The organism is Tolypothrix tenuis PCC 7101 (genome assembly GCF_963874875.1).
Classification (GTDB): Bacteria; Cyanobacteriota; Cyanobacteriia; order Cyanobacteriales; family Nostocaceae; genus Aulosira; species Aulosira tenue.
Genome location: NZ_CAWNJS010000001.1, coordinates 5,721,298 through 5,778,968 on the forward strand (window position 1 = coordinate 5,721,298; position 57,671 = coordinate 5,778,968).

Annotated in this window: 46 protein-coding genes and 1 pseudogene (2 of these 47 only partly in view); 20 read left to right on the top strand and 27 right to left on the bottom strand. The window is 41.0% G+C overall.

What is annotated here, in order from left to right; all coding sequences use genetic code 11:
• The 3 genes from AACU25_RS22565 to AACU25_RS22575 all read right to left on the bottom strand — a co-directional run.
• On the bottom strand, nt 1–662 hold the 5' portion of the coding sequence (locus tag AACU25_RS22565) for a VapE domain-containing protein (protein ID WP_096579464.1). 1,711 nt of this gene lie to the left of the window's left edge; only the first 662 of its 2,373 coding nucleotides appear in the window; the start codon lies at nt 660–662; its stop codon lies beyond the left edge, outside the window.
• Between the two features lie 135 nt (nt 663–797).
• Nucleotides 798–1,091, bottom strand: a complete 294-nt coding sequence (locus AACU25_RS22570; protein ID WP_096579466.1) for a hypothetical protein — start codon at nt 1,089–1,091, stop codon at nt 798–800.
• Nucleotides 1,092–1,335: 244 nt separating this feature from the next.
• Complete coding sequence (locus AACU25_RS22575) at nt 1,336–2,265, bottom strand: P-loop NTPase family protein (RefSeq protein WP_096579468.1); 930 nt, start codon at nt 2,263–2,265, stop codon at nt 1,336–1,338.
• Between the two features lie 92 nt (nt 2,266–2,357).
• Here AACU25_RS22575 and AACU25_RS22580 point away from each other — a divergent pair.
• Nucleotides 2,358–2,720, top strand: a pseudogene (locus AACU25_RS22580) (ISAzo13-like element transposase-related protein); the annotation flags it as partial.
• Nucleotides 2,721–3,107: 387 nt separating this feature from the next.
• Here the strand turns inward: AACU25_RS22580 and AACU25_RS22585 are convergent.
• Nucleotides 3,108–3,851: a response regulator transcription factor gene (locus AACU25_RS22585; protein ID WP_045873179.1), complete on the bottom strand. Its 744-nt coding sequence runs from the start codon at nt 3,849–3,851 to the stop codon at nt 3,108–3,110.
• 155 nt (nt 3,852–4,006) lie between these two features.
• On the opposite strand from AACU25_RS22585, the gene AACU25_RS22590 reads away from it, so the two are divergent.
• The 6 genes from AACU25_RS22590 to AACU25_RS22615 all read left to right on the top strand — a co-directional run bounded on the left by AACU25_RS22590 (nt 4,007) and on the right by AACU25_RS22615 (nt 19,085).
• Nucleotides 4,007–5,074: a YheT family hydrolase gene (locus tag AACU25_RS22590; RefSeq protein WP_190445926.1), complete on the top strand. Its 1,068-nt coding sequence runs from the start codon at nt 4,007–4,009 to the stop codon at nt 5,072–5,074.
• A 206-nt stretch (nt 5,075–5,280) separates the two neighbouring features.
• Nucleotides 5,281–6,054, top strand: a complete 774-nt coding sequence (locus AACU25_RS22595) for a hypothetical protein (RefSeq protein WP_096579472.1) — start codon at nt 5,281–5,283, stop codon at nt 6,052–6,054.
• A gap of 660 nt (nt 6,055–6,714) precedes the next feature.
• Nucleotides 6,715–11,415, top strand: coding sequence for an esterase-like activity of phytase family protein (locus AACU25_RS22600; protein ID WP_190445925.1), 4,701 nt, complete (start codon nt 6,715–6,717; stop codon nt 11,413–11,415).
• Between the two features lie 674 nt (nt 11,416–12,089).
• The gene (locus AACU25_RS22605) at nt 12,090–14,774 is read left to right on the top strand and encodes an alkaline phosphatase family protein (RefSeq protein WP_096579474.1); all 2,685 of its coding nucleotides are present in this window, start codon (nt 12,090–12,092) and stop codon (nt 14,772–14,774) included.
• Nucleotides 14,775–15,738: 964 nt separating this feature from the next.
• Nucleotides 15,739–17,853 (top strand): DUF4114 domain-containing protein, encoded by a 2,115-nt coding sequence (locus tag AACU25_RS22610; RefSeq protein WP_096579476.1) that lies wholly within the window; start codon nt 15,739–15,741, stop codon nt 17,851–17,853.
• Nucleotides 17,854–18,620: 767 nt separating this feature from the next.
• Complete coding sequence (locus AACU25_RS22615) at nt 18,621–19,085, top strand: cupin domain-containing protein (protein ID WP_096579478.1); 465 nt, start codon at nt 18,621–18,623, stop codon at nt 19,083–19,085.
• A 175-nt stretch (nt 19,086–19,260) separates the two neighbouring features.
• Here the strand turns inward: AACU25_RS22615 and AACU25_RS22620 are convergent, their stop codons facing one another.
• Entirely contained in the window at nt 19,261–20,235 is a 975-nt protein-coding gene (locus tag AACU25_RS22620) for an alpha/beta fold hydrolase (RefSeq protein WP_096579480.1), read from the bottom strand.
• A gap of 20 nt (nt 20,236–20,255) precedes the next feature.
• On the bottom strand, nt 20,256–20,867 hold the full coding sequence (locus AACU25_RS22625) for a hypothetical protein (protein WP_096579482.1): 612 nt from the start codon (nt 20,865–20,867) through the stop codon (nt 20,256–20,258).
• A gap of 409 nt (nt 20,868–21,276) precedes the next feature.
• Here AACU25_RS22625 and AACU25_RS22630 point away from each other — a divergent pair, with 409 nt between their 5' ends.
• On the top strand, nt 21,277–21,708 hold the full coding sequence (locus AACU25_RS22630) for a biotin carboxylase (RefSeq protein WP_096583948.1): 432 nt from the start codon (nt 21,277–21,279) through the stop codon (nt 21,706–21,708).
• A gap of 163 nt (nt 21,709–21,871) precedes the next feature.
• Here the strand turns inward: AACU25_RS22630 and AACU25_RS22635 are convergent, their stop codons facing one another.
• Nucleotides 21,872–22,522, bottom strand: a complete 651-nt coding sequence (locus AACU25_RS22635; protein ID WP_096579484.1) for a Uma2 family endonuclease — start codon at nt 22,520–22,522, stop codon at nt 21,872–21,874.
• A 67-nt stretch (nt 22,523–22,589) separates the two neighbouring features.
• Here AACU25_RS22635 and AACU25_RS22640 point away from each other — a divergent pair, with 67 nt between their 5' ends.
• Complete coding sequence (locus AACU25_RS22640) at nt 22,590–22,802, top strand: hypothetical protein (protein ID WP_190445924.1); 213 nt, start codon at nt 22,590–22,592, stop codon at nt 22,800–22,802.
• Between the two features lie 384 nt (nt 22,803–23,186).
• Here AACU25_RS22640 and AACU25_RS22645 read toward each other — a convergent pair whose 3' ends face one another.
• From AACU25_RS22645 to upp, 3 genes are all read right to left on the bottom strand, one after another.
• The gene (locus tag AACU25_RS22645; protein WP_096579488.1) at nt 23,187–23,462 is read right to left on the bottom strand and encodes a YggT family protein; all 276 of its coding nucleotides are present in this window, start codon (nt 23,460–23,462) and stop codon (nt 23,187–23,189) included.
• A gap of 232 nt (nt 23,463–23,694) precedes the next feature.
• On the bottom strand, nt 23,695–24,048 hold the full coding sequence (locus tag AACU25_RS22650; RefSeq protein ID WP_096579490.1) for a ssl2009 family thylakoid membrane protein: 354 nt from the start codon (nt 24,046–24,048) through the stop codon (nt 23,695–23,697).
• A 76-nt stretch (nt 24,049–24,124) separates the two neighbouring features.
• Nucleotides 24,125–24,775, bottom strand: coding sequence for a uracil phosphoribosyltransferase (gene upp / locus AACU25_RS22655; protein ID WP_096579492.1), 651 nt, complete (start codon nt 24,773–24,775; stop codon nt 24,125–24,127).
• Nucleotides 24,776–25,558: 783 nt separating this feature from the next.
• Here upp and crtH point away from each other — a divergent pair.
• The 3 genes from crtH to AACU25_RS22670 all read left to right on the top strand — a co-directional run bounded on the left by crtH (nt 25,559) and on the right by AACU25_RS22670 (nt 29,258).
• Entirely contained in the window at nt 25,559–27,061 is a 1,503-nt protein-coding gene (gene crtH, locus AACU25_RS22660) for a carotenoid isomerase (protein WP_096579494.1), read from the top strand.
• Between the two features lie 158 nt (nt 27,062–27,219).
• The gene (locus AACU25_RS22665; RefSeq protein ID WP_190445923.1) at nt 27,220–28,551 is read left to right on the top strand and encodes a serine hydrolase; all 1,332 of its coding nucleotides are present in this window, start codon (nt 27,220–27,222) and stop codon (nt 28,549–28,551) included.
• Nucleotides 28,552–28,937: 386 nt separating this feature from the next.
• Nucleotides 28,938–29,258: a mannose-binding lectin gene (locus tag AACU25_RS22670; protein WP_096579496.1), complete on the top strand. Its 321-nt coding sequence runs from the start codon at nt 28,938–28,940 to the stop codon at nt 29,256–29,258.
• Nucleotides 29,259–29,431: 173 nt separating this feature from the next.
• Here AACU25_RS22670 and purT read toward each other — a convergent pair whose 3' ends face one another.
• The 7 genes from purT to AACU25_RS22705 form a co-directional block, all read right to left on the bottom strand.
• A complete protein-coding gene (gene purT / locus AACU25_RS22675; RefSeq protein ID WP_096579498.1) occupies nt 29,432–30,601 on the bottom strand; it encodes a formate-dependent phosphoribosylglycinamide formyltransferase in 1,170 nt (389 codons plus the stop codon).
• Between the two features lie 55 nt (nt 30,602–30,656).
• The gene (locus tag AACU25_RS22680; protein WP_096579500.1) at nt 30,657–31,154 is read right to left on the bottom strand and encodes a pentapeptide repeat-containing protein; all 498 of its coding nucleotides are present in this window, start codon (nt 31,152–31,154) and stop codon (nt 30,657–30,659) included.
• Nucleotides 31,155–31,226: 72 nt separating this feature from the next.
• The gene (locus tag AACU25_RS22685; RefSeq protein WP_096579502.1) at nt 31,227–31,571 is read right to left on the bottom strand and encodes a type II toxin-antitoxin system PemK/MazF family toxin; all 345 of its coding nucleotides are present in this window, start codon (nt 31,569–31,571) and stop codon (nt 31,227–31,229) included.
• The gene (locus AACU25_RS22690) at nt 31,565–31,807 is read right to left on the bottom strand and encodes an AbrB/MazE/SpoVT family DNA-binding domain-containing protein (protein WP_096579504.1); all 243 of its coding nucleotides are present in this window, start codon (nt 31,805–31,807) and stop codon (nt 31,565–31,567) included. The genes AACU25_RS22685 and AACU25_RS22690 overlap by 7 nt, the downstream gene beginning before the upstream one ends.
• Before the next feature lie 139 nt (nt 31,808–31,946).
• Nucleotides 31,947–33,875 (bottom strand): ABC-F family ATP-binding cassette domain-containing protein, encoded by a 1,929-nt coding sequence (locus AACU25_RS22695; RefSeq protein WP_096579506.1) that lies wholly within the window; start codon nt 33,873–33,875, stop codon nt 31,947–31,949.
• An 82-nt stretch (nt 33,876–33,957) separates the two neighbouring features.
• Nucleotides 33,958–34,374 carry a DUF1824 family protein gene (locus AACU25_RS22700; protein ID WP_096579508.1) on the bottom strand — a complete coding sequence of 139 codons (417 nt, stop codon included), beginning with the start codon at nt 34,372–34,374 and terminating at the stop codon, nt 33,958–33,960.
• Between the two features lie 82 nt (nt 34,375–34,456).
• Nucleotides 34,457–35,305 (bottom strand): prohibitin family protein, encoded by an 849-nt coding sequence (locus AACU25_RS22705; RefSeq protein WP_096579510.1) that lies wholly within the window; start codon nt 35,303–35,305, stop codon nt 34,457–34,459.
• Nucleotides 35,306–35,507: 202 nt separating this feature from the next.
• On the opposite strand from AACU25_RS22705, the gene AACU25_RS22710 reads away from it, so the two are divergent.
• Together AACU25_RS22710 and ccmS are read left to right on the top strand one after the other, a co-directional pair.
• The gene (locus AACU25_RS22710) at nt 35,508–37,316 is read left to right on the top strand and encodes an ABC transporter transmembrane domain-containing protein (RefSeq protein ID WP_096579512.1); all 1,809 of its coding nucleotides are present in this window, start codon (nt 35,508–35,510) and stop codon (nt 37,314–37,316) included.
• 98 nt (nt 37,317–37,414) lie between these two features.
• Nucleotides 37,415–37,843, top strand: coding sequence for a beta-carboxysome assembly chaperone CcmS (gene ccmS, locus AACU25_RS22715; RefSeq protein ID WP_096579514.1), 429 nt, complete (start codon nt 37,415–37,417; stop codon nt 37,841–37,843).
• 53 nt (nt 37,844–37,896) lie between these two features.
• Here ccmS and AACU25_RS22720 read toward each other — a convergent pair whose 3' ends face one another.
• Together AACU25_RS22720 and AACU25_RS22725 are read right to left on the bottom strand one after the other, a co-directional pair.
• Nucleotides 37,897–38,952 carry a HEAT repeat domain-containing protein gene (locus AACU25_RS22720; protein ID WP_190445922.1) on the bottom strand — a complete coding sequence of 352 codons (1,056 nt, stop codon included), beginning with the start codon at nt 38,950–38,952 and terminating at the stop codon, nt 37,897–37,899.
• A 69-nt stretch (nt 38,953–39,021) separates the two neighbouring features.
• On the bottom strand, nt 39,022–39,681 hold the full coding sequence (locus AACU25_RS22725) for a hypothetical protein (protein WP_096579518.1): 660 nt from the start codon (nt 39,679–39,681) through the stop codon (nt 39,022–39,024).
• 206 nt (nt 39,682–39,887) lie between these two features.
• Between AACU25_RS22725 and AACU25_RS22730 the strand changes: the two genes are divergently transcribed.
• On the top strand, nt 39,888–40,472 hold the full coding sequence (locus tag AACU25_RS22730) for an acyltransferase (RefSeq protein ID WP_096579528.1): 585 nt from the start codon (nt 39,888–39,890) through the stop codon (nt 40,470–40,472).
• 149 nt (nt 40,473–40,621) lie between these two features.
• On the opposite strand, the gene AACU25_RS22735 is transcribed toward AACU25_RS22730, so the two are convergent.
• The gene (locus AACU25_RS22735) at nt 40,622–42,010 is read right to left on the bottom strand and encodes a cytochrome P450 (RefSeq protein ID WP_096579530.1); all 1,389 of its coding nucleotides are present in this window, start codon (nt 42,008–42,010) and stop codon (nt 40,622–40,624) included.
• 315 nt (nt 42,011–42,325) lie between these two features.
• On the opposite strand from AACU25_RS22735, the gene AACU25_RS22740 reads away from it, so the two are divergent.
• Nucleotides 42,326–42,964 (top strand): ParA family protein, encoded by a 639-nt coding sequence (locus tag AACU25_RS22740; protein WP_096579532.1) that lies wholly within the window; start codon nt 42,326–42,328, stop codon nt 42,962–42,964.
• Entirely contained in the window at nt 42,957–43,556 is a 600-nt protein-coding gene (locus tag AACU25_RS22745) for a hypothetical protein (protein ID WP_096579534.1), read from the top strand. The genes AACU25_RS22740 and AACU25_RS22745 overlap by 8 nt, the downstream gene beginning before the upstream one ends.
• 109 nt (nt 43,557–43,665) lie before the next feature.
• Here the strand turns inward: AACU25_RS22745 and AACU25_RS22750 are convergent, their stop codons facing one another.
• The 4 genes from AACU25_RS22750 to AACU25_RS22765 form a co-directional block, all read right to left on the bottom strand.
• Nucleotides 43,666–44,568, bottom strand: coding sequence for an alpha/beta fold hydrolase (locus tag AACU25_RS22750; RefSeq protein WP_096583952.1), 903 nt, complete (start codon nt 44,566–44,568; stop codon nt 43,666–43,668).
• 104 nt (nt 44,569–44,672) lie between these two features.
• Entirely contained in the window at nt 44,673–45,272 is a 600-nt protein-coding gene (locus AACU25_RS22755) for a hypothetical protein (protein ID WP_096579536.1), read from the bottom strand.
• 347 nt (nt 45,273–45,619) lie between these two features.
• Complete coding sequence (locus AACU25_RS22760; RefSeq protein ID WP_096579537.1) at nt 45,620–46,000, bottom strand: response regulator; 381 nt, start codon at nt 45,998–46,000, stop codon at nt 45,620–45,622.
• Nucleotides 46,001–46,069: 69 nt separating this feature from the next.
• Entirely contained in the window at nt 46,070–49,684 is a 3,615-nt protein-coding gene (locus tag AACU25_RS22765) for a PAS domain S-box protein (protein ID WP_096579539.1), read from the bottom strand.
• Nucleotides 49,685–50,032: 348 nt separating this feature from the next.
• Here AACU25_RS22765 and AACU25_RS22770 point away from each other — a divergent pair, with 348 nt between their 5' ends.
• Together AACU25_RS22770 and AACU25_RS22775 are read left to right on the top strand one after the other, a co-directional pair.
• Nucleotides 50,033–50,914 carry a sugar phosphate nucleotidyltransferase gene (locus tag AACU25_RS22770; protein ID WP_096579541.1) on the top strand — a complete coding sequence of 294 codons (882 nt, stop codon included), beginning with the start codon at nt 50,033–50,035 and terminating at the stop codon, nt 50,912–50,914.
• Nucleotides 50,915–51,001: 87 nt separating this feature from the next.
• Entirely contained in the window at nt 51,002–51,970 is a 969-nt protein-coding gene (locus AACU25_RS22775) for an alpha/beta fold hydrolase (protein ID WP_096579543.1), read from the top strand.
• A gap of 306 nt (nt 51,971–52,276) precedes the next feature.
• Here AACU25_RS22775 and AACU25_RS22780 read toward each other — a convergent pair whose 3' ends face one another.
• Complete coding sequence (locus AACU25_RS22780; protein WP_096579547.1) at nt 52,277–53,095, bottom strand: carbonic anhydrase; 819 nt, start codon at nt 53,093–53,095, stop codon at nt 52,277–52,279.
• 479 nt (nt 53,096–53,574) lie between these two features.
• Between AACU25_RS22780 and AACU25_RS22785 the strand changes: the two genes are divergently transcribed.
• On the top strand, nt 53,575–54,084 hold the full coding sequence (locus tag AACU25_RS22785; RefSeq protein WP_096579549.1) for an anthrone oxygenase family protein: 510 nt from the start codon (nt 53,575–53,577) through the stop codon (nt 54,082–54,084).
• A 99-nt stretch (nt 54,085–54,183) separates the two neighbouring features.
• On the opposite strand, the gene AACU25_RS22790 is transcribed toward AACU25_RS22785, so the two are convergent.
• Nucleotides 54,184–54,642, bottom strand: coding sequence for an ester cyclase (locus AACU25_RS22790; protein WP_199347443.1), 459 nt, complete (start codon nt 54,640–54,642; stop codon nt 54,184–54,186).
• 229 nt (nt 54,643–54,871) lie between these two features.
• Nucleotides 54,872–57,671: the 3' portion of a two-partner secretion domain-containing protein gene (locus AACU25_RS22795; protein WP_096579551.1), read on the bottom strand. The gene runs 530 nt beyond the window's last position; only the last 2,800 of its 3,330 coding nucleotides appear in the window; the start codon falls outside the window, past its right edge; the stop codon is at nt 54,872–54,874.

The following is a 57,671-nucleotide window of genomic DNA, read 5'->3' on the forward strand; positions in this document are numbered from 1 at the left end:
CTCGCCCTCATCTCTTCCACACCATTCTTGCTGATGAAGTCGTCCATTCCCTTTCCCTCGTCTACCGTCCATTGTCCGGTGGCTATCTTGCACGTAGCACCAGCTTCAATGATAAGAGACGCTAGCTCGATGGATGCCTTGATGACATCCTTGTTCGTTGCTGCATCCGCATCGAACGCAATGATGAAATCCTTAATCCCGTACTTTATCTGTGACCGAATATCGTCGATGAGTACTTTTTTGCCGTCACTATCTTTCGTTCTACCCATCCAGACACCAGCGACCGACTCGACTGGCAACCCTTCACTCGCCGCCTTGATAGCTTTGAAGTGCCCCTCTGTTAAAACACGATATGCATGACCATAGGGAGATACTTCGCTCGGTGGTACTGATGGCGTAAATAATCCTGGGGTGCTACCAGTCGGGGATAAATACTTATTAGTTTTTCCGTTCTTACCTACTCGTGGTTCGTCTGGTCTAAACTGCTGACTGCGTGGGTGTTTGCCTATCAACCAACCCTTAGTGGGTTTACCATCCCATCGTTCGACACGCTGGCAGTTTGCCTCTATCCAACTAGCAGGAATATCGCGGTCATTAGCCAATTGGGTAACGTCTGCATCGTAACCCTGTACACGTCCAAAAAGGTCTGTTATAGTAGCCATATAGTTTTTATGTTTTGAATGTCACCCGCATCGCTTCATTGCATGGCGGGTGTTTTTACGTTTATCAGCCTAGCAACAAGTTTTTACATGGAAAAGCCTTAGCTAGGCTGGTGATGGGTTTACAAGCGACTAATACTAGTCACCAGTTACAGTCTTAATATCTATCCCAAGCGCTGATATCTTTTCCCTAATGCTTTCAGCAAGCAACTTAGCCTTGCTATAGCGCGGATTCTTGCTGATGTCCTTGTTGTTAATTTCCTGTTCCCATTGCTGAATCTCAGCATCTAACTCAGCCAGGAATAGGTACAAGTCATCTAACTTTGGGGCAATACTGGCGGGTACACGCACCTGCACGGTGTCTTCCCCATACTTCTTAGGTCTTCCGCCACCGGGGGCACGCTTGCCGCTTGTTGGCACTCCTCTAGGCATCTCTGAAATCTCCCACTAGTCGATAAATGTAAACCGATTGACAGTTAAGGCTCAACCGGGGAATTTTGCGATCGCGCTTTTTAGGAAACTATGGGAGCATCGCTCAAACCCTCTTCCTGTAAGCCTGTTCTTATTATTGTGACAAAATAAGAGAATGTCAAGAGGGACACGATGACGGATGACGATAGAAAGACACCTTTATTTTTTCGGGTGCCACACGCGATCGCTACATAGTACTCATGTACTATGTAGCGTCATTTAATATTCGTGTCATCAGTTGTCGTCCTTTCTGGTAGTCAGCGCCACGATACCCTAGTACATCTTTAATGATGCGAGTGTCACTGTATCCCGCATCTTTTAACGGGAGGATGGTACTTTTCAGCCCGCCTGTAACTGGTTTTTCTGGTTCTAAAAACTCTGGTGAATCATGTATATCAAGCGGTTCAGGAGTTTCGGTACTGGGTAAAACTGGTTTTTCGGGTACACGCACTATTACCGCTTTGTAACTGGTAAGGTCTGGCAGTTGGCATGGCTCGTCATCCACCATGCAGCGATACTTACCTGACTGTAGCCATTGCACCAAACCCTCATCTTTTAGACGCTTGGCATGATTTACCGCAAACTTACCCAAACGTATATAGCGGAAATTGGAGCGGATAGCGCCATCACCTTCTATCCCTAATGCTGTAACGCTATCGCTTTGTGACAGTGCAATGACGAATATCTTGGGTTTTCTTCCTCGCCTGGCAATCCTTCCTAACCACATTGGGGCAATATCGCATTCATCTTTTAGGACTGGGAACTCTTCAGCAATGATGCATAAATCTTTTCCTGTGTTTGCTTTGTCGCCATCTGTAGCGCGTGCCACAATGCGTTTTTGCATCTCTAGTAAGTCGTCGTTCATTGATGCGGAAATATCCGCAAAGTTTCCACCCTTTCCTATTACTTCCAATCCTTGCCACTCATCAATAGAAGCATCGGGGTCGTACACTTTCACTTGTGAATTACTCTGTTGCGCTAGCCATTGAGCAATTGTACTTTTACCTGTCCCAGTGTCACCGATGATTAAGCAGTGTTTACCAGCTATCGCTTCTAAAATGTTGACGGCTGTTGCCACGGCCACAGTAGAAAGTTTTTCTGTTTGTGATTCAACCGCTATGGCGGACAAGGGCATACCGTTGAGGGGCATTGCGTCATAAAAGCGCTCGAAATGCGCTAATGGGCTCAAACCTATTCGGGGGTTCGAATCCCCCCCTCTCCGTTTTAAATAGTTATCGTTCTAGACTATGGAAGTTAAAACTACAAGATTTTGCGGATGAAATTAATAAAACGATTCATGTATGCCATTTCCCTCCCGGCACCAGTAAATGGAATAAGATTGAGCATCGCTTGTTTTGCCACATTACTCAAAATTGGCGTGGTAGACCTTTAACTAGTTTGCAAGTCGTGATTAATTTAATTCGCAATACTACCACCCAACAAGGATTAGAAGTATAAGCTAGCTTAAATGAAAATCGTTACGAAACAGGAATCAAAGTTACAGACCAAGATTTTCATGCTATTGCTATTGAGCGCAACTCTTTTCGTGGTGAATGGAACTATGTAATTAAGCCCAGAATTCCTGCTTAATGGTTCAACTTATTTTTACATGAATCCTTAAGTAATTTACCAACAGATGAATTTCTACCTCAGCAGACTAGCAAACGCTCTAGCACTGCTTGTATTTTCATGAATGGCAGAAAATATGCTGAAAAAAGAAAAATTTTTGAACTCTAGCTAGATCTAAAAAATAAGAGTATTTACAGAGATGAAAATGTCAGAGAATTAGCTGAACTCATTAAATAATATAGTCTGATAAAACCGCTGATTGTTACACCAGACGGTACGATTATTAGTGGAAATAGGAGATGTAAAGGAAAATTTTTGGTATTCCTGTGAATTATAGGAGTACCAAAATTAATAATGTTGAGGGCAATAAAAAATCCACACCTGACCCGGTGGGTAGGTGTGGGTAGGTTATTCAACCACTGATGTTGAAGCTCCTTCAGCGGATGAAGGTACGCTAGGTAATTCAAGACAATATCCTGCTCCGTATACTGTCTTGATATAGCGGGGATGACGGGGATCTGGTTCGAGTTTGGTTCTTAAGTGACGAATATGAACTCGAATTGTCTCAATGTCATCGTCTGGATCGTAACCCCAAACTTCCCGCAGGATTTCGCTAGGAGAAACTGTCTGTCCGTGGCGTTGGAGCAAGCAATGAAGTAACTCAAATTCCAAGTGAGTCAGTTTGACTGTCTCATGAAACCAGATGGCCTCGAATCTTTCGGGAACGAGGGTAAGCGGGCCATAATTCAGAATTTCGCTGTGCTTTGCTGCTTGAGGAATACGATCGGTGCGCCGCAAAAGCGCTCGCACTCGTGCCAGCATTTCTTCCACTTCAAAGGGCTTGGTAAGGTAGTCATCAGCTCCAGCATTGAAGCCTTCTACCTTATCTTGTGTTTGGCTTAAAGCCGTCAACATTAACACGGGAATTTCAGCGGTGCGCTCGTCCCGACGCAGCCGTTGGCAAACAGTAAATCCATCTACCCTGGGCAACATCAAATCGAGCATGATCAAGTCTGGTTGTAGCTGGAGAGCTAGCGCTTGACCTTTTATTCCGTCTTCCGCTTGACTAACATCGTAGCCAGCCATTTCCAAGTTGACGGCAACGAGTTCTGAAATTGCTGGGTCATCGTCTATGACAAGAATCCTCGGCATTCTTAAAAAATTATTACTACTTATTAAGGATAAATAAGAACCTTTGGTAGATACAAAGATTTCTGTATTGATTATAAAAAAGATTTGAAATATAACATAAATCTTAAAATAAACAAGCTGAAGAAATCTCCCTCAATGTACACGAAATACTCTATATGATGTGTTACGCTCCCTACAATCCGCCTTGGTTCCTACAAAATGGTATAGCAATGACTGTATACACAGCTTTGTGGGGAAGTCGTTATTGGGAAAGTACAATTAAAAATCCCGAGCCGCAATATCATAAAACAGTTTTGACTGGTGGGCAAGGTGTACCAATTTTTTGTTGGGTAGCGATACCAAAAGATGCTCATAGTACGATTATTGGCACTTATGGTATTACAGGAGAATTAGGTACGCAATGGTTTTTAAGAATTTTAGGAAGTAAAGCTTACGCTGAAGGGTATGCTGTGGTGTTATTTGATTGGCGTGCTCATGGCAAGACAGCTGATTTGTCACCAACTTTAATGTCCGATGGGTTGTATGAGGGAGAAGATTTTGTCCGTCTAGCCGCCGCATCTGCTGCAATGGGATGTCCCAAGAAATTTTGGTTTGTGGGGTTTTCCTTAGGGGGACAATTGGCGCTGTGGGGTTTAAAAGCTGCTATGGAGCTAAATAGTAGCGATGAGGATTTAGGAATCACAGCCAGTGATATTGGCGGTAGTGCAGTTATTTGCCCAAATTTGGATTCTGCGCGATCGCTAGCTTATTTAGTTCAATATCCCTTTGGTAGGTATTTAGAGGCTAATATAGCCCGAAAATTAGAACAACTGGCATGGCAGATACATGATGCTCATCCTGGTAGTCTCGATCCAATGGCGATTAAACGGGCAAAGAGTATCTGGAATTTTGATCAGGAACTGGTAATTGAAAAATTAGGTTTTTCTTCTGTAGAAGCTTATTACCAAGCCAGCAGTCCTTTGCAGTTTCTACCACATCTCTCAAAACCCACATTGATTATCTATGCCGCTGATGACCCATTTTTTGACCCAAAAATTATTCCTGATTTAGAAGCGGCTTGTGCTAACAATTCAATGATAGATTTGATGCTCACACGCTATGGGGGACATATTGGCTACTTGAATAGTGCCAAAGGTCAGCTTCAAGCCCAAGATTCAGACCCTTGGTGGGCTTGGAATAGAGTTTTACACTGGATTGAGCAACAGCGGAAACAGCAGGATTAAGAGGTGAGAGGTGGTTAAAGCCAAAGGAAAAAATACAAAACCTTTCCCCTTTGACTCGTCTCCTGTGGAGACGCTACGCGTAGCTTGCTTAAGCGCAGGGGTACACCTTTTTCCAACTTCTGCAAGACGTATATTTTGATTGGGAACGCAAGTAGGAAGTTGTGTAAGCTAAAAACACAGCAGATTTCCAGTTATCCCACCATCTTATGCAGCAGTCAACTCAAGACAATAAACGCGATTTTCTCCGCCAGATTGTCACCCTAGTGGCAATTATTGGCGCTTTTGTAGTGAATATATTATCAAATATTTTTCCGCTAAATGGGCTGAGTATTGGGCAAATTTCCAATAATTTGTTCAAAAATGTCTTGATTATCCCTGCTAACTATGCATTCGCTATTTGGGGATTGATTTACCTTGGTTTATTTGCTTTTGGCATTTACCAATTTCTACCCAGCCAGAAATATGATTCTGATTTACGCAATACAGGATATTTCTTAGTAATTGCCTCTATTGCTCAAAGTATTTGGGTATACCTATTTCTGTCTAGGCTGTTTGTCTTTTCTGTTGTAGCAATGTTGTTGATTTTGCTACCTCTAATTGTGATATATCTGCGATTAAATATTGGTAACCAACTTGCATCTAGACAAAAAAAGTGGTTTATATACAAACCTATTAGCATTTATCTCAGTTGGATTAGTGTCGCAACTATTGTTAATGTTGCCTGTGCTTTATATTTTCAAGGTTGGAATGGTTGGGGTATTTCTGGGGAAATGTGGACTGCGATTTTGCTGTTCATAGCAACTGCAATTGCTGTAGTTATTGTTATGCAACGCCAAGACATTGCTTATACTGGAGTCACGGTATGGGCAATCTTAGCGATCGCCATCAAGCACTGGAATAATCCTCTACTTAGAAATGTGGCTTTAGCTTTGGTAATTGCCCTTGTCTTGATTACTATATTTAAGATTAGACGTAATTAAAGATAGGTGCATAAATGGGGCATGATTTTAATAGTTTTGTAGGATAAGCATCTTACCAGCGATTTATATTTATAAGGCAGGTAAGATGCATAACACAATAATTATCTATAAATTCAGCAATGCCGAAGTTTAATTAAACAGGTTTAGATACTGAACTGTAATATTTAGGTGCTGAAGCAAATTCTTCTGTAACTAAATCCTTGCCAGAAGAAAGTTATTACGGCTTTTGTCTTAGCTTAATTTTTTATTTTATTATCCTTATTGTTTTCTTAACCAGTCAGTGAATATATTGTTCAGACTAGTTGAGTCGGGTATATTTTAACTATTTGTTTTATCTAACTTATATTTCTCTTAATCTTGCACAGACAATATGATTAGCGATAGGGCAGTCATCAATATTCATGATAGTCAATGCTTTTGTGATAGATGCATTGCCTATATCAGCACAAATTTTTGCACGTAATTAGTTTAGTGATATCTCAATTATGGCGACAGAGTAGGCGCAGAGGAACAAAGAAATACAGATATTAGCGTGTGGTTTAAATACATGAAAAATGCTGTAAATAAACGATTTTCCAGATAGGAGAAAGGGTGCATCAACCTTTTCTAGATATTACTTATTTAATCGGTAAATCTTGCAATCATAAATTGAGGTTTTTCATGGCTAATACACCATTCGATACAACTCAACCCGCTCAAGTGAAGGGTTTGGGTGGTTATACTGTTAACCCCATCTTTACTGTTGGTGAAACCATAGATGGTTATACTCCACCAGGAATTCTCGATGGTGCAGGTGCTTATAAACTCAATGACAGCACCGTTCGAGTACTGGTTAACCACGAAGTAGCTAACAATGTGGGCTATGCTTATACCCTCAAAAGTGGCGCTTCTTTACCGGGCGCACGCATTAGCTATTTTGATATTGATAAGCGCACTCTGCAAATAGTGGATTCTGGTTTAGCTTTTGACACAATTTACAACCGTGCAGGGAAAGTTGTAGAGAAGGCTGCTGACTTAGAATTTGCAGGTCTTAACCGCTTTTGTTCCGCACAATTGGTAGAAGCGAATCAGTTTGGCGCTGGTTTGGGATTTAGCGATCGCATTTATTTTACTGGCGAAGAAACTGATGGTGGTACCCAGTTTGCCCTAGATACTGCTACTAATAAACTCTGGGCTGTACCTTGGATGGGTCGGGCGGCTTGGGAAAATGTCACCGAGCTGAACACAGGCCGCACTGATAAGGTAGCTTTATTAGTTGGTGACGATCGCGGCCCGGCTCCCTTAATTCTGTATGTTGGCGATAAGAATGCTAAGGGTGACGGTAGTTTCTTGGATCGCAATGGACTAGCTCAAGGTAAGCTTTACGTTTGGGTAGCTGATGATCCCGCAGATGCTTCTGACCCCATTGAAGCAGATGCAAGAGACTTTCAAGGTAGCGGAAAAAGTCGCGCTGGTAAGTTTGTGGAGATTGACTACTACCGCCCCGACTTAGCAAATACCGCCAAAGATGGTGCAGATGCAGATACCAGCATCCAGAATGAACTGGGTTATGATGCTCAAGGTTTTGCTACCCAAGCACAACAAGATGCACTGGCTAAGGAAGTCAAAGCTTTCTTATTCTCTCGTCCAGAAGATGTGTCCACTAACCCGGCTGATGGTACTCAAGCTGTATTGGCTTCTACTGGTCGTACTGGTTTATTTAATGATGCTGATACTTGGGGTACAACCTACAAAATTGATGTTGATTTTGGTAGCAACCAAATCACAGCTAAAATCGACATCCTCTATGACGGAAATGATGCAGGTAACAAAGATTTCGGTTTGCGTAGCCCCGACAACCTAGATTGGGCTGATAATGGCAAAATCTATATTCAAGAAGACCGCGCCATTGGTGCAGACTTATTTGGTGCAACTTCAAAACAAGAAGCCTCCATCTGGCGTATCGACCCCGCAGCTACTAACCCAGCCGCAACTGCAACTCGCGTCGCACAAATTGATCGTACTGCTGTACCCTCCGGTCAAACCGACTCTAGCCCCACAGATCTGGGTAACTGGGAATCTTCTGGTATCCTTGATGTTTCTGCACTGTTTGACTACGATCCCGGTGAACTACTACTTTTTGATGTGCAAGCGCACAGCCTTCGGGATGGTGCAATTATTAATGTTCCTGGTGTCGATACCAATAAAAATGGCAAGATTGAGCGTGAAGATAACCTGGTAGAAGGCGGTCAGCTAGCTTTCTTAATTGCTCCTAATGCTGTTCCCAAAGTTGAGTTAGTTGGGTTTGCTTCTCTCCCTGCTGATACCTTTGCTGAAGGCCCGGCTTCTGGTAAGGGAATTTCTGCCAATGGGAGAACCGGGCCTTTCTCTGGACAGCCAGTACAAGGTTTGAGTGGCGTACAATTCGCTAACAATAACTCTTTTTACTTCCTTTCAGATAATGGTTACGGTGCAAAAGATAACAGTGCAGATTTTCTGCTACGTATCCAACGTCTAGACCCGAATTTTAAGGGAGCCGAAAATGGCGATGGTAGCGTCAAGGTTTTAGACTTCATCCAACTTTCCGACCCAGATAAAAAGGTTCCTTTCAAAATTACTAATGAAGGAACTACAGAAAGATTGCTAACTGGTGCAGACTTTGATGTTGAGTCATTGATTGTTGATCAAGATGGTAGCTTCTGGATTGGAGATGAGTTTGGCCCCTACCTGCTACATTTTGATAGCACTGGTAAGTTGTTAGAAGCTCCCATTGCGACACCTGACGAATTCAAAACTCTAGATGGTAAAGCACCGAAAGTTCTAGGCCATAGAGGTGCAAGCGGTTTCCGTCCAGAGCATACCCTGGAGTCATATAAACTAGCTATTGAGCAAGGCGCTGATTTTATTGAGCCTGACTTAGTAGTGACTAAAGATGGTGTGTTAATTGCTCGTCATGAACCTGCTTTAGCAATTTTGAATGCTGATGGCACCTTAAATACCAGCAATACCACCACCAATGTAGCTGAGATTGCCAAATTTAGCGATCGCAAGAAAACAGTCACCCTGGATGGAACCAAAATTACAGGTTGGTTTGCTGAAGATTTCACCTTAGCGGAAATCAAAGAATTAAAAGCAATTGAGCGTCTATCTTTCCGCGATCAATCCTACAACGGTCAATTTGAGATTCCTACCTTAAAGGAAATCATTGACCTTGTTAAGGATGTGGAAGCTAAAACTGGTAAAAAGATTGGCATTTATCCAGAAACCAAACATCCAACTTACACTGCCAAAGAAGCTACCTATGTAGGGACTGATACCAAAATTAACCGGAATTTTGGTCAGATACTCATCGATACTTTGAAGGCAAATAACTTTACTGATCCTAACCGCATTTTCATTCAGTCTTTTGAAGTTGGCAACCTCAAAGAACTGCATGATGTCATCATGCCTAAAGCTGGGGTAGATATCCCACTTGTACAGCTACTTGATGCTAGTGACATTGATATCAACGGTAAATTGATTGAAAGTCAGCCTTATGACTTGAAAGTCAGTGGCGACAAACGCACATACGGCGATTTGCGAACCCCCGAAGGCTTGGCGGAAATAGCTAAATATGCTGATGGTATTGGCCCCTGGAAACGCATGATTGTCAGCGTCAAAGGTACTGATGCTAATGGTGATGGCAAAGCTGATGATGTCAACAAAGATGGCGTAGTTAATGATGCTGACAAAACAACTTTACCACCTACAACCTTAGTACAAGACGCTCATAAAGCGGGGTTACAAGTTCACCCTTACACCTTCCGCAATGAAAGTCAGTATCTAGCAGCAGATTACAAAGGTAATCCGGAACTAGAGTTTCAACAGTTCATTCAACTAGGTGTAGATGCCTTCTTTACCGACTTCCCAATCACAGGGGATAAGGTTAGAGACAAACTCAGCGACCCACAGAATAATTTAGTTCGTTCTCCCCAAAACCCCGATGTACTTTCTGGTAAAGCTTTTGCCAACTTAGGCGGCTCTAAAGGCTTTGAAGGCGGTACAATCAACGCTAGCCAAACAAAGCTCTATATGCTGTTAGAAGGAACAGTTCAGGGCGATCCAACTGGCGCTTTGCGGATTAACGAATTTGACATTGCTAGCCGTAAGTACACAGGTAAAGAACTCTACTACAAATTAAATAATCCGGCAAATGCGATCGGGGATTTCGCAGTTATTAATGACAATGAATACCTAGTCATTGAACGGGATAATAATCAAGGAGCCTCAGCTAAGTTCAAGCGGATCTATAAAGTAGACTTGTCTAAAACTGATGCTAATGGCTATGTCGAAAAAGTAGAAGTTGCAGACCTGTTAAATATCCAAGACCCCAACGACCTGAATGGAGATGGTAAAAAAACCTTTGACTTCCCATTCCAAACTATTGAAGATGTCTTAGTGATTGACAAAAATACCATTTTGGTAGCTAACGACAACAACTATCCCTTCTCTACAGGTCGTCCTGGGAACGATCCCAAAAATCCCATCATTGACAATAACGAAATTCTACTGCTGAAGTTGGATAAGCCGCTGAATTTGGCTCCTGGTGTAGGTCAGCCAAAAGCTGAAGAAATCAAGTTTGGTTCTAGCAACAGCGATGAGATTACCACCCAACCGAATCAAACCTTATTCACAGGTGATGGCGCGGATATTGTCACTGCCAACAAAGATAATAAAATCTTTACTGGAAATGGTGATGACATTGTCTTTACTGGTAGCGACGCTTCTATCTCTACTGGAGATGGTGACGACCAGGTTTTTGTCGGTGTCACTGGCCCTGCTAGCAATACTAATGCTAATGGCGGTGCAGGTAACGATGAAATTACAGTAGTAGAAGCCAAGGGTACTAATAACCTGTTTGGTGCTGCTGGTGCTGATACCCTCAAAGTGGTGGAAGGTTCTAGTCAATTGCTGTTTGGTGGTTCTGGTAACGACACCATCACCAGTAACGGTAAAAATAACCGCCTCTATGGTGGTTCCGGCGATGACAAACTTTTCTCTAATAGCAATGACACCATAGTTGGTGGCGATGGTGATGATGTGTTATTTGCTGGTGCTGGTGGTGGTAACCGCTTGACTGGTGGCGCTGGTGCTGATCAATTCTGGATTGCTAATGGTAGTCTCCCTACTAGCAAAAATATTGCTACTGACTTTACCCCAGGAGTTGATGTGATTGGATTGGGTGGTATTACACAAGCCAGTAAGTTCAGCGACTTAACCCTATTACAGCAAGGTAGTGATACTTTGGTGAAAGTAGGCAGTTCAGAGCTAGTTTCACTACTGGGAATTACATCTACTACTCTCACCGCCAGTAACTTTGCTTTTGCTGCTAGTGTGGTTTAATTTGCAAATGCAAATTAGGAGAAAAAATTAATTAGCAGTTATCTCAGATGTAATTCTTTTTCAGGCGAGGGAATACTACTTCCTCGCCATTTTCTATTTTATTAATCTCGTCTTCAAAAAACTTCAAGAAATTGTTAACGTTAACTTGTTGATAACCTTTCTTAAACTTTGAGCTATTATTTTTGGTATTTAGTAACCAAAATTACACCATATTATTTGTACACATTAATTTAGGAGATTCCAGAAAAATCATATTCCAAATTTATTAAAGGATGTGCATTTTACCATGTCCGGGAATATGTGCTGTGCAGCTTCATTCACCAAATGGATGATTTCTGGAAAAGCCTTGAATGTGGATTGAAAGCATTTTGTCGCCAATTACTACTTAAGTCTGGCTATCTAGTCAAAAAGTTGAAATTTGACATCGGGAGTTAGGAGTAATTAATAACTTAGTCCTATCAAGTTGTGTTACTAAAATTCTGAACAAACAGGGATATAAAAGTCAAAAATCTGCATTTATATCTGGCTATTACCCTAATTTGATGGAAAAATACACACAAAATATTGCTAGCTGATGTTAGCAATTAAATTTACTATGACACCTCACTAGGACTATAGTTAGCTACCCAATCTCCTGATGAATTGCAAAAACAAATACTTAAGGAGTATTAGGCATGGCTGATACAAACAGCAACGGTAGAAATGTCATCATTTTTGTTGCTGATGGTTTACGAAATGGTTCTGTAAACCCTACTGATACACCAACTTTATATAGCATCCGTCAGCAGGGAGTTAATTTTACTAACAGTCATTCCCTATTCCCTACATTTACAACTCCGAATGCTTCTGCGATCGCAACTGGACATTACCTCGGTGATACAGGCGATTTCAGCAACACTGTTTACACGGGCTTTCCTGCGGAGAACGCTAATGGTAGCGTGACTCCATTTATTGAAAATAACGCAGTTCTGGGGGATATAGACGAAAAGTTTCCTGGTAACAACTTCCTTGATGAAGAGTCGCTGTTAGCATACGCAAGGGCGCAAGGCTTTAATACCGCCGCCATTGGGAAGTTGGGGCCTGTTGCGATCCAAGATGTTACCCAAGTTAACCGTGAAGGTGGGACGAAGGGAAATATTCCCATTCCGCAAACAGTAATTATTGACGATCGCACTGGTGCAGCAGCTAGTACCACCACAGGTTCACCTCAAGCTGTCCCCCTCAATCCAGATATAGCTGCGCGGTTGACTGCGGCTGGTTTACCAACTACAACGCCTGGTAGAGGTGCTAATGGTAGTTCTGGTAATTACACCACTCCTGGAACTACGGTTGCGAATGTCACTCAACAACAGTTCTTCATTGATGCTACTACTAAAGCCGTTCTACCCAAATTCCAGCAAGATGGTAAACCATTTGCCTTAGTTTACTGGTCAAGAGACCCTGATGGTACTCAACATAATGAGGGTGATAGCTTAAATAGCTTAACTCCAGGTATCAATGGCCCAACTGCTAAAGCGGGAGTCAAGAATGCTGATGCTAACTTAAAGCAACTGCTGGATTACCTCAAGAGTACGGGTTTGGATCAGACTACAGATGTCTTTATTACTTCCGACCACGGTTTTTCTACTATCAGCAGACAGCTAATTGATAACGAAGGTACAAAAACCAATAGCTATGCTGCTACTCTCACTTACTCTGATGTTAATCCCGGATTTCTACCTGTTGGTTTTGTAGCGATTGATTTAGCCCATGACCTAGGACTACCTTTATATGATCCGGATAAAAATACAATCACGCCTCTAGACATCAATAATGTGCAGTATGCTGCTATTGATGCCACAAAAGGTCAACATCCTACATCTGGGAATGGTGTGATTGGTGGAAGTGGTAAGGTGACAAATGGCAAGATTGATCCAAACACAAAGTTAGTTGTAGCTGCTAATGGTGGGTCAGACTTGATCTATCTCCCGAATGGTGATGTAGCAACAGCCAAGCAGATAGTTGATTTACTCTCCCAAAAAGACTACATTAGCGGGATTTTTGTAGATGATGCTTTGGGAAATATTCCTGGTGCATTACCATTAAGTACTATTGGCTTAAAAGGAGATGCGAAAACGCCGACTCCTGCGATCGTCATCAATTTCAAAACCTTCAGTACAGATCCGAATAATCCCAATAATCCGCAAGCGCAAGTGGAGATTGCAGATACAACTTTACAGCAAGGACAAGGGATGCATGGCAGTTTTGGTCGTGGTGATACTTTCAATAATATGGAAGCGATCGGCCCTGACTTCAAAGCTGGTTATGTAGACTCTACGCCTGTGAGTAATGCTGATGTTGCACCCACACTAGCAAAAATTTTGGGGTTGAATATTCCTAGCAGTGGAGATTTGAAAGGACGCGTAATTACTGAAGCATTGGTAGGCGGGCCTGAAACAGTTGTCTCTACTAAAGGAACTTTAATTTCTGACGCTGCTGCTAACGGTCAAACAACAATCCTCAATTATCAAACTGTAGGTAATACTCAGTACTTTACAGCCGCAGGATTTAGCGATCGCACTGTGGGACTCCAGGGACTACCACCAGATATTCAATTTGGTTCTAGCAACAGCGATAATATCACTGCTAAACCAGGACAAATTTTATTTACAGGTGATGGCGCAGATACGGTAGATTCCACCAAAAACAACACAATCATTACTGGGAATGGTGATGATATTGTATTCGCAGGTAGTGATTCTTCTGTATCAACAGGCGATGGTAACGATCAAGTCTTTGTGGGTGTGACTGGCCCTGCTAGCAACACCAACGCTGATGGTGGTGCTGGTAACGACGAACTCACAATAGTGGAAGCGAACGGTAGCAATAAACTATTTGGTGCTGCTGGTGCTGATACCCTCAAAGTTGTGGAAGGTTCTGGTCAATTGCTGTTTGGTGGTTCTGGTAACGACACCATCACCAGTAACGGTAAAAATAACCGCCTCTATGGTGGTTCCGGCGATGACAAACTCTTTTCCAATAGCAATGACACCATAGTTGGTGGTGATGGCGATGATGTGTTATTTGCTGGTGCTGGCGGTGGTAACCGGTTGACTGGTGGCGCTGGTATCGATCAATTCTGGATTGCTAATGGTAGTCTACCTACTAGCAAAAACATTGTTACTGACTTTACCCCAGGAATTGATGTCATTGGATTAGGTGGTATTACACAAGCTAGTAAGTTCAGTGACTTGACGCTGTTACAACAAGGTAGTGATACTTTGGTGAAACTAGGAAGCACAGAATTAGTTTCTTTACTAGGAACTACAGCAAATACTCTCACAGCAAGTAACTTTGTGTTCGCTGCTAGTGTGGTTTAATTTGCATCTGCAAATCAAGATAAAAAATTAGTTAGAATTTATCTAAGCTGTACTTCTTTTTTCCTGGCGAGGGAATACTACTCCCTCGCATTTTCATGTTTTATTAACCTTATCTTAATATAAAAAAATTGAACAAATGTCTATCAATAATTGCTGGATAGAGATGAGAGGTTAAAGAATAATTAACTGGCGCTAATTTTTTAGATAATGTAACAGGTTTATTCTGTAGATTGAATATCTTTTGAGATTATCGGTTTGTCAAAACTGGAATTTTCTTGGCTTAACTTTTTGATAACCTTGCTGAAAGATTAGATACCCGAATTACCTCTTGCAGTGATTTGCTGTTTTCTCCTTTGATAACTGGGGATGGTTTTGCGATCGCCTGCAACGGTAAACATCTCAATCAACGTCGGGTAAGGCTGATGTTGACGTTGTGAGGAGTGCCTATATCATTAATATTGCTATTTGACTATAAAAGCATTTAGATAGAAGTATTAAATGTTATGTCGCTTTTACCGTTGGCTATTGATACTTTATACAAAGTAGAAAATACTGAGTTATCTTCATTCCCCCAAGTGACATTCAACCCCCTGGCAGCAAATAACTTTACATTGACAGCTTAAAATTTGTTACAAAAAAAATTAATTAAGTTGTAATAATATCACCCAGAAGCGAGGGTATCAGTTTCTCAGCTTTTGGATCGATGAATAATTAAATTTTATGAATACAACACATTACTGAGTCACCCCTCATAAATCCTATCTAGCAACAGCTTTACCTGCAAAATTGCACAATATCCAGCCTAAATTATCAAATTCTCACAGGATCTATAATGGAATTTCTAAGTATGCCAATGTATCGTTTTTAGGCGAATTGTAGCGCCTATGTAATGGTCAACATTAGCTAACTAGAGGTGATAAAATAAACCTGCTTTCCCAAAATACACCTAAGTAAAAATATAATCATGATTATTAACGGTACTGCCAATCCAGATAAATTATTTGGCAATATTAATGACCAAGTATTTGGCCTTGAAGGAAATGACACATTAGATGCTGCGGATGGACAAGGGGGTAATACCCTTGATGGTGGGCCTGGTAACGATGAACTTTATGGAAACACTAAAGACACTCTCAAAGGTGGTGCTGGCGAAGACAGCTTATATGCTGTTGAGATTGGAGGCTTAAATAGCCTTGATGGGGGAGATGACAACGATGAGCTGACTATCGTGGAGGGCAACAATAATACACTGGAGGGTGCCCTTGGAGACGATACGCTGCGGATTATTGAGGGCAGTTTTAACCTTCTCCGAGGAGGCGCTGGTAATGACAGATTATATGCATCCAGTGTTTCCGGTAATAACACCCTAGAAGGTGGCGATGGTAATGATTCCCTCTATGCTGGCAAAAAAGGTAGCCAATTTACAGGCGGTGCGGGCAATGATATCTTTTACCTGACTAGTCAAGGTGTTCCCGATGTTCCTGTAGAAGTCTTCGACTTTACCAAGGGTGAAGATAAAATCCAGATTACCGCCATCGACGAAGTTAAGAGTTTTCAAGACTTAAAAATAGAGCAGATTTTAGTAAATGGGCAACCAGGGCCAGATACAGTAATTAAAGCTACGATCAATGGTGCATTAAAAGATTTGGGCATTTTAAGAAATGTCCAAGCCAATACTCTGACTGCAAGCGACTTTGATTTATCCGTGGCGATTTTCTCTATTACTAATGCTTCAGCTGGAGAAGGAAATGCGATCGCTTTCACTGTGACTCGCTTTGCAGGTACACAACTTGAGCAAAGCGTTACTGTATCTACATCGAAAAAAACAGGGGATACAGCCAGTGACACAGACTTTAAAGCAAAGACGGAAACCCTCACCTTTAAAGCAGGAGAAACCCAAAAAACCTTTACAGTTGAGACAATACAGGACTCCTTGGTAGAAAAAGATGAAACTTTCAACGTAACTTTAAGCAATCCCACCAATCAAGCCATCGTTAGTTCTACTCAAGGTACAGCGCAAGGAACCATTATCGATGACGATAAAAAATCTTTAGAGTGTACGACTGATGGTGATGTCTTTACCATCAGAGGCGAGGGTGAGAAAGCCAGATTGAAAGTCAATCTCACAGGCTACAGTTCTAAATATGTCAACGAACTTGGAGTATTTGTTGTTGATGATACTCAAGGGAAAATTAACGGAATTGCGCCAGGTGCAGCAGGTTATGCTGAAGCTGCTTTAGCGCGTGCTAAAGTAATTTTCTCTGCGATCGCCAATCGTCCCAATGGTTTTAATATCAACAACATCAAGAGCTTATTAGAATTTAGTTCTGGTGAGAATATCAGATTCTATTTAGTAAAAAACGGCACCATTGATGGTGTGAAAAATGGTAAGAATTCGATTGCAGATATACTATTTTCTGGTAGTACAAGCCAAAAAATTACAGACTTAGGCTCTAATAGTTTTTCTCTTGCTTGGCAAGATGGTTCTGGTAGTAGCACTACTAGTTTCCAAGATTTGATTGTCCAGATTCAAACAACAAATGAATCCCTATCTTTAGGTACAAGTCAGCAAAGCCAGTCTCAAGGCGAATGTATTGATTTACGCAGTGTCACCCAACAAGTCAAAGCTAGCTTTGAGCTGCATCGAGAAGCTAAATTTAACAACTATATTGGTTTCTTTAAAGCGGTTGATGAAAAAGGTGGCATTGATACCAATGGCGACGGTAAAGCAGATTTACTACCCGGACAAGCTGGTTATACTCAAGCTGCTATTGGTGGCAGAGTTGGAGGCATTGACTTAACAGTTGATAACCAAGGTACAGCTACTTTTAGTGGCAGTTTTCAAGGTGGTTCTGTCTTTGTACCATTTATTATTGTTGATGGCAAAATTGACGCATTTTTAGATAATGATGCCAATAACGATCCAGCAATTTACTTCCCATTCTTGGGTGCTAACTCTGATAAAGTTGACCATATTCGTCTATTAGGAAATAACACCTTTGGCTTTGAAGATTTAGCAAATGGCGGCGATATGGATTACAACGATGTCATCGTCAAAGTTGATTTGACTATCGCGTAATAAATTTTCTCAAACTATGGTGTGGCGGGCAAATTGCCCGCCATATTTATATATAAGTTTACGTAGGGTGTGTTGTCGCCAAGCGCCGCACCAAAACCCAGAATCCTAGCGTAGCGAGCCTTAAATGTTGCAATAGAAATTAGTTGTATCCGCTTTCATCTGCGGGTAATTTTTTCTAATCTAACCCACTATTTTAGTTTAGACACACCACTACTAGCGTGTCTAGACTAAAATAGTGCATTGCTCAAACTCTTGTGGGATGGGCATCTTGCCCGTCCTGGGCGGACAAGATGTCCACCCCACAAGAAAATTATATTGCCATATTTTAGTCTTGTCAGTCCACTACTGGTCTGAATGCAATCAGAAAAGTAGGTAATTTCTGCGGCAAACTGGTCGCCAGCAGCCTAAGATTGTGCTTCTATTTCATTATTAATAATAATTTGCTGCTTCAGTTCTCCTTTTTTAAAGTTAAAAATTTCCAGTCTTAGCTTCATCCTCCTACCGATTGATTCAGGTAGCTGCTATCATTTTGGCTTTTGCTTTGAGATTATCAATGCTGCTCTGCGCCAGCATCAGTTTTAATCTATGCATTAAATTTATTTTTACCAATATTAATAAAATTTTGTCAGTATCAATAACCAGATTGTTGTTAATTAGTGAAAAAATTAGTCTCTAGATAGATGCTTGACTATCTAAAGGGTTGAAGATATATAATTCTCCCTTTATTAGAATTGTAAAAATAGAAATCTCACACCACAGGAGTTTTGATGAGTTTACCAATTAAAGAAATTATATTAGCGCCAGGGGAAGGCAATCATCTAATAATAGGTGACAGCGAAGTCACATTCAAAGTTGTTGGGACTGATACTAACGGTCACTTGGGATTGTTTGAAAACTTGATACAACCAGGAGGAACCGCACCCATACTGCATATTCATCGCCAGATGGAAGAAATGTTTTATGTTCTAGAAGGAGAAGTGGAAATTATAGTTGGCGATCAAACAATACAGGGTCTACCAGGAGCTTTTGTATTAGTTCCTCCAAGAACTCCTCATACATTTAGCAATCGAGGAAACAGACCTGCAAAGTTATTAATTATGTTTTGTCCCGCAGGGGAACGCGAAAAGTATTTTGAGGGTTTAGCCAAACTGCTTAAGGAAGGACAACCAACGGATAAAGACGCTCTCCTACAATTGATGCAACAATTTGACCAAGAGCCAGTAGAGAGTTAATAATAATAATTCAAAATTCAAAATTAAAAATTAAAAATTAAAAATTAAGAAAGCCAGATTGGCGTGGGGTTGGAAGTTTACATCTTTTGCTGAAGTTATTGAAAAAATTTTAGTCAGCCGTAATGCACGAAAAGCTTTGCTGTTGATGCCGTACTCTCGCTGCTAGCGCATCCTACTAATTGCGATCGCCAGTGTTCAAAATCTCCAAAATCGCACCCACAATGATTTCAGGTTGGTCTATCCAAACAAAATGACCACTTTTATCAGCCTGAATTTGTACGCATTTTGTAGATAGATTAAGGATTTCGCTATGCATCTGCTCTCTTAATTTATTAGCAGCCTTTATAGGTAAAAACATAACCCAAAAAGAAGGATGGAAGAAAGTCTTGGCTTTAATACTCACTATAGGTAAAGCATCAAAGTAATTAGCTAGTTCAACCTGGCGGCTACTAATATCTAAATTTAATATTTCCCGACTCATAGTTATCCAGTGTTTGGGACGGCAGAAAGAACGCTTGACTGGTTTTAAAATCAATTTAGGAAATTTAATTAACTCGCGTTTGATTAACTCAAATACCCCCAAGTCTTTGAGTAAGCGTACAATACCCAGAATGGAACCAATAAAGGACATCACAAAACCCGATAAAAAAAACAGTTTCAAAATCTGTAAATGTATAGGCATTTTCAGCATCGCCGTTTCGTGAAGTCCATCGGTAAGTACCATTCCCATAACTTTTTCGGGAAAGTATTGTGCATATAGCCGCACGTTGTAGCTACCGAAAGAATTTCCTACCAAAATATAGGGTGGCTGAATATCTGCTTGAGTAAGTAAATAATCTAATTCTGCAACCATTTGGGCACTAGTGCGCGGATATGGACTATGATCACTCCAACCATATCCAGCGCGATCGTAGATGCAAACTCTTGTATGCTTGGCTATCTCTGGTAGCAGTAAATAACCCTCTAATCCGCCTAAACTGTGTTCTACAATCACTGTAGGGCCGGATTCGCCCGCAGTGTAAAGGTGCAAGCTATAACCACCCACATCAATCAGTTTACCTGGTGGGGGTTGGCGATTGTCCATTAAGCAAGCGATCGCACCATAGCAAGTTGTAGCCAACAGCAAAATACTGTTGAAAGATGATAGCATTGTTTAAATATTTAGTCTTGTTAGTTCTTTAACCAGCGCCAATTATAACGGTTCCACTCGTAAATTCCTTGAATTTCATATTCAGCACCGTTATGGAAGCGGACGACGCAATTGCTAACGAAATCATCGCCATTCTTCATTTCATCAACTTGCAAGACTACGCAGGAATACCATTCTCGCTTACAAGGGCCATCGTCTTGTACCCATTCCCATAAAGCATTGGAAATTTCAATGCGATCGCCTACTCTCAGCCTTAGTGCATCTTCAGAATAAGTATATTTTTCAAAATGATATGGTTGAACGCGATTTAGCCACTGTACGCCGTAGCGTTCGCGGATAAATTGTACTTCTCCAGAGTCGTTCTCGTGCAACCAATCGTTAAGTAATTTTGTTTTCCAAATTTTGTCTTCTGCTTCTTGTGTTCTCACAAACTGCAAAAATGCAGTCAATTCCTCTGAAGTCAGCTCATCCAAGGGATTAGCAATCTCTAACACCCCAAATTTAGAATTCCCTTGGATTTTCTCTACCACTTGCAGTAATATCTGTTTTTGCGTATCAGTGAGAGGACAGCTGGCTGCATCACAACTTTTAAAGGCTGCTTGCAAAGCTGCTTTAATCTCATCCGGAGTCATAAGTTAATAGCAAGTTAAGGGTTGTTTTCCCTAATTATTACAAAAGTGAAATGCAACTCTCCAATATCTTTGGTAAGGAAATTCAGGTAAGCTGGGGTTAAAAACAGTTTTAGTTACCAAGTCTTGAATTATTCAGTAGTGCAGAGTCGCCCTATAACTATGAGAGTTTAGCAATGCTAAACCCTTAAGGGTATGGACTAAAAATCAGTACTAATGTGCTTTGTTTTACCTAATAGCCAAACCTACTGAAGCAATAAATTCTGCCTTTGGTATCAATGTTACGGAGATTTCGTTACAACTATTTTTAGATATGAAAAATAACAGCCGCATCACTTCTGGGTTTCATTTGCTAACTTTAGGTCAGCTAAACTCCTCTTTGTTCAAGGAATTAATTGCACGCCTAGTAACTGTGTGCTTAAAACCAATTAAGGTAATATTTATTTCTTGCCTTTTGGGAGCTTTATTATTGGTGTTGACTCCCCCGGCGTTAGCGCTGACACAAATTAAATTATTCGATATTTCTTATCAGGATTGTCCGCCAGAATTAGCAGAAGGTGCTGTTATTAGTAGCGGTTCTGCAGCAGCTAACTGTTTTATTGTCACTGGCAAAGCCGAGAATGGTACTTATAAAACCGTCTACGATGCAGATATTTTTGGACGCATCTATGATGCTAACAACGACTCTGTACTACAAAACCGTACGCGTTTGGGATCTATTCCCGAAATTCCCCCAGGTGTGAGCGATTTTGAATTCAGAATCTCTGTACCTGCAAATCAACCTACTCCATTAAAGCTGAAGCAGTTTAAGGCTGCTGGGTTTAGCGGCCAGGTGCGGAAATAATATTTTGTCTGGTTAAGAACACGCGGAAGTCCACAGCCTCAATATACCCATAGGGTAAGCATAGGGAGCAGACGGCGACGAAGTATTTAACTTGTAGGGTGGGCACTAGATATCATTAGGGTTTAAACGAAAGATATCAAGGTGCCCTCCAAACTACCAAAGTTCAACCCTCATTTTGTTGAAACTGGCTCAATAACCAAGCTCCAACCTCAGATTGATTCATTTCCCGGCTACGGCGTAAAGCTTCTTCTAAAAGAGCGATCGCTAATCCTGGTAATACCTGTGATACTTGAATACGTTTACTACCCTGCTCTGCTATACAGTAGGCAATAATTTGGGCATTTTGCACATCTACTACCCAATATTCTGATACATTCAAATCTTCGTAGAGACTTCGCTTTGTACCCAAGTCATCCAGTAAAGAAGTTTTCGCAATCTCAATAACTAAATCTGGCGAAGGATACAAATCAAGGTTGACAATTCCTGTACCAGTTGGGATAGATTGGGCACGTTCTCTCACATAATAGGCAACATCAGGCTGACAATCCTGAATTCCAGTTTTACGAAAGGTGGTTGTGTCTAAACCTGTGGCTGGAATTCCTTTGAGGGCTGCAAATAAAGTTACCGCAAAAATAATTACCACATGGTTTTGACCATGATCAAAGCTAACTGGTGCCATCTCCAGCCTCATGTGTCCTTTATAGTAATAACTTTTTGCCTGCTTGTTCAGCAGATCGGTGAATGTTTGTAAATATTCTTGCCAAGAAGCAGGAATCCATGTGTCTGTTGGTAATTGGGTCTGAGTTTTACTCATTTTCTCACCCTTATGCCAGTAAGCTATATCTCTTGTAACTCAAATTCTCAGCTTTTTGCTCGCTACTTTGACATCTGAAGTTGAATATTTGAGTTCGGAAGGGGAAGTTTCAGGTTTTGAAGCCGAAGTTTGGAGTTCAGAGGCTCAACGTTGCTGTTCTGAAGGCGAAGTTTGGAGTTCAGAAGGGGAATTTTTGAGCTTTTTACTCGGATGTTGGTGTTCCGATGTCGGATTTTCGTGTTCTGAAGTGCAACTTTTGAGATCTGAGTTTGAAAGTTGAGGCTTTGAGGTGGAATGATGGTGATTGAATGGACAATCCCTAAATTCTGACTTATGTTTATTCTCCTTTAATCCCAAGGCCTGGATTATATATGTGTCCCCACTCTGTGTCTGGGTCACACAAATATCCACCACAAGACAAATCGATACGACCTGACCGAGGACACCAAAACCGTTTCCAGCCGTAATCTTGACTTGGCATTTTTACCGACAATAGACAGAAAACATTTTTACTATGTTAGCTTAGTCAAACTCTTAGTCATGCCAGATTAAAAGCAAGGTTTTAGGAGAAAATACTGCTGCGATCGCTTTTTTAACTTTACCTTTCAACAAAAAAGGGGTGAGTTATACTCACCCCTTTTTTCCATCAGTTGCACAATTGTGATTACATATAATTGAATAGACTCTGCAAAGTAGGAAGCAGCCAGTCGCCAGCTAATTGCAATACCAAGAAAGCGAGGATGGGAGAAAAATCCATACCGCCCAGTGGGGGAATGATTGAGCGGAAGAGGTTGAGATAGGGGTCTGTAATCTGGGCTAAGGCCGCAAAAGGTTGACTATAAAAGTCAATATTGGGGAACCAGGTCAGGAGAACCCGAACAATGAGTAAAACAGTGTAAATCTGAATGAAAGTAGCCAGTGTAGCAATCAGTAGATTCATGGATGGTTTAGTTTCCTCTTAAGCGAACAAGGTATTACCATAAATTTTAATTTAGTCTGTGTCATGCCGTCTGTATAGCAGAGTTTGGCAGACTGATTGTATGATAAGGGACTTCCAAATCAAAAAATAATCAATTGCTTTGGCGAGCAGGGAAAGCAGGGGAAGCAGAAATTTGATAGTTATATTCGATGCTGGAATTGAGTAATTTATTCCTTGGAAGTCCCTGAGGTTGTCAAGAATCTTTGGTGAAAGAGCGATCGCTCATGGTTTGTGGTGCAGTGCCATTGACATTTCCCAGCTGCTTTCGTACGTCATCTATTGTGGCATTGAGCTGGGCAATTTTGTCTTCTAGCGATCGCCTGGCTGATTCCATTTCTAGTCCGTCTGTTTCTGAAGCTCTCATCTGACGACGTTTCCCAGGTATTTTTTTAGCTTCCTCGGAGTTATTCGTCTGTTGTGCTTCATCTTCGGCTAATAGTTCTGGATCTTGACGGGTAGCAATCAAGGCTCCCAGAACGCCACCCACAACGCTACCAAAAAGCGCGCCTGCGAAAAAACCACCTACAAAACCATCACGCTGACTCATATTCTTAACCGCCTTGAAGAAACTCTGTGACTTTTACACCAGTTAATTTATTTTCCTACCCTAGCTGCATCCTAGCTCAAGTCCCAAAGGTGCGATCGCCTGCATCTCCTAATCCCGGTACAATAAATCCCTGCTCGTTGACGGTCTCGTCTATAGTCGCAGTGTAAATATTTAAACTAGGATAAGCCACGCTCAGTTTTTGCAAAGCTGGTGGAGCTGCCACTACACAAACAATCCTAATAAAGGCTGGGTCAACACCCCGTTGTGTCAATTCTGACAAGGCTGCCATCATCGATCCTCCTGTTGCCAACATCGGATCGGTAATTAACACCCTTGTTTGGGGGTCAAACTTTTCTGGTAATTTGTTGAGATAACAAGAAGGTTGTAGTGTTTCCTCGTTTCGCACTAAGCCAAGATGATAAATCGAAGCTAAGGGTAGCAAGGTTTGAGCCCCTTCTAATAATCCCAAACCTGCCCGTAAAATCGGCACTACTGCCACAGGTACTTGTGGATCGATGAAAGTTGCTGCAGTTGTATCTAAAGGACTTTGCACAGTTGTCTCTAGAGTCGGCAACCACTCTCGTGCTGCTTCATAAGTCAACCATCTTCCCAACTCTACCATTGCACTGCGAAATAGTACCGAAGGTGTAGCTACATCACGCGCTACCGCTAGCCAGTGCTTAATTAGGGGATGGGGTGGAACATAAACGCGCAGTTGTACCGTCATAGCCAGGAAAAGGCGACTCTTTATTATATAAGAACTGAAACATCATAATACTCTGTCGCGTCTCCGACTGACAGCTAATACAATTTTGGATTTTGCGAAAAGTTGCGTGCGGGGGTTCCCCCCGTTGAGCAAACTTTTCAAGACGGATTTTGGATTGGGGATTGGGGATTGGGGATTGGGGGTAATGGGGATTGAGAAAAATCGCCTACTCTAGCTTATTGATAATAAATTGCATTAGTAGTTGACAGGTATTCTCAACCAAGGTTATATTGTTATCAAGTGTTCTCCTCTCTTTAAGGATCGGCAGACGGGATTAGCCAGCAGTAGCGGCTTGTCCCTCTTTTTTTGTGTGTAAGAACGCGCAAGCTTGCGTTTTCGCCATAAATTGTGGTTTTACTCTATAAATTGACTCTGCTGTAGGGAAAAATGCTGTGTACTGAGAACAGATGCGATCGCAATATATCAAAGCCTCGCAAATTGGGAACGTAAATTAAGATATTTGTTGGCGCGAAAGCTTTCTATATTGGCAACATTGGGATATTTTTTAAATTGGCGATCGCAGTTTATCAAAGCAGTTAAGTATTATCTTTTCTATAAAAAGTAATATCTGCTACATTTTTTCAAGGGATTATGTGAAATATCTGACTATTCAATGGTAATGATGAATTGCATAGATAAAATTTTTGAATTTTACATTCTCATAGGGTGTTGAAATTCAAACTTCTGTTGGTGCGAAAGCGACTGGAAAAAGTTTCAAGACTAATTGTGCATTTTTAATTGTTTATGACCCGTAATTCCTTGTTTGATGTAATTATCATTGGTTCTGGTATTGGTGGCTTGGTGACAGCAACCCAGCTAGCAGCAAAACGAGCTAAAGTGCTGGTATTAGAAAGTTATCTCATTCCTGGTGGTAGTGCTGGCTATTTTGAACGTGAAGGTTATCACTTTGATGTGGGAGCTTCAATGATTTTTGGGATGGGGCAAAATGGTACTACAAATTTACTCACCCGTGCCCTTCATGCTGTCAATGTCAGCGTAGAGACAATTGCCGATCCAGTGCAGATTCATTACCACTTACCCAACGGTTTAGACTTGAAAGTTGACCGTGTTTATGAAAAATATTTGCAAAATCTTACTGCTTATTTTCCTCACGAAACAAAGGGGATTCGTCGTTTTTATGACGAATGCTGGAAAGTATTTAACTGCCTCAACAGCATGGATTTGCTGTCATTAGAAGAACCTCGGTATTTGTTACGGACATTTTTGAAACATCCTTTAGCTTGTCTGGGTTTAGTCAAATATTTGCCGCAAAATGCCGGAGATATCGCACGCCGTTACATTAAAGACCCGGAATTATTAAGATTTATCGATATGGAATGTTATTGCTGGTCGGTGGTTCCAGCCAACATGACACCCATGATTAATGCAGGAATGGTCTTTTCTGATCGACATTATGGCGGAGTTAATTACCCCAAAGGGGGAGTAGGAAAAATTGCTCAAGCATTAGCCACAGGTTTAGAGAAAACTGGGGGAAAAATTCAGTATCAAGCTAGGGTGAAAAGAATTCTCACCGAACGCGGAAAGGCTGTTGGTGTGGAATTGGTAAATGGTCAAATCTATCGGGGAAAACGCATAGTTTCTAATGCTACACGCTGGGATACTTTTGAAAAATTACTACCTGTAGAGGAAATGCCACGTAATGAGAAAAAATGGCAACAAGTATATCAGAAATCACCCAGCTTTTTCAGTTTACACATGGGGGTTAAGCAGTCAGTTCTGCCACCAGGGACAGAGTGTCATCATATTTTGCTAGAAGATTGGCAGGATATGACCAAACCACAAGGTACTATTTTTGTTTCGATTCCTACCTTGCTTGACCCCGATTTAGCACCAGCAGAATACCACATCATTCATGCTTTCACACCAGATTGGATAGAGAATTGGCAAGGCTTAACCGAGCAAGAATACGAGAAACGCAAAGAAGCAGCAGCTTGGCGAATTATTGACCGCTTAGAGCAAATTTTCCCTGGTTTAGATGCAGGAATAGATTATTTGGAAGTAGGAACACCCCGCACCCATCGCCGCTTTTTGGGACGAGAAGATGGGACTTATGGGCCAATTCCTCGGCGGAAGTTGCGCGGATTATTGAGTATGCCATTTAATCGCACCGCCATCCCTGGATTGTATTGTGTAGGCGATAGTACCTTTCCTGGTCAGGGGTTGAATGCAGTAGCATTTTCGGGTTTTGCTTGTGCTCACCGCATTGCCGTAGATTTAGGGTTGTGATTTTTGAAAGATTGAGTTAGAACTTTCCGGAAATTGCGATCGCTAGTTGTAAAGTTATCGCGGCAGTATATAATTCTGACGATTTGTCAGATTTGTATTTTTGTAACCATTACTAATTGTTAATTTCTCAATCTTCATCACACAGAAAGTTTTAATTAATGCGACTCACACACAAACACAATATTGTGAAAGCAAGCTGGGTATTAGCCAGCTTTTTAAGTACCTGTTTGTTAGGTGCAACGGTGAAAGCGGCGACAGTAGCTAATTGGCATTTTGATAGCAACCGCAATCATCTTGACTTCACTACAGATGAAACTGTGCAACCACGAGTCCAACTTTTGACTTCTACCAGTCTCGCCATCGATTTACCAGGTGTTACCCTAAATTATCCCCAGGTAACTCAAAAGATAGGCCTAGTCACGCAACAAATTCAAATTGGACAGTTTGGTGCTGATAGTACCCGCATTCTGATTACCTTAGCGCCTGGTTACACCATAGATCCCTCCCAAGTCCAGCTGCAAGAAAAATCCCCAAATCATTGGTCTGTACAGTTACCCCAAATTACCAGAGTCGCTATTACTCAACCCAGTATTCCACCAGTAATTACTCCAGAGCAACCTATAGTTACTAATAGAAATTTGTTTGCGGGTGTAGTCCCTTTAAATTCATCAATGAAGGCTTTAGAACCCCAAATTAAAGCCTTGATGAGTCGCTACAGCTTCCTCACCACAGGAATGTTTTTCCTCGATTTGGATACTGGCAATTATTTGGATATTAAAGGCGATCGCGTTTTTCCCGCAGCCAGTACAATTAAACTGCCGATTCTCATTGCCTTTTTTCAAGATTTAGATGCTGGTAAAGTCAGGCTAGATGAGAAGCTGACTATGCGCGGCGACTTAGTCACCAATGGTTCGGGAGATATGCAGTATGAACGTGTTGGGAAGAAGTACACAGCTTTAGAAACTATCACCAAAATGGTGACTATTAGTGACAATACCGCCACTAATATGATTATTGACCGTTTGGGTGGCGCAGCGAAACTCAATCAGCGTTTCCGTAGCTGGGGATTGAAAGACACTGTAATTCGCCATCTTTTAGCTGACTTGCGAGGAACCAACACTACCAGTTCTCAAGACATGGCTAGAGTCTTGGCTTTGTTAGTCAATAACAAGCTAGTTTCTCCTAGTAGCAAAGAACAAGCTTTAGATATTCTGCGTCATACCACCGTGCATACTCTGCTTCCCGCAGGTTTAGGTAAAGGCGCAGTCATCGCCAACAAAACTGGAGATATTGGCTTTCTCATTGGCGATGCAGGATTTATCACCATGCCAAATGGTAAACATTACCTAGCAGCTATCTTTGTCAAACGTCCCTATAAAGACAGTAGAGGCAGAGACTTTATTCGCCAAGTTTCCCAGCTTGTCTACAATTACCTCAATCAGCCTAACCCCGTTGCTACTGGTAATTCTCCCACCAACGTCAACTTCTAGCAAATATTCGGGTTGTAGAGACGCGATGAATCGCGTCTTTGACGCAAAATTCCTACCCGAACCGTAATCAGGATAAACACAGCTATCAACTAAGTGTTTATCCTGCTTTTATTTTTATTAAAATGATATATTTTTTACTTTTTATCCGTCAAAAAACTAAGTATTAAAAAAAACTTAAGTAAATCGATAGTTTGTAAAAGTTAGAAGTAATATTTACTACTAACAAAAGCAATGTGTCTCAAATGACATCTAGTTATATCGCATTAAACCTCATTTATTAAGGAATATAGGCGATTTATTCTGAAAATGCTTTTGCAGTACATACCTCTGTAAGTTGAATATCATACAACTTCTACGGGACTTAAACTAGAAAAAACACATAAGCTATGGGTAGCAGTTATCAATACACTTGCGAAAACATCTCTATTCACGGAGATGTAATATCAGCGACTTGTCAAAGACGCGATGGTTCTTGGAACGAAACCTCACTATCCTTAAGAGGAATTGAAAACATTGATGGCATTCTAGAAGTAACTGATCCTTACGCGCGGAGTAGTTTTCAGTTGAGTGCGACGAATATCTCTATTGATGGAGATGTACTATCTGCCACTTGCCGCAGAATGGATGGTTTATGGAACGAAAGTTCTCTAGTTTTGAATGGAATTGAAAACATTGATGGCAACCTAGAATATACAGGTAGCCCATAAAGCAGATTTAAGCTGATACGCACCTAGACCCAATATTCTGGTGTTAGGGTTGTCCAAGATAAACAGTAGAGACGCAATTAATCAGAGACGCGATTAATCGCGTCTCTACAATTTTTTGGCAATGCTGATGATTAACTATGCAACTTAAATGCGTAACAGCTTAGAGAAAATTATCAGACTAATTTCACTTTACTAGCTGCGCTTGTAGCTTTTTCTCGCGCCTCTTCCACATTCACGCCTTTAGCCAAAGCTACTCCCATACGCCGATAAGGATGGGAACTGGGTTTACCAAATAGCTTAATATCTACATCTTTTTGGGCTAATGCATCCGCTACACCTGTATAGGTAATAGAATCTGATTTTTCAGAAGCTAGAATTACCGCACTAGCTGAAGGGCCAAACTGTTCTATATTGGGAATTGGTAAGCCTAGAACAGCCCGTAAATGTAATTCAAACTCATTAAGATTTTGCGATATTAAAGTCACCATACCTGTGTCATGGGGACGGGGAGAAAGTTCTGAAAAAATCACTTCATTTTTAGTAATAAAAAACTCAACCCCAAAAATCCCGGCTCCTCCTAACGCATCGGTAACTTTTTTAGCAATTTCTTGAGCTTTTAAAATTTTATCTTCAGAGATTTCGGCTGGTTGCCAAGATTCTTGATAATCTCCTCTTTCTTGACGATGACCAATAGGTTCACAATAAATAGTAGGCGCATTCCACTGTTTAATAGTCAGTAAAGTTATCTCTATTTCAAAGTTAATAAATTCCTCTACAATTACCTTTTGAGTATCACCGCGAGAATTTGCGATCGCATAATTCCAAGCCTGTTCAACTTCATCTTTATTTTGAACTACAGATTGCCCTTTTCCTGATGATGACATCACAGGTTTTAGTACATTCGGAAAGCCAATTAAATCAGCAGCTACTCTCAACTCTTCTAGAGAATTTGCATAACCATATCTAGCAGTTCTGATATTTAATTGTTCATTGGCTAAGTCTCTAATTCTGTCACGATTCATTGTGTAGTTAGTCGCCGCCGCCGTCGGAATAACTATTATCCCGCGTTGCTCAAATTCTACGAGTTTCTCAGTTCTAATCGCTTCAATTTCCGGGATGATTAAATCAGGTTGATGCTTGCTGACAATCGCTTCTAAATCATCACCACTCAACATAGAAATCACTTCTGAGCAATCAGCAACTTGCATTGCTGGCGCATTAGGGTAACGATCCACAGCAATTACATAATTACCCAGACGTTGAGCAGCAATTACAAACTCTTTACCTAACTCTCCTGCACCCAGCAACATCAATTTTTTTGGCAATTTAATCTCATTATGCATGAATTAATCCAAGTGAATATTAACGATACAATCTGATAATTTCTATTTTTGACTTTTAATTATCATCTGCCGAAGTGTTAAATCTAGCACCACGCAGTTGTAAATCTTTACGTTGTTGGAATGATAAACCAGTCCCATTCCCCAACTGACATTCATCTACTAGCGTATCTAGCCAGATAGTCTGGTTGAGAGTTGCACCGCTTAAATCTGCATTTCTTAAATCAGCTTGGGTGAAATTTACAAATAATAGGTCGGCATTTACTAAAATGGTATTTTGCAAATTTGCACCTGATAAATTGCCCCGAATAAAATTGACTGCTGCTAAATTTAAATTAGATAAATCAGCACCGCTTAAATTAGGAAATTTTAATTGGCTGGGATTACTGAGAAATCTGATAATACAGTTTATATTCGCTTCATTAAGGCGCAATTGAGTTAAAAATTCATAACGAGCAATACCTAATTTTCGGAGAATTTGTAGCCTATGCTCTGGAGTTTGTTCTAAAAAATGGATAGCGCGATCGCGTATATTTTGAGTTGAGATATGGAGCATAATTTCTCAATAAAAATTGACTTATAGAAAGTGTTATATGGGATGAATTAAAATCTTGCCATATAACGGATGTTAGGACAGAAGCGGTTCCAATCTTGCTATCACTTCATCAATCAACTCAGTCGGCGCTTTTTCCACAAAAACTGCTTTTCTAGCGATACAATCAACTGCTCTAATTTGATCTACTAATACTACTCCGTAAGTTTGCATTTGATCTGGGAGTTCTACTTCAAAAGGCCATCCCTTCTTGCGGCTAGTTATGGGGCAAACTAGTACAATATTTGAAATTTGATTATAGAGTAAGGGCGAGATAATTATAGCGGGACGATAGCCTGCTTGCTCACTTCCAGTACGGGGATTCAATTCCAATTGGATGATGTCACCGCGGTCAGGGATGCGTCCGTCTATTTTTACCAAGTTTCTTCTCCCGCAGCTTCTCCCCAATCCACTTCATCATGCTGTTTATCTGGAGTAACATCTTTGAGTAATTCATTAAGAGTATACTTAGGTCTTGTCGGAGATAGAATAATCTTATTTCCCTCTGTTGAAATCGCCACAAAGTCTCCTTGCTTTAATCCCATCTGCTGAATAATGGTTTGCGGGAGCCTGATTCCCAGAGAGTTACCCCAGATGCTAATTTTTTGGGTGACCATTGTTGAGAATTAAGATTTGATGTATATACATTGAGTATACTACCGATTGTAGATGCTAAAATTAATAAATTTAGCACCTATGAAAATTATTTGAAATAAATTTTAGATTTTTAAAAGTTGATATTTATCTATAACTGTTTTAAGCATCCATCTCAGCTAATTCCATCCATCTTTCAGTGGCTTTATCAATTGCTTGCTTGAGCGTTTCCACTTGCTCGTACAATTTTTGTACCTGGCTATAATTCCCCGCCGTAACATTTAATAAAGCTTTCTCTGCTTCCGCTTTCTCAGTTTCTAACTGAGCAATTTTATCTTCCAACTGTTCAAATTCTTTCCTTTCCCAATTTGACATCCTGCGGCGCTTTTTAGATTCGGAATCTTTTGGTTGAGATGCAGGTTTTTCCGGCTCTATCTTGCTGGATTTTTCTTTACTAGCAGCTTCTTGTTGTGCGGCTTCTTCAGCTTTTTTATAGTCAAGGTAAACTGAATAATTACCAGGATATTGCCTAAGAGTTCCGCCTTCTTCAAAGGAAAAAATGGTGTCGATAGTTCTGTCTAAGAAATAGCGATCGTGCGAAACTACAATTACACATCCAGTAAAATCTTCTAAATAGTCTTCTAGTACCGCTAAGGTTTGCACATCTAAATCATTAGTCGGTTCATCTAGAATTAAAACATTGGGTGCGCTCATTAGTAAGCGCAACAAAAATAATCGCCGTTTTTCACCACCAGATAGTTTATGAATTGGCGCATATTGCTGATTACCAGGAAATAAAAATCGCTCTAGCATTTGGGAAGCTGTGATTTTAGTCCCATCAGCAATCGGGATAAATTCACCTTCTTCTTTGATGTAGTCAATCACGCGCTGATTTTCGTTTAAAGCTGTGAGCAATTCTTCAGAATGTTGGTCAAAATAACCGATATGAATTGTAGCACCAATGTCTACATTACCTGCATCCGGCTGCGCTCGTCCGGTAATCATATCCATTAATGTGGATTTACCTGCGCCGTTACCACCAATAATCCCAATGCGGTCTTCGGGACTAAATTCGTAGGTAAAATCTTTAATTAAGGTGCGCCCATTGTAGGCTTTAGAAATCTTATTAATGGCAATAACTTTTTTGCCAATCCTTCTACTAACTGTAGAAATATCAACTTTACCCTGAACCTGTTTAAACTCAGTTTCTCGCATAGCTTGAATGCGATCAATTCTGGCTTTTTGTTTGGTACTGCGCGCTTTGGGGCCGCGTTTGAGCCATTCTAATTCTCGCCGCAATACGCCTTGGTGTTTACGTTGGCTACTAACGGCAGATTCTTCTGCTAAAGCTTTCTTTTCCAGGTAATATGAATAGTTACCTGTATAGGTGTAAATGTCACCTCTATCGATTTCAATAATCCGATTGGTGACACGATCCAAAAAGTAGCGATCGTGAGTAATTAAAAATAATGCTCCACGATAGCGATTTAAATAACTTTGTAACCACTCTACAGATAGCGCATCGAGATGGTTAGTTGGCTCATCCATCAACAATACATCTGGTTCGGATAGCAAGGCTGTTGCTAAAGCAATCCGCTTGCGATAGCCACCGGATAATGTGCCAATGCGGGTATCAAAGTCGGAAATACCTAACTTTGTCAAGATAATTTTGGCGTTGGTTTCTAATTCCCAAGCGCCAGATGCATCCATTTTTTGCATGACTACCGATAGCCGTGACATTAGCTGACTGTCTTCGGGATAGTGCGCTAGTTTATCGGAAAGTTCTTCATATTCACGCACCAAAGCCATGTGTTCGCCACTATCGGCAAAAATCTGCTCTAGAACTGTGCGGTTTTCGTCTAAATCTGGTTGCTGGGGTAAGTAAATTACCTTAGAACCAGAGTTAACTAAAATTTGTCCGCTATCTATCGGTTCTAGCCCAGCAATCATTTTTAATAAAGTGGATTTACCAGAACCATTAGTACCAATTAATCCAACTTTATCAGTAGCATCTAAACTAAAGCTGGCATCTTTTAATATTTCCTTAATACCAAAGTCTTTTTTAACAGATTGTAGTGTAATAATGCTCATAAAAATTCGTGATTTGTCCTAGTTAATTTGTCATGCGTCAGCCAGGTAAATAAAGCAATCACCTTACCTACCTGGCTGCAATTTAGACAAATAAATCGAGGGGTAAATGTCCATACATTTCGTTGATGCCCCCACTATTGTACGACTGACAAGAGACTAATACACCACGATGATGACCGGCGTAGGAATCGATATAACACAAGCCATTTTTGCCGTTTAATTTGATATAAACTGGCCCTTCAATGTCAGGTAAATTACTCGGCGCTTCATAACCAAAAGCCTGGGAATAAGTCTTCATAGCCAGCTTTCCTGATTCGGCTGTATCCGCACAAATACCCAAAATTTGGTAATCAGAAAGGCTAGTTATGAGAATTAAAGCCCGCCGGACTGAAGCTTTTTCTGATGGCTTGAGGATTGGTGCAATATCTAAACAGTTGAACTTGTTGAGAATTTTTCTTGCGTCTTCAGCCGTGAGATTGGGATGATTAGGAGTTGACATGAATATGGTTGATGGAGGTTTTTGGTGATTATTTGGATTTCAGGTGGTAATTGCCTACTATACTAAAATGATTTATCCAAAATTAGGGCTGACTTTGAGTATTACCTAGGTTGAAAATAAAGGGTACACTATTTTTTGCGTCGTTACCCATAACTAAGACGTTGGGCATTTGAGCGCCGCCAGCTTTCCATGCTTCAATCGCTTCCTTTTGCAAAACTAACTGTCCACCTTGGGCTTTGAGCGTTTCTGCCAAAAGTCTTTGCGCTTCGGCTTTACCTTTAGCGCGATTAACTTCAGCTTGTGCTTCCTGTTCAGCTTCTCGCGCTACATAAACAGCTCTTTGCGCCCGTTGTTCAGCGATTTGCTTTTCCTCGACTGCTCGCGCAAATTCGGGCGAAAAAGTCAAGTCAACTACACTAGTATCTAGTACAATTATCCCATATTTATCTAGGCGATCGCCTAAGGCATTGTCAAAGTCTTCCTTTAATTCGCTGCGTTTGGTAATTGCTTCTTCCACTGTTCTGCGCGCAGCGGCAATTTTAAAAGCTTCTTGGGTTTGCGGGGCAATGATTTTAGAGACAATGTTGGCTAAGGTTCCTTGTTTGCGTCTCACCTCTACTACCTGGGTAGGATCGAGGCGAAAGTTAATGGCAAACCGCGCCGATAGATTTTGCAAATCCTTAGTAGAACTCTCTGCCGGCACTTCAAATTTTTGTACAGTTAAATCATATACATCTATCACCGAAATAAACGGTGGCTTGAGGTGGATACCCTCTAGTAAGGCTCCATCCCTCGCTTTACCCAAGATACTAATTACTCCAGCTTGACCTGGATTAATAATAATAAAGGAATTAAATGCAATACTCACCAGGATTGCCAAAAAAATGCCTAAAACAGTGGTTTGCCAATTCGCAAATTGCTGATTATTCAAATTTTCATCTCCTTAATCATCTCCGCAAGTAAATTATTTTTATGGGCATGGGGCATTGGGCATGGGGTAATTGGTAATTGGTAATTGGTAATTTCTCCCTTTCCCCTTGTCCCCTTGTCCCCTTTCCCCTCATCTCCCCACTTCCGCGATCGCCTGGTTCAAATGTCGTGTTAATATCAATTGCACGCAACTGAGACTCATTGTGGCTACAGCATTTAAATCTCATCAGGTATCAAGAAAGCGTAGGCATTCTGTGCATCCCCTCCAGCGTCTTTTGGATTATGGGCATGAGTATCGTAAACAAATTTGGCTGGCGATTGGTTGTTCCATCCTGAATAAGCTGTTTGATTTAGCACCACCAGCTTTAATTGGGGTAGCGGTGGATGTTGTTGTCAAGCAACAGGATTCTATTATTGCTCAGTTAGGGGTAAAAGATGTCTTTGGACAATTTTTAATTATCTCCCTGCTCACTATCATCATTTGGATACTAGAATCGGTTTTTGAGTACGCATATGCTCAACTTTGGCGTAATTTAGCGCAAAATATTCAGCATAACCTGCGTCTAGATGCATACAATCATTTGCAAGATTTGGAATTAGCTTATTTTGAAGAACGCAGCACTGGCGGTTTAATGTCTATTCTCAGTGATGATATTAACCAACTAGAGCGGTTTTTGGATGTAGGGGCTAATGATATTATCCAAGTTGCCACAACAGTAGTCATTATCGGTGGTGCTTTCTTTGTATTGGCTCCTAGTGTAGCGTGGATGGCGATGTCGCCGATGCCGTTTATTCTCTGGGGTTCCTTTGCTTTTCAACGGTTGCTTGCGCCACGTTACGCCAATGTACGGGAAAAGGTGGGTTTCTTGAATGCGCGCTTGGTGAATAACTTAAGCGGGATTATGACGATCAAAAGTTTCACCGCCGAAGATTACGAGACTTCTCGCTTAAAGCAAGACAGTGACGCTTACAGGCAAAGTAACGCTAAAGCAATTCAACTTTCTGCTGCCTTCGTACCTCTAATTCGGATGCTGATTTTGGTGGGTTTTACAGCATTACTATTGTACGGCGGTATGGCAGCGGTGGCAGGCAAGATGTCTGTGGGGACTTACAGCGTATTGGTATTTTTAATTCAACGCTTGCTGTGGCCTTTAACTAGATTAGGAGATACTTTTGACCAATATCAACGGGCAATGGCTTCTACTAATCGCGTCATGGATTTATTGGATACACCCATAGCGATTCACCCGGGTGATAGGGCTTTACCTGCAAACACAGTGCGTGGTGAAGTGGAATTTAAAAATGTGACTTTTGCCTATCAAGATAGATTCCCAGTAGTTAAAAATCTATCTTTGCAAATTCCCGCTGGTCAGACAATTGCTATTGTCGGTTCTACGGGTTCTGGTAAAAGTACTTTAGTTAAACTTTTGTTGCGGCTGTATGAAATTAAAACTGGCAACATTACCTTAGATGGTATTGACTTACAAGATTTAAATTTGCGGGATTTACGCCGCTGCATTGGTTTAGTCAGTCAAGATGTATTTTTGTTTCATGGCACAGTAGCGGAGAATATAGCCTACGGTAGCTTTGAGGCGAAAGAGGAAGAAATTATTACAGCGGCGAAGGTAGCCGAAGCCCACGACTTTATTATGCACCTGCCCCAAGGTTATGAGACAATCGTCGGGGAGAGAGGACAAAAATTGTCTGGTGGACAAAGACAGAGAATTGCGATCGCGCGTGCAGTGTTAAAAAATCCCCCCATTTTGATTTTAGATGAAGCGACCTCAGCGGTAGATAATGAAACAGAAGCTGCAATTCAGCGATCGCTAGAACGGATTACCGTCAATAGAACCACAATTGCGATCGCTCATCGTCTTTCTACCATCCGCAATGCCAATTGCATTTATGTCATGGAACATGGGAAATTAGTAGAGTCTGGAACCCATGAACAATTGCTAGAACAAAACGGTGTTTACGCTAGCCTCTGGCGCGTGCAATCTGGTTTGAGATAAATTCAAGAGTTGCTAGAGACGCGATTAATCGCGTCTCTACGACAATTGGCTTGATTACTCTTAATTACGAATTACGAATTACAAATTACGAATTATTTATGTTTTTTGGTAGTACCCAACCGGAATCAGGCGATAGCAAATGGCGCAATCAATTAGATAGATTTGTCAAAGCAAATCAACCAGAATTGGCGGCGCTATTTTGGGGATTGTGGTTAGAAAATGGTAACAGTCAGGGTACTATTGGCATTGATTTACAACCAGCACCGCATTTTGTGTATTGTCCAAAAGATGAGGTGGAGAAATTAAATAGTCGGGTTGAGAATCGACTGCAAGAAATTATAGGAATTATTGAGAATCATAAAGCAGAAGTAGAAGTGGTGATGATTGGTATTGGTAAAGGTGAAATTAAGTTAATTCAATTTGCACCAGAACCACCACCACCAGCTTGTTTTGAGCAAATTGGTAAAGATGTCGATGGGTTATTGGAACTGTTAGAACAACGGATGAGAGAACAGATTGCTTTGTAAAGCAGAGGAAAACAGAATTATTCTGCTTCCCTCCACGCTAATTATTCATCTCATCAGCTGTACCAAGCTATGTAGAAATCTCGATAGTTTAGATTATTGGCACAATGCCAGATAATATGAAATACAGCATCGTAGCGATAAGAACTGTTTTTAGCAAACGGTTGGCTGAGGTAGCCTTTTAAAGCTGTGATGACTTGCGGTAAATCTTCGGTGCGGAGGATTGTTGTCAAAACATCAGCTATATCCATTAAATAATCTTCGTAGGATGGCTGATTTGTGCTTTGACTGTTGAAGCAGTTTTGACTGTCATTATCTGGTGTCAAGGGTTGAATAAATTGGATGAGAGTAGAGATAACTTCGTTTAGTTTCTCTGGTAATATTTGGTTGGCTAGATAAAGTTGTTCTAAATTACGAACTGTAGCAAACACAATTGATTCATACTGAGATAGATTGCTTTGTCGTATTTGGGATAAATTAGCGATCGCAGTTGGATTAGTCAAGTCAATTTTCAAGAGATTCTGAGTAGCAGATATCCGCACCCACTCACTTTGAGTCGTTGTAATTAGTTGATATAACTTTTTAATTGCGAAGATGTTACCGGGAATTAATTCTCCTAAGTAAGCAGCAGCTTGGCAACAAATCGATTCATCCTCAGTTGTTGCAATTATTCGCTGTAAAGTAGCGATCGCTATTTCATTACCAGGGTCAATTTTACCTAAAATGCGAGCTACATCGCATAGTAAGTAATCATTTTTCGTAGTAGAAATCAATTCGATTAATGCTGCAATTATCGCTTGATTTTCCTCACCCAAGCTAGTATTAACTTCTAACAATCTCTCGGTTGCTACATATGCGATATATTTGTCATACTCTATATCCTCCGAAAATTTGGCGAGATTTTTAATCAACTCGTATAGAGCATTAATACCTACTTGATTACCTGGTTCAATTTTGAGTAAATACACAGCCGCACATTCTCTAAGAAATGTACTTGCAGAATTTTCCAGAAGATAAACTAAAGCCTGGATTACAGCAGCATTACCGGGATCGATTTGCCAAAGCACCTTAGCTGCATCTAAACAAATTCTATCGCCTTGGTTGATTTGCAAGAATTTGACGAGAGATGCGATCGCAGTTTGATTACCGACAGCGATTTTTCCTAAAGTTGCGATCGCCTCTCAGCAATTATACTTGTTTGGCGTTGTCTCCATGATTTGAATTACAGCTGCGATGGCTGCGCCAACGTCTTTGACGAACGCACTTTTACTGCTAACAGCTATTTTCTCCTGATTCGGAACCGAATGTAGTAGCGCCAAAGCTGCGATCGCACTTTTATTACCTGGAGCGAATTGTGCTAATTTCTCTGCTGCTCGGCGCATAATTGTGCGACTTTCAGTAGTATGAACTAATTGAACAAAGGCTGCAACTACCCGGTTTCTATCGGTTAATTCCAGAGTTGTTCTAGCTGCTTTCACTAAAGGTTTTGGAACTATTTGCCAATCTCGCTTATCCTGACGAAAATAGCCATAACTCCATTTCAGCAGTTGTGCAACAATCGCATCCCCTAAACTGCAGTCAGGGAAGTAAGCTAAAGCTTCAGCCGCAAAAAAGTAGGCGCGGTAACGATAAAAATCGCCGCAACCATCATTAAAATCTATTAAAGCCTGGATAAATTCTTCTTTTTGCGCCTTAGCTACATCCTCTCGTTTGAACCAGTGGAGGATTTCAGCTTTCCACTCTGGTTCAAAGATGCGGTAATTATCTTGATTTAGAAAAGTGCGTTCGTCAAAGACATTGGCGCAGCCATCGCAGTTAAAGAAATATTGCCAATCATGCATAGCCTCCTATCCACTTTACAACGTGGGACGAAAAGGACTTGAATTGGATTTTGCTACATCAGTTGGCTGGCTGTCAAGTCTTAGTGCCTAACCTCTTGGTAGTGAGACTCAATTCACTTGCGATAAAATGCCTTTTCTTGGGAAACCTAACAAATATGGCTGGTAATTTCAATACCCGTCTTGTTTCCTAAATCCTGCGAATGTTTATGCAACAGTTAAAAAATAAAGTAACGAATAAATTGGAACGAATATTAGAGCAAAATTTAGTACCCCGTTTAGTCAAGTGGGGAGAATACTTAGAAAATAAAATCAGGCGTTATAAGCATCAACAACTGAAGCCGCAATTAAAATTTTGTGGTGTAGATGTGCGATTTAAGCGGGATATCAAAATTGAGCATCCACAAAATGTTTCTTTAGGAAATAAAGTTTATATCGGCCCGGATGTTTTATTAGATGGTCGTGGTGGAATCACAATTGGCGATCATAGTACAATCGGATTTAACGTTGTCATCCTTTCGGCAAATCATGATTATCAAAGTAATGATCTGCCCTATGAATATAATGTTTATATTCATAAACCAGTAGTTATTGGTCGTAATGTTTGGATTGGTGGTAATGTTCTTATTGTCCCTGGTGTGACGATTGGAGATGGCGCAATTATCGCAGCTGGTACAGTTGTAACTGGCAATATTGAGCCTTTAGCAATTGTTGGTAATCAACCGATGAGAACTATTAAGTATCGGGATAAAGAACATTATGAACGCCTTGCAAGTGAGCAAAATAGTAGATAATGTCTCTATTGAATGATGCGTTCGCCTTGGCGAACGCATCCTACCTCTTAATTACGAATTACGAATTAAGCTATTTGCACGCTTTATACCAATTCTCCAAAATTCAGAAACAGAGCAAAACTCAAAAACCCTTGCTACATATGGTTTTCTTAATTTTGAATTTTGAATTTTGAATTTTGAATTGGTATTACTTGAAGTCTTGCAACCATTCGCAATCCTGGGGGTGTGGAAAGGGTTAAGCCACGGCGTACAGGAGATACAGGACGTTTATTTACTAATGAAACTTGAAAATGCGACAAAATTGTTGCTAAAACAATTTTCATTTCATATTGGGCAAATGCTAACCCGATACAGCGACGATTACCACCACCAAAAGGTAAATATTCATAGGGTGAAAATTGCCTTTCTAAAAAGCGTTCTGGGCGAAATTGTTGGGGATTTGGGTAAATTTCTGGGCGATGATGCGCTAAATAAATGCTAGGTATAATTAGGGTTCCGACTGGTAATTTGTAACCCATAATTTCAATTGGATATTTTGCCACCCTCAGAAAACCATTGATCACAATTGGGTAAATCCGCAATGTTTCTTGACAGACTGCTGTTAAATAAGGCAACTTAGCAATGCTACTCGCATCAGGATTGACACCAAGGGTATCTAGTTCGTTTAGTAACTTTTCCTGCACTTCTGGTAATTGGTCAATCCAGTAAAAAGCCCATGTTAATGCTGAAGCAGTAGTTTCATGCCCTGCAACCAATAATGTCATTAATTCATCACGTAATTCTAAATCTGACATTGGTTGTCCGTCTTCATAACGAGCAGCCATCATCAAACTGAGGATATCTTGACGATTTTGTTTAGATTCAGCGCGACGTTCTGCAATCAAAGCATAAATTAATTGGTCAATTTTTTGCAGTTGGCGGATTATCCGACCCCAGGGACTCCATGCACCTAAATCTTGTCGCATAAATTTAAACAAGAAGGAAGCAAACAGCACAGGAGAACCGATAAAATCTAGCAAAGAACTGAGCAATTGCCGCAGTTCTTGAAACCGCTCACCTTCATCCAAACCAAACACTACTCGTAAAATGACGCGCAAGGTAATTTCTTGCATGGAGTTACGGATATTGAAAGGTTTACCAATCTGCCATTCATTACTTACCTGTTCAGCAATTTCACGAATATCTTGGCCGTAAGCCCGCATTCTTTCGCCATGAAAGGGAGGGGTTAATAATTGCCGTTGGCGCTGGTGGCGATCGCCATCTAGTAAAATTAAAGAATTATCACCTAACAACAATCTTAAAATTCCGTCCCCCCCACCAGTCTGAAAATAACTCGGATCGGCAGTAAAAATCTCCTCTATCGCTTGGGGATGGCTGAAATACACCAGATGGTTAGCACCCTGACTCCAAACAGTGAATGAATCACCGTAGATTTGGGCAAAATCTTCTAGATATTGCACTGGTTGAGTCACAAACTTGAAAAGCCTTTGCCAACGCGGTAGTTTTGGCCCATCAGGTAAGCTGTGAGTGAGTGTCATATAAAATTCCGAGGATGAGATAAGTTTCGGCTTTTATTGTTACAAGTTTTTCTAATATTGAGGGCGGAAAAATCCCTCGCAAGATATGAGTATTTGCTACTAATTAATTGCCAAATTCTATTAGAATAAAGTTAAACTGATGCGCGTCTAGATTGTAAATTTTTACATTTAGGCTGTCATTAGTCATTTGTCTTTTGTGTTGGCAAAAGACGAAAGAGATTGCTGGCTGCTGGGAATTGTAAGCAAGTGTTAGCAAAATAAGTAGTGGAGGCACAAAGCAGTATATTCTTATATGGCAGCGTCGGAAGTTAAAAAGTGCCAAACATCATTGCTATACTCAACGGTAAAGGAGGTGTCGGTAAAACGACTACCGCAGTTAATCTGGCTGCAAACTTTGCCCAAAAATACAATGTAATTCTGATTGACGCAGATATTCAAGGTTCTGCCAGTTGGTGGTTTGGGCGCAATCAGAACGGTATGGGGTTTGATCTATCTCAAGAAACAAATCCGCAACTTTTAGGTGATTTAAGAAAGCTAACAGGTTACGATTTAGTAATAGTGGATACGCCTCCGGCGCTGCACTCTGAAGCATTGGCGACGGTAGTAGCGATCGCAGATTATCTCGTTTTACCCACACCCCCAGCACCAATGGATCTAACCGTCTTAATTGAGACAGTCAGAAAAGCTGTCATTCCTTTGGGAGTTCCCCATCGGGTGCTGCTTACCAAAGTCGATCCGCGCAGTATTGGAGAAGCAGTTGAGGCGCAAAACACCCTCACGCGATTAGGAATCCCCGCTTGTAAAACCTTTATCCGCGCCTATAAAGCGCACGAGAGAGCAGCACTTGAGGGTGTGGCGATTACTCAATGGCGAGGTAAACACGCACTGGAAGCGCAGTTAGACTATCGTCGTGTAGCTAATGAATTACAGCTTGATTGGAGGAATAATGGTTAAAAAACGTCTATCTGATTTATTACAAGAAGAAGCACAAAAATTTACGCCATCTGAAGGTGAAACAGCGATTGAGGTAAATGCTGAAGCTGTTAGCGAAGTAGAGGAAACACCAACGCAGACACCAGAGTCATCAACTACAGCTAGGCGTTCCACACCCACCAAGGCTGATTTAGAAAATACTATTAAAGAGCTAAAAGAAAGTCTGGAAAAATCTCACGCCACAGAAACCAACCTCCAAAAACAAGTTACAGATTTAGGTTCAGCTGTAGCTGAACAAAAAGCATTAGCTACAAAGCTCACAAAAGAACTTGAGGAAGCTAAACAAGCCGCTTTACATTTAGCAGAATCTAACTCGAAGCTGATAGAAGAAATTAACTCTTTGAAAGCTGAACAAGAAAAATTTGTCGAAGCTAATTCTCAACTTGTAGCTCAAAGTAATGCTTTAAAACAACAACAAGAAACTTATAAACCAGTAAAACAGACTCATGGTCAAGACTATTATAGAAAATCACATAGATCATCAGAAAGATTAGCGATCGCACAACCAGATGAACCAGAAGATAGTTCTTCGCAGATGTGGTTACTTGATTGATAAGGCTTCCCGTGAATTCTATATAAAAGGGTGTGTGAGGCGTAGCTGTAACGCACCTTTCTGGTGAAAATAGGGATGCGTTACGCTGGCGCTAACGCATCCTACGTTTTTAAAATTCAGGGGTATCGCGGCCAAATTCTAAAATATTTTTGGCGGTGATTTGTGGTTGTTCTAGGTGAGGAAGATGTCCACAATCTTGTATCCATAAAAGTTGACTGTGGGGAATTGCACCTTTAAATCTTTGAGCATCTTTAGTACCCAAAATCTTATCGGAATCACCCCATAAAATTAGTGTGGGCTGCTGAATTTCTGCTAATTTTTTAAATCGAAAAGCGCGATAACCACCACTTTTAGTAAAAGCAATTAAAGCTTGACTCCAGCTTGGCATTTGTAGGTGTAGTGCGGCACAATCTACACCATCATTTGTTACCAATTGTTGAGCTTTATAAGCGGCGCGAGAAATGCGATCGCGGACTTTGGGATTACGCAGAAACTCTGTGGCGAAGTAATCCAAAGGCGGAAACATGAATTTGCTTAATGGTGAACCACCCTGCAAACCTGCACTATCCATTAATACTAGTTTTTTCACCGCTTCAGGATAAGTCAGTGTAAAGTCAATTGCTGCTGCACCACCCATTGATGCACCGAGCAAAATTACAGGTTGGTTAATTAGTGTTTTCCAAAAATAATAAATATGGGTTTTAATTGCAGTGGGACTATAGTTAATCCCAGATAGTCTTTCTGTAAAACCAAAACCCAATAAATCCACAGCCCAAGTTTCATTTTCTGCGGCTAATAATGGCAGTAGTCGCCGGAATTCTAAAACTGAACTATCAAAGCCATGAATTAATAAAATTGGTACACCACCACTACCTTGATGTACATAGGTAGTATTGATTGGTTGAGTAGCCAAAGAAGTTGCGATCGCCTGAGATTGAATACTTTGAGCAAGTGCGATCGCGGCAGGTTCTTGTAGTTGCCCAACGGCTGTAGGTAAGAAGCTTGGAAACATAAATCTCAGTTTACCATACTGTTTGGACATTTTTTGCCAATAATTTAAAGGGCACAGCATTGCTGTGCCCTTCTTATCTGTCACATTCTGTTTTCAAATTGGCATTACTTAATCAACTGGAAAGAGTTGAAAAACTTTTGCGTATCGCTGACTTCAGGAGTTTCTATACTACCAACCATCATAAAATATATTTTCTGTCCAACCAGAAAAAAGCGACTGTTATAAATCGTGCCATTTTTTTCATCTTTGACTTTAATTTCTTTACCGGGATATTCTTCAAACTGAATATTTTTTTGACTCAATAACTTGCTTTCATTTTCTAACATTCCTTCTAGAAAAGCATTGATTAATTCTCCTGGGGGTGCCTGGCTGGCATCAATGCCAAAGTCTGCATATCCCACAATAAAAGCATTTTTATCTCCGGTAACAGCGTGCATTTTTAACGATTTAATACCTGAGGAATTAGAATTTTCAGGCGGAGATATCTCTTCTACTTTGCCATTAGGAAAAAGCACAGAAAATTTTCCCTCAGATGAAGAAAATTCTTGCCATGCTGGTGTGGCTGAAATAACGCTTGATGTGGGTAATTGCTGAAGATTGTTTATCGATTTTGCTTCAACTTTTGGATTGCTAAGTGTTTCTACTAATAATAAACATATAGTAGCTAAAAATAATTGGTTAAATTTACGGTTTGTTTGTAACATTGGATTGTCTATTTAAATTGACAATTCCATTAAAGCTGCTATTTATGCAGATAATCAGGGAGATATCTCTGAATTTTTGTGATTTTATTGTAAGTTTTTGCAAAAATAAATAGGTTGACGAAATTAAAGATAACTGGCTGAGGTTGTCATTGGTAATGGGTAATTGGTAATGGGTAATTGGTCATTGGTCATTAGTCATTGGTAAGGGTTTCAAGTCTATTTACGTTTCGTAACATGGTTTGGTTTATTTCCAGCGACTTACTGATGATTCCGGTAAGAGTTGATAATTTTATGTGGCGCAAATTTCTACTGAATTCTGTAAATTGGCTCAATATGAGGAAAGTACCTTAGAAAAATTCCCATCCTAAAGTTTGCGCTACTTCGTTAGATATAGTAATGGGGTTGAACGGTTTAGCAATCACTCCAGCGACACCCATCTGGGCAAAACGACGGCGATCGCTTGGTTGTACTTTTGCGGTTAACAGCACTATGGGAATCAGTTGTGTAGCGGGGTCGGATTGCAGCTTCAGAAAGACATCAAATCCACTCATATCTGGCATAGAAATATCTAGAAGAATGGCATCCCAATGTCCGGTTTTTACTGTCAGTAATGCTTCACTACCCGACTGAGCTGTGCTGACTTCCCATCCTGCCATTTCTTCTAAGGATACTTGGATAATACGACGAATATCAGGTTCGTCATCAACTATTAAAACGCGTTTTGTCATAACTAGTGAAGCAAAATAAAACTCTTTGGTGAAAGTTGGGCAACTCTTAATAGATGCAATTATATGTAATTAATTTTGTTGGCTGAATTTTCTCTGACTTAGTGGCAAAGTAAAATAAAAAGTGCTGCCTTGCCCAACAATGCTTTCTACCCAAATCTGTCCGCTATGCTGTTGGACGATGCTTCTACAGATTGCTAAACCTAATCCTGTGCCTCCTTTTTGGCGGGAATCGGAGACATCAACTTGTTGAAATCTGCCAAAGATAGTTTCTAATTTATCCGTGGGAATACCTCGTCCTTGGTCTTTAACAGAGAAGAGAATATAAGGACTAGTCATAGGGAATTTTGTCTGTTTTAAGTTGATTTCCTCAGTGACTAACTCTGCATTGAGCCAAATTGTACTGTTGGCGGGAGAAAATTTAATAGCATTGCTGAGGAGGTTGATGAGAGTTTGCACGATCGCATCGGGTGCAGCTGTAATGGTGACAAACAAAGGTGTGAATTCTAGGTTAATGGCGGCTTGGGTTGCAATCACTTGCACGGTGTCTACGGCTTGCTGCATTAAGGCATTAATTTGGCAAGTTTCCATAATCAGCTGAGTTTTACCAGAGTCCAAACGTTCTAAATCAAGAATATCGTTGACTAAACGTACCAGGCGATCGCAGTTATTTAAGGCGATGGTTAGCATTTCTTTCGCACGTTCTGGGCGTTTTGCAAAAATTCCTGTTCCTAGCATCCCCAAAGCGCCATGAATAGCTGTTAAAGGTGTGCGAAGTTCATGACTGACAACAGAGATAAACTCGTCTTTCATTTGGTCGATTTGCTGACGTTCGCGCAGTGCTGCTTGCTGTTCGCTAATATCTTGAATTTGAGCAACAAAGTACAGAGGCTGGCGATTCTGATCTCTCACCAAAGAAACGCTGATCAAAATCCAAATAATAGACCTGCTTTTATGGATATAGCGTTGTTTTAATTGATAGATGCGTTGTTTCTCTTTTAATACTTGCGTTGCTGCTGCTAAATTGATCTCAATGTCATCGGGATGGGTAATTTCTAGGGAATTCAGCCTTAACAGTTCTGCTTCGCTATAGCCTACCATTTCACACAAAGAACGATTGACTTGTAAAAACTGCCCATCAGGGGAAATTAACGCCATCCCAATTGCTGCATCATCAAAGGCGCGACGGAATTTTTCTTCACTTTCTCGCAGTGCAGCTTCTACTTGTTTGCGATCGCTAATATCTTGGACTATCCCATGCCAAGCAATCTCTCCGTTTTCCCTGATTTCGGAGCGAGAATTGGCCTGAATCCATTTAATCTTGCCCGAAGGTGTAATAATGCGCCATTCATACTTAAATGGTTGCATATTTTCAATACTGGATGCAACTGCCTGTTGATAACCTAAACGATCCTCAGGATGCATTTGGTTAATGGTAATGGCAGCATCTTGAAGCGCTGCTGTTACTGACACTTCATGTATTTCCTCAAACGCTGGACTGAGGTATTCATAACGAACAGGGCCGCTAGCGTATTCAACAACTGTATAAATTACTCCCGGTGAAGTGGCCGCTAAAAGCTGAAATCTTGCTTCGCTTTGCTGTAGGGCAGTAATCATCCGCTTAATCTCAGTAATATCTGTCACACGGACAAGATACATAGATTGTCCTGCCGCCTGAATCATTTTGACAGCTAAATTGCCCCAAAAGGAATCTCCCTTTTTGGTCAAATATTCCACTTCCTGACTCCAAAATCCCTGCTGTTCGATTTCGATAGCAATCTCAGCCAGTTCTTCCTCCATGAATTTTCGTTTCTGTAAGATATTGCCTTGAATGCCAATTAATTCAGCTTTACTTTCTACCTCAAACAACTCAACAGCGCGCTGATTGCAATCCAGAATCCGTCTGTTTGGGGGTAATTCTACCAAAAAGATGGCATCGGCAGATTCATTAAAAATTGCTTCTCGCAATTCTCGGACTTGTTTGAGTTCTAGTTCTACCTGCTTGCGTTTTGTGTAATCTTTAAATATAGAGAGAATGTAAGGTTTGCCTGCTAATTCAATCCATTCTGAAGAAATTAAGCCAATTTTAATTTCCCCTGACTTGGTTCGCAATTCCAACTCAAAATTATATACACGCCGCTCTGATTGTAATAACTGACACATTTGTGAGAGGCTTTCTGGTTTGACAGCTATTCCCAGTTCTAAAGGAGTATGACCAATCACCTCTGCACGAGAATAGCCAGTAATTTCTAAAAAGCGATCATTCACCTCGACATAGCAGCCAGTTTCAAAGCTAATAATATGAATAAAATCGGGGCTATTACGGAAAATTTTAGCAAATTTGTCCTCAGATTCATTCAGAGCAACTTTAGCGCGTTCAAAGGCTGCTTTTAAATCTTTAGCTGTCTGGTTAAAAGATTTAGTAAGTAACTGGAGTTCTGCGATCGCAATTTTTTCTGATAGGGGTTGCTGCCATTCTCCTTGCGCTAAAGCCTGACTAGCCTCGCTCAACCGGACAATCGGCTTAGTAATCCTGCTTGCCGTAAATATACCAATACCAATAGTAGCAATTAGTGTCAACCAACAGAAGATAATCGTCTGAGTTTTATTCGCCTCAATTTCTCTCATAAAGTCGGATGCTGGCACCGCTGTTACCACCAGCCAATCTAAGCCATAGCGATCGCTGTAAGGAGAAATTTGGACAAAATGCCGTTGTCCGTCAATCTCTAAACTCATTTGGGTATTTTTTTTAATGTGACGGAAGCTACCAGACTTTTTCAGGATTTGTTGAGCAAGCGATCGCGTTTGCACATCCTGACTCTGCACAGCTGGCAATCTTTGCAGTTGACCTTTTACGTGGGATAAATAAGGTATTTCTAAAGTAGAAGTCGCTACCAAATCTCCAGAACGCTCCAAAATAAATGCTTTACCTGAAGGTGATAACTGCAAATTATCTAAAAAAGTACTAATTTCTGACAACAACACATCAGAAAAAAACACTCCTTGAAAGTTACCGCCGCGATCGTAAATCGGAGCCAGGGCCATAATCCCTAAAGAAGGAGTGACTTTATGCAGAAAAATGGGCGACCAAGTTTGTTTTTTAGCAATTTTGGCATGAACATACCAAGGCAACTTGCGGTTATCCACTTCTAGAGTGTAAACAAGTTTTTTAGCCTGTCCTTTGGAGTCAACCAGATAATGTTTGCGTTTGCCTAAATGAGACTTTTGCATTTCGCTCAAGAAGACAGTACCAATCGACAAATTTTCTTTTGTCAGCTGTTTTGCTTGTTCTACTATCTCTTGACTTTGAAGCCGTCCGTAACCAATTTGTTCACCCTGTGCATTGACAAAGAAATTACTACCCAGCAATGGAGATAGGGTAATTTGCTGCCACAAATAGTGACGTAATTCCCCAAAATCTTGAATATTTAGACTTCCTTGCTCTACAGCTTGAGCGTTGATCACCATTGCTTGCTGCTGAGTTTGCAAATAAGTATCGAGGCGATCGCTTATGCGGTTGCTAACTTCATGCATCAGCCGATGAGCTAAATTTTCCACAGCTTGCTCACCGCTGCGATCGGAAAAATAACCAACCAGCCCAACTGCTCCAATTGTTTGCAAAACAAAAGGAATTAATAATACCCACCGCAAAGAAATTTTTGTCAGGGAAGGACGTAGAGGAAACATAAGAGCAGGGGAGCAGCGTTGACCATTCTATGACTTTTCTAGTCTATTGCCTTCATTCCTCACTTTTCCTTAATTGCATTCTTCTCCCTCATATTGTGTCCAGTTCAAGACTTATCATGAAGGCAGCAGCGAACGGACAGCATAGTGCTAAAGGGAGAAACTTGCAACTGAAAAAATATTCCATCCCTGCGGGACGCTACGCGTTAAGCGTAGCTATGCCGTAGGCTTTACGCTATGTCAGCAGATGAGAAAGAATATGTTCCCCTGAAAGTGGGATAATTTATATTTTCTGGAACATTTCCAGAGAGTAGGGCAGAATTATCTGAAATAAGGGAGGTATTGTTCTGAATGCCAATCAATCAAGTCAGAAAAGCGGTAATTCCTGCTGCTGGTTTTGGTACTAGATTATTTCCTGCAACTCAAGTTGTCAAAAAAGAACTTTTCCCTATTATTGACCAAGATGGCAGAGCTAAACCTGTAATTTTAGCAATTGTAGAAGAAGCAATTAGCGCGGGTATTACAGAAGTAGGAATTGTTGTCCAACCTGATGATTTAGGAGTTTTTACAGATTTATTTAAAAATCCACCTCCAGAGGAACTTTGGCAAAAACTTTCGCCTGCCAATCGAGAATATAGTCAATATCTGCAAGAATTAGGTAAGAAAGTTGTGCTATTGACCCAAACACAACAAGAAGGGTATGGTCATGCTGTATTCTGTGCAAAAGATTGGGTACAAAATGAGCCATTTTTATTAATGTTAGGCGATCATGTTTATAAATCTGACATTGATAAATCTTGTACGCGTCAAATGGTTGAACTTTATGCCCAAGTTAATCAAAGTGTCGTCAGCTTAACTACAATGCCAGCTGCAATCATTAATAAAGCAGGCTGCGTTACAGGAATGTGGCAAGAGTTCAATTCGCTGTTGCAAATCACACAACTGGCAGAAAAACCCAGTATTGATTATGCACGCCAACATCTACGAGTAGAAGGTATGGCAGAAGATGAATTTTTATGTGTATTTGGCTTATATATATTGACACCAAACATCTTTGACTACTTGGCACAAAGTATTCAAGAAAATTTGCGCTATCGTGGCGAATTTCAGTTAACAACTTGTTTGGATCAATTATGTCAGGCAGAAGGAATGACAGGTTATGTGATCAAAGGAAAATGTTTTGATACTGGTTTACCAGATACCTATCGCCAGACATTAATTGATTTTCGGTAATATAAGAGGTTACTTATAAAGTAAAACTAAAATTACTGCTTTACTGGTATTATTTTTTGGAGTTCCCTAAAAAAGGAATTAAATAACATGACTTCAGTAACTCACCGTGAAGTCGACACTAATGGCATCAAGATGCATATTGCTGAACAGGGGCAGGGGCCACTGGTAGTCTTGTGTCACGGTTTCCCAGAAAGTTGGTACTCTTGGCGACATCAATTATCAGCACTAGCAGAAGCAGGATTCCACGCCGTAGCACCAGATCAGCGTGGCTATGGGCAGACCTCAAGACCGGAAACAATTGAGGCATACAATATTTTCCAGTTGGTTGGTGATATTGTGGGTCTGGTTCATGCTCTGGGTGAGGAGCAAGCAATCATTGTGGGACACGATTGGGGTGCCCTGGTTGCTTGGCATTGTGCCCTACTACGTCCAGATATTTTTCATGCCATCTCCCTGCTGAGTGTGCCTTATCGACCCCGCACTTGGTCAGACATTCAACCAACACAAGCCATGAAGTTGATGGCTGGGGAGCAAGAGTTTTATCAGCTGCATTTCCAAGAGCCAGGTAAAGCAGAGGCGGAACTGGAGTTTGATGTTCGCACCAGTATACGTACAATCCTCTACACTGCTTCAGGAGATCCACCACCAGAAAAACGCTGGCGCTTCTTGTACGATAAGTCAGAAAAAACATTAGACCCAAGTTCCGTACCAGAGCAGCTTCCCTCTTGGCTAACAGAAGAAGATATCGATTTTTTTACTGCTTCCTTTGAGCAGACTGGTTTCCGGGGCGGGTTGAACTGGTATCGCAACATAGATGCTATGTGGGAACTCACACCTTTTCTCAGCGAGGCAAAGCTCCGCCAGCCAACATTATTTGTGGCAGGAGAAGCAGATGCCGTGATCGCAATGTACCGTGAAGCGTTCGATTCTCTAGAGCAGAACGTGCCCAATTTGAGGCAGAAGGTTTTGCTACCTGGTGCTGGCCATTGGATTCAGCAGGAGCGCCCAGCGGAAGTTAACAGACTACTCATAAAGTTTTTGAAAGACCTTGATTAAGGGACTTTGACTGGAGTCTTAACGATCAGTTTTTCAGCTATTACGATAAGCTGATGCACATCTAATACCATTTTGAAAAAAGAACGCGACAGATGGACAGGTAGGGGCACGGCACCAGTAAGATAATTTGATATACCAAAAGATTGTGGATGCCGTGCCCCTACAAAGAATTTATTTGTCGCAAACATTGTTTAAATGGGTATAAATTGCAGATTTTCTTGTTTGGGTTGACAAAAGAATACGACAGATACACAGACTCAAAGTGTTATTCCGTCTGGATTCTTAATTTTGAATTTTGAATTGATATTAATTTGTTTTTGAGCCTCGATAAATGCGCTCCCATTGTTCTGGAGAAAGTTCTGTCATGGGAAACCATTCATATTCAGAACTAGGAAGTTGCTTGGGTAATCGCACTGCTCCTTGTTCATTTTTTGAGAAATCTATGTTCCCATTGCTAGTTAAAGGTGGGCTAATTAAAGTTTCATCTATCGCTGATGGGGGCAGATGATTTGGAAGTAATACATAGGCGTGTTGTTGTGGATTGTATGCTAAAACCTCTCCTGTCTCAATTTGATATATCCAAGCGTAAATACTCAGTTGTTTTTGGTGCAGCTTAGAGCGAATCACTGGATAAGTCCGGAGATTTTCGATTTGAGTCAGTACATTCTCCGCAATTATTATTTCTAATAATTCTTCTCCTTTGTAATGGCTATAGTTATCTTTTACCAGTCGTCGGGTTGCCTCTGTATACTTGAGCCAGTCATGTACAAGCGGCATTTCTACCCGCAAGCTGTCTAATTTCATTAACCCCTTCATGGCACCACAATGTGAGTGTCCACAGATAATAATTTGTTGAATATCTAATGCTTGAATAGCATATTCAATTGTTGCCCCTTCACCACCATTAGTAGCACCATAAGGTGGAATAATGTTGCCTGCATTGCGGATGACAAATAATTCGCCTAAACCAGCTTGTGTAATTAGGTTGGGGTCGATACGCGAATCTGAACAAGTAATAAACAAAACTCTGGGTTTTTGACCTTGAGAAAGTTGTTCAAATAGTTCTTCATTGGCGGGAAAATAACTACTTTGAAATTCGCGCAGTCCTCTAATTAGCTTTTTCATCTGGCTCCTAAATCAATATGGTCATACTTGAGATTTTTCGGGTAAATAATTACCCGAAAATATGAGATAATATCAATCAAAATTATTGGCTAAATTCATTTAGTCATTCTGAATATATTGCCTCACGCTGTTCGCTTAGTCTGGGAAACTTATTATTGTATCGTTGAAGTAATATTACTCAACTACTAGCTTTAGTTATAGCTTTAATGTAACATTAATCTGCAATTAGGCATAAAGTTAGTATTTTCTCGAACTTCATCAAGTCTCATTAGTACTCATCCTCATAAGTGAGGGTTAGAGCAATCAGTATCTCTCGCTACAATATTGTACATCTACAACAATTTATCTATCGCCAATATTATTTTTATTAGTATCAGTATGAAAAAATTATCACAAGATTTTGATAGTTGCACAAGAATCAGATATTAGGGAATCAATTCTTTCCTTAAGCTAAAAGTAATGCATTTGCAGAGGGTTGTATGACAAATGTTAACTACTTGCTATTGACATTAAAACTTTTCACAGTCTTGGGCTGCTCTCTGGTTGCGGGAGTCTTCTTTGCCTTTTCCACTTTTGTGATGAATGCTCTGGCTCGGCTTCAGCCTAGAGAAGGCATTGTTGCTATGCAATCCATCAATATTACAGCCATCAATCCGTGGTTTATGGTGGCGCTATTTGGAACAGCATTGGCTTGCTTGTTTCTGGCGATCGCATCACTATCAAAGTTACATCAACCTGGTGCAGTCTACTTACTGCTTGGGAGCCTATTCTATCTCGTAGGTACAATTCTGGTAACAATTGCTTTTAATGTACCCCTCAATGATGCTCTGGCGATCGCCAAACCAGATAGCACTGAGGGCGCAAATCTCTGGGCTAGATATCTTGCTAACTGGACATTCTGGAATCATGTGCGAACAATCGCAGCATTTAGCGCAGCTGCTTTATTGGCGATCGCACTCTGTAAGCAAACAGCATCTACAAATTTTTAGATAGTTTGTTGAAAGATGAGTGCTGAGTGTTGATTAAAAGTAGCATTCTGGCTTTCATGCAACGCTTGAGAAATCCAAAATATCAAATCCCAAATCCAGTTAGATTGCTACTTCCAGATTACCAATCACTGCATCCTTTAAAGCTGGATACATAATGTATTCAAAAGGGAAGTTTGTAGCGCTCACAATATTTTCAACAATCTTATCGTTTCTGAAAGTCAGAATATGAACTTCCTGGAGAGGTACGATCTGATTAGTAGCTTTCACACCGTAATAGTCTTTCTTGAAAATAGCGGTTGCTGTAAACAGTACTACCACTTTCTCATCAACTCCAAAAATGTCATCAATAACAAAATGCTTCACAGGCCAAGCATCGGCAAAATTAGCAAAGATTTGTTTGTAGCTGTCTAATCCTTGAATAGGTGCGGTAGGACTTAAGCCAGTTGTCACTTGAATATTGGGGTCTATAGTCTCGTCAAATACTTGCAGATCGGCTTTGGCAATTCCTTCATTCATAAAACGTAAGGCAATTGCCATATTTTGTGCGACTTGAGTCATTTTTAAGCCTCTGATTTTAGGTTAAATGCTTGGTCTTTTCTGGAACTTCTGATAATCGCAATACTTTCAACCCTATGAAACAGAATTAGCTAATCCTATTGTTGTGCAACGCAATCATACCATTTTGAAAAACAACGGGACAGATGGGTAGGAAACACCCTAATTTTTGGGTATATCAAAGTATCGAGACGCGATTAATCGCATCTCGACGTTGGCTTCCAAATCATGATTAATTAACAGCAGTATGACATGATGCTGAACTTAAGCCAGAAGCGTAGGGGGTAGCGTGGGGAGGATCTGCTGTGAGGATGACTGTACCATTAGGGTTAACATACCAACCTTGGGCTGGGGGTGGTAGTTGGGAGACGTGGGTTTTGGCTGTGGCGATCGCATTGGTTGAGGATTCTGCTTGAGTAGAAGTAGACTCAAAACTTGCCAACGTATTACTGCTGAGGGGTTCGCTGGGGCGGGGTGGTAATCCTCCGCGTCCTGAGATAATAAACTGACTCCGACTCTGGTTCTTTTGTGCTGGACAGGCTTGCGCTACTACTTCTTCTGGTTTAGCAATTTCTGGCGACAAGTCCAAAACTTCTGGATTTCTACTAGTATCAAATGTCAATATTTTGACTTGCCCATCAAGGCCGAACTGAGAACTGGCACTAATCTGGCATTCTGGGCAAACAAACAGACCTTGGGTATTAATACTGATATTGCCGCCATTCCCCTGAAAGGCATTGGCGATAATTTTACTACCTTCTAGCAAAGTCACAAAATCAGCAGGGCTGTTGCCAGTAATTGTAATGTTACCTCCATTGCCAGTCCCGCCTGTTTCTGTAGATATTTGACTGCCACCACGCATCACTAGAGAATTTGTCCGCAAGAAAATGTTGCCACCTTCACCGGATGTGGTTGCAGCTGAAATGCTACCTTTAGTATCGATAAAAGTAGAACGAGCATTAATCTTCAGGTCTCCGGCATTACCTGAGCCTTCGTTGCGGGCGGTTACTTGCGCTCCTTCCTTAACCACTAATTGATTAGTGTTAATCGTCACACCACCAGAAGCACCACTTGGCGCAGGCGGTAGTCTAAACAACTGTCGGGTGATTTCACTTTCTATATTGGCTCCAGAACTGATTTGAGAAGGAATAGAAGTTCCCACAATTGTGCCAGTCACTTCTACAGATTGCGGAGCGTTAATTGTAATACTTCCGGCTGAACCAGTAGCAACAGTAGAAGCATCAACCCTGCCTCCATTCCGCACAAATAGCCTGGGTGTATTGATAGTCAAGTTACCAGCATTGCCACCATTGAAAGTTGACACTCCCACAATGCTGGGCTTCAAAAAGCTGGGTTCTACCCCGATGACTTCTACAAAATTAGTTGCATTGATGCTAATGTCTCCGCCAGAACCACTACCAAAGGTTGCAGCACCAACGGTTCCCCCATCAGCAATGGTCAGCTTTCCTGTGGACAAATTGACATTTCCCGATTTACCTAAACCGAAGGTTGAAGCACTGATAAAACTGATGGCGTTGGGATTAAATGGTACAAATCCACTCACTTGTACGGAATCGGAGGCATTGACATCGACATTGCCACCTGCCCTATCTGTAAAGGTCGCAGTAGAAATGCTGGCTCCTCCCCTGACAACTAAATTTTGGGTGGAAATGGCAATGTCTCCTCCCTTCTCACCCAGCAAAGTTACAGGTGAAAAGAAGAAAAACTGCCCTTGTCTGATCCCTCCTCCCAATTCGGATGTAATACTACCTCCGCTATCTAACAAAATAGAGCCAGCGTTCACCTTCACAAATCCGGAATTTCCTGAGCCATCATTTCTGGCTGTGACTGTAGCGCCATCTGTAATCCGCAACTGACCCGTATTAATTATCACATTCCCAGAAGCTCCACTGGGTATGGGAGGCAAGCCTAAAAGCTTTTGTAAGCTGGGATCGACTAAATTAGCTGCGGAGCCAATCAGACTGGGATTGACCGAGCCTAATACTGTACCTTTCACTTCCACGAACTCAGGGGCATTAATGGTAACATTGCCAGCTGCACCACTAGCAGAGGTTAAAGTACCAACTCTCCCCCCATCTTGAACTGTTAATCTGGGCGTATTGAGTGTCAAGTTGCCGCTATTTCCTGAATTAAATGCAGTCACAAATAAAGCGCTGGGGGCAAAAAAGTTCGGTTCCACACCCATAATTTTGACAGTATCAGCAGCATTAACATTCACATTTCCGCCTTTACCGCTACCAAAAGAAGCCGAAGTAATTGTTCCTCCTCCTGTGGCGCTGACACTTCTTGTTGATATGGTGTTATTGCCAGAGTTTCCCGGGCCAAAAGTGGCAGCAACAATAGAACTAGTAACGCTGGGATTAACAACACTTGCGCCATTGACTTGTAACGAATCCAGGGCATTGATATTGATGTTGCCGCCTGTCGCTGGCGTGAAGGTTTTCGCAACGATGCTGGCTCCACCTTCCACAACTAAATTTTTAGTGGAAACAGTAACATCTCCCCCACTACCAATTCCCACTGTTTCATTTGTCAGACTGCTGCGAACATTTCCGTCTGTACTGGCACCACTGACTTTGACAGACTCGGAAGTATTCACTTGGATGCTGCTATTTGGTTCCAACCCTTGATTTTGGATCAAAACCAGTGAACCATCGCGTACCGTAAGGTTGCGCCCTTGCACTTGAATAAAACCACGACTACCACTAGCATCTGCTAAGGCTTTTTGAGATAGCTCAATATCGCTGAAACTAGGTACTCCCTGATAATTGAAAGTCCAACCGCCAACAATCGAATTCAGGTTAACCAAACCTCCAGCCACGCTACCTAATTCTATTCGCCCGCTTTCTGCGGTGAGACTACCCCCATCTAAGCTAAGATTGCCACCAATCAAAGCTAGAGTCTGCCCTGGTTGTACCCGCAAACCTGTTAAATTATTGCTTCTGGTTACAGGTGAGAAGATGGGATTGCTCACCGTGAAATTATGACCTGTACCTTTTACCCGAATTGCT

Excerpts from the sequence above, each read along its gene's own strand:
- AACU25_RS22620 (WP_096579480.1), bottom strand. The coding sequence starts at position 20,235 with ATGCTATCATCTTTCAACAGTATTTTGCTGTTGGCTACAACTTGCTAT.
- AACU25_RS22600 (WP_190445925.1), top strand. The coding sequence starts at position 6,715 with ATGGCTAATACACCATTCGATACAACTCAACCCGCTCAAGTGAAGGGT.
- AACU25_RS22595 (WP_096579472.1), top strand. The coding sequence starts at position 5,281 with ATGCAGCAGTCAACTCAAGACAATAAACGCGATTTTCTCCGCCAGATT.
- AACU25_RS22635 (WP_096579484.1), bottom strand. The coding sequence starts at position 22,522 with ATGAGTAAAACTCAGACCCAATTACCAACAGACACATGGATTCCTGCT.
- AACU25_RS22785 (WP_096579549.1), top strand. The coding sequence starts at position 53,575 with ATGACAAATGTTAACTACTTGCTATTGACATTAAAACTTTTCACAGTC.
- AACU25_RS22605 (WP_096579474.1), top strand. The coding sequence starts at position 12,090 with ATGGCTGATACAAACAGCAACGGTAGAAATGTCATCATTTTTGTTGCT.
- AACU25_RS22575 (WP_096579468.1), bottom strand. The coding sequence starts at position 2,265 with ATGCCCTTGTCCGCCATAGCGGTTGAATCACAAACAGAAAAACTTTCT.
- AACU25_RS22665 (WP_190445923.1), top strand. The coding sequence starts at position 27,220 with ATGCGACTCACACACAAACACAATATTGTGAAAGCAAGCTGGGTATTA.
- upp (WP_096579492.1), bottom strand. The coding sequence starts at position 24,775 with ATGACGGTACAACTGCGCGTTTATGTTCCACCCCATCCCCTAATTAAG.
- AACU25_RS22650 (WP_096579490.1), bottom strand. The coding sequence starts at position 24,048 with ATGAGTCAGCGTGATGGTTTTGTAGGTGGTTTTTTCGCAGGCGCGCTT.
- AACU25_RS22730 (WP_096579528.1), top strand. The coding sequence starts at position 39,888 with ATGCAACAGTTAAAAAATAAAGTAACGAATAAATTGGAACGAATATTA.
- AACU25_RS22760 (WP_096579537.1), bottom strand. The coding sequence starts at position 46,000 with ATGACAAAACGCGTTTTAATAGTTGATGACGAACCTGATATTCGTCGT.
- AACU25_RS22625 (WP_096579482.1), bottom strand. The coding sequence starts at position 20,867 with ATGACTCCGGATGAGATTAAAGCAGCTTTGCAAGCAGCCTTTAAAAGT.
- AACU25_RS22765 (WP_096579539.1), bottom strand. The coding sequence starts at position 49,684 with ATGTTTCCTCTACGTCCTTCCCTGACAAAAATTTCTTTGCGGTGGGTA.
- AACU25_RS22590 (WP_190445926.1), top strand. The coding sequence starts at position 4,007 with ATGATGTGTTACGCTCCCTACAATCCGCCTTGGTTCCTACAAAATGGT.
- AACU25_RS22570 (WP_096579466.1), bottom strand. The coding sequence starts at position 1,091 with ATGCCTAGAGGAGTGCCAACAAGCGGCAAGCGTGCCCCCGGTGGCGGA.
- AACU25_RS22735 (WP_096579530.1), bottom strand. The coding sequence starts at position 42,010 with ATGACACTCACTCACAGCTTACCTGATGGGCCAAAACTACCGCGTTGG.
- purT (WP_096579498.1), bottom strand. The coding sequence starts at position 30,601 with ATGCATAATGAGATTAAATTGCCAAAAAAATTGATGTTGCTGGGTGCA.
- AACU25_RS22680 (WP_096579500.1), bottom strand. The coding sequence starts at position 31,154 with ATGCTCCATATCTCAACTCAAAATATACGCGATCGCGCTATCCATTTT.
- crtH (WP_096579494.1), top strand. The coding sequence starts at position 25,559 with ATGACCCGTAATTCCTTGTTTGATGTAATTATCATTGGTTCTGGTATT.
- AACU25_RS22695 (WP_096579506.1), bottom strand. The coding sequence starts at position 33,875 with ATGAGCATTATTACACTACAATCTGTTAAAAAAGACTTTGGTATTAAG.
- AACU25_RS22770 (WP_096579541.1), top strand. The coding sequence starts at position 50,033 with ATGCCAATCAATCAAGTCAGAAAAGCGGTAATTCCTGCTGCTGGTTTT.
- AACU25_RS22745 (WP_096579534.1), top strand. The coding sequence starts at position 42,957 with ATGGTTAAAAAACGTCTATCTGATTTATTACAAGAAGAAGCACAAAAA.
- AACU25_RS22780 (WP_096579547.1), bottom strand. The coding sequence starts at position 53,095 with ATGAAAAAGCTAATTAGAGGACTGCGCGAATTTCAAAGTAGTTATTTT.
- AACU25_RS22790 (WP_199347443.1), bottom strand. The coding sequence starts at position 54,642 with ATGACTCAAGTCGCACAAAATATGGCAATTGCCTTACGTTTTATGAAT.
- AACU25_RS22645 (WP_096579488.1), bottom strand. The coding sequence starts at position 23,462 with ATGAATCTACTGATTGCTACACTGGCTACTTTCATTCAGATTTACACT.
- AACU25_RS22700 (WP_096579508.1), bottom strand. The coding sequence starts at position 34,374 with ATGTCAACTCCTAATCATCCCAATCTCACGGCTGAAGACGCAAGAAAA.
- AACU25_RS22610 (WP_096579476.1), top strand. The coding sequence starts at position 15,739 with ATGATTATTAACGGTACTGCCAATCCAGATAAATTATTTGGCAATATT.
- AACU25_RS22750 (WP_096583952.1), bottom strand. The coding sequence starts at position 44,568 with ATGTTTCCAAGCTTCTTACCTACAGCCGTTGGGCAACTACAAGAACCT.
- AACU25_RS22615 (WP_096579478.1), top strand. The coding sequence starts at position 18,621 with ATGAGTTTACCAATTAAAGAAATTATATTAGCGCCAGGGGAAGGCAAT.
- AACU25_RS22690 (WP_096579504.1), bottom strand. The coding sequence starts at position 31,807 with ATGGTCACCCAAAAAATTAGCATCTGGGGTAACTCTCTGGGAATCAGG.
- AACU25_RS22725 (WP_096579518.1), bottom strand. The coding sequence starts at position 39,681 with ATGCATGATTGGCAATATTTCTTTAACTGCGATGGCTGCGCCAATGTC.
- AACU25_RS22755 (WP_096579536.1), bottom strand. The coding sequence starts at position 45,272 with ATGTTACAAACAAACCGTAAATTTAACCAATTATTTTTAGCTACTATA.
- AACU25_RS22775 (WP_096579543.1), top strand. The coding sequence starts at position 51,002 with ATGACTTCAGTAACTCACCGTGAAGTCGACACTAATGGCATCAAGATG.
- AACU25_RS22670 (WP_096579496.1), top strand. The coding sequence starts at position 28,938 with ATGGGTAGCAGTTATCAATACACTTGCGAAAACATCTCTATTCACGGA.
- ccmS (WP_096579514.1), top strand. The coding sequence starts at position 37,415 with ATGTTTTTTGGTAGTACCCAACCGGAATCAGGCGATAGCAAATGGCGC.
- AACU25_RS22585 (WP_045873179.1), bottom strand. The coding sequence starts at position 3,851 with ATGCCGAGGATTCTTGTCATAGACGATGACCCAGCAATTTCAGAACTC.